Origin of the sequence: Wocania arenilitoris, from assembly GCF_021728535.1 — a bacterium.
GTDB lineage: Bacteria > Bacteroidota > Bacteroidia > Flavobacteriales > Flavobacteriaceae > Wocania_A > Wocania_A arenilitoris.
The window spans coordinates 1-57,671 of sequence record NZ_JAKKDU010000019.1; the positions used below are offsets into that span (position 1 = coordinate 1).

The window sequence follows — 57,671 nt, forward strand, 5'->3', positions numbered from 1 at the left end:
ATATGATCACTCATAAATCCAATATACACTTTTTCAAAGTGTTTTGAAAAACCATCCGTTTTTCAAACTTTTCCTTTGAACCCCGCAGCAAGCTGCGAGGAATTCTTTAGATTAAATCATTATAATTTGCTTTTTCTTTGTAATGTTGCTTTAAACATGCATAATTTGATTAGTTATTATTTGCTTTCAAAGAATCAATTTTCCGTTGTAAACGTTCTATTTCTTTAGTCCTTTTATCAACTACTGGAATTACTAATGTTGAATCTGTAGTTTGTTTAACAATATCAATCTCTTTATTCTCTTCCGCAAAATAATAGCCAATACCTTCGCTCAATCTCCATGCTTCATTTAATTGGTCGTAAACCATTTTATCCCATTTACTTGGGTGTTTTACATCAATCCAAATAACGTCACGGTATTCACTATCAATAAGTACCAAATCTGGAGTTGCAGAGCCATCAAATTGTCCAGCATCTTTTTCGCTAATAGCAGAAACAGTACCTAAAAAGAACATGCGCTTTCTACCTGCAATATCTTTAATATAAGGCCTAAACTCTACTGGTGTATTCGCCGTCCAATCGTATTCTTTTCTAGATTCTTTAACTTTTAATGGCATTGCTGAAACTCCAGCATAACCTTGTTTTTTTGAAGCGTGATCGTAGTAATATAATGCATTCGATCCATCTGCGGGAATAAATACGCTAAAGGTTAAACTGGTACGCTCCTCGCCTACTGGCTCTAACCCAAACCAATGATACAAACCACTATAAGCATTAGAATCGGTATCTGAAAAAACAAAATCAGTAACAAAAGGTTGTTGGTTTTGATCTTTTGGTAACTCTGGTATTTTGACTGCTGTTTCCATATTCCAAGGCAATGGATCACTAAATCCGCCTAAAAACTTTAAAGATTCGGCTTGTATTTGCGAGACTTTTTCTGCCAATGTATTTTGCCCATTCAAATACGGATAATTCTTCATTTCTTCTGGACTTATATAAGTTCCTTTCCCGATTAAAATACGTTCTATATAATCACTAAAAACGTGTTCGCCATTATTTATAACCATTACGCCACCAAATGTTGGATACGGAAACAAAAAGCCTTTCCATTTAATTAAACTTACAACTTGCACCCACTGTCCAGTATCGTTTTTCATATAAAACGTATCACTAGGCTCCATGGTAAACAATTGAAAAATATTGAAACGTTGCACCACAGCGTTATAGGTATTTCTACTAAACTTTAAAGATTCACCAATTGAAAAGATTACTGGGATTCTGTTTTCGTTTGAAAATCTAGGGAATGGCGTAGTACTAGATACTGAAAAAACTTCTTCAGTGTTATCGGTTATACCTTGCCATACATACTTCTCTGTTGGCTGAATGGCCATCGTCCATTTATTCTCACCATCAACACGAACTAAATGTGGTAACGAAACATCTTTTGTTTCTCCAACACTTTCGTTTGCCATTGATAAAATATTTTGCAATGGTTGAATGCGCTCATTTTGCGTTAGAGGTAATTCGTTAATTTCTATACGATTCAAGTTATTAAAAACATTATAGGTTTTTATGTAATCGTACATTTTAAAATGCCAACCAATAACATATAAAATTCCGAAGAAAAGAACTAACAATCCTAAAATACCAATGCGTTTTCCTGTACTTGCAGAATTTCTAAACTTTCGTAATCCAAAAAATAATACTGTAGCGCTTAAAAGAATAATGAAAATAAACTTTCTAACAAATAATAATGCAGGTTGATAATCGTCGCGCAAAACAAATAATGCTACTAACAAAATTAAACCTATAACTATAGTTATGGTTTTTTGTTTTTTTCCTTTATTCCAGTAGTTTTTTAGCATAATAAGAATTTTTAATTTTCGCCATGTTTTTTGGCATGTCTAATAGATAGTACCATAGCAATAATCATTAAAACAGGTGTTAGCAATCTTAAACAATTTTTCTATTTAAAACTACTTTTGTAATCACATCTTAACAATTCTATTATTAACAGAATAGCAAAGAGTACAATTTATATACCTAAATTTGTTTTTGTTCATTTTTCACAACAAACCTTTATCTTTTAATCGTTCACGAGCACTTTTCTCCTCAGTTTTTGGGGTTTCTTTTTTATGCTCAGGTGCTTCTTTACCTACATCTTCATCTTTGATCTTTATATCCTCAATAAAATCTTTTCCTTTCTCAATGGTCTCTTTTACAACATCTTCTAAAGAGTTACTCTTTTCATCAATAACTTCACTTGATTTAAATATAAAATTTGCTAAATATGTTCCTGCCAAAGTGCCAACAATCATTGATGCAAAAATGGAAATAGTTGCAATATCTATTGGAATTAAAAACTTAGTAATTACAATGCCTATTAAAAATAAAAACCCAATAAACACCAACCTGATTATAAATTTTTGTTGATAAACAAAGCCTGTTTTATCTGTGGGTTTTATTTGTAAGCCTCTAGAGTACATTAATTTATTAAAGAATCGATATAATCCGTTTCCGTGAGATTCTCGCCAGTAAATTAATGCTCCAAATAAAATGGATCCAATAAATATGATTAATTCTAGTGTCATTGTTTATGAGTGTTTTGTCATCCTGAACTTGATTCAGTATCTATTAATATTTCCAATCGGAAGATAAATCTTTCCATTCTTTATTATCAGTTTCAATTAAATTTATTTTCCATTGTCTATTCCAATTCTTTAATTGTTTTTCTCTTTTAATAGCGTCATCAACATATTAAAATTGTTCGAAATACAGTAATTTACACAATCTGCATTTCTTTTTAAAACCTCAACTATTTTATATTTATGCTCAAAATATTCTTCTTTCTATTTTATTTGTCATTCCAATATATAAAGCTCCATTTTTTTTAGAAAATATGTACACTTAAAATTGATAATAATTACCTTTAACTCTCTATATAAATTCCGCATCAAGTGTGGAATGAAAAATAGTCTCTATAAAATTAGTCTATAATTTTTAAATATTGTTACTAATCGTTTCAATTACCCAATCTTTAAAGGAATCATCCCAAGATTTAAAACTATTGTAAAACGCTTCTTTATCGTACCAATACAAGTATAATACATCTTTAGGAGAAATGTTTACCAAAAGCATCCATATTAAATCTTGGTGTTTGGCTTCTAAAGATGAATGCGGTTGATGCAAGGCTTCAAAAAGTTTATCATCAACAATATCGGCTATTTTAAATTCGTTACTAGTTTCTAATTTTTCTAAATACCGTTCTACACTCATTACTTTTTTTCGTGCTTCAATATCTAATTTATTTAAATAGCTTTTATACAACAACGGATCTTCTAAGATATTTTTAATGGGATGCTGCACTTTTTTTAACTGCTTAAACATTTCAAACTTTTTAATACGCTCATAGCGCTTTGTTTTTACAACAGCTTCTAAATCGTATTCAATAATAACATGATCGCGTAATTTTTCCATTAATTCGGGTTGATGAATATGATAAATAAGCACATCATAACTTACATCTTTTATAGCTTCTTTATGCCATTTTTTATCTTCAAAAACTACAATGGGTTTGATAAAATCTCGCAATACATACACCCCTCCAAAAGCTTTGGTATAAAAGGAATCTGTTGTAAATTGCAATTCGTGTAAATCTAAATCTCTGTGGCGTAAATCTCCATGTTTTTTAGCTGATTCTAATAATTGTTGATGTATAGTTTCATCAATAAAATTATGGCCTCTATTAAAGGTTTCTATAAGTTCTAATTGTTGCGCTTTAATTTTGTCTAAATCGTTTATTAAATGAAAGTCTATGGTAATAGTATTGTATTTTAAAACATCTAGAGGCTCGTAAAAAGCATCAATATTTTGGTCGAAATCTAAACATATTGCACAATCGCGTGTGATATCGTTTATTTTGTTTCCGTGAATTTTGAAAACAAATTTCATGATATCTCTATCAAATGTATGAAACGGCACATAAACTGGTTTACCTTTTTGTAAAGGAGAAATTATGATTCCGTGCGGATTCGCATCACCGTTATTTAAATAATGAAGGTCTTTTTTCTCGTCAGCGATTTCGGGACTCCAACCAATACCATCAATGGAAAATGTTTTGAGTTTGGTTTTTGTAAACCCAAGCTTTACTAGGCATTTGTTATAACGCTCAACTAGTTTTCCGCTTACAGGAATAAGTTCACTTCTATATAAATTGGCTTGTATTAGTTTTTGCATTACAACAATTTATTTATTCGAATATATTGTAACAACATAATCGTTCTAGCATCAATAATTTTATTTGAATCAATCATATTTAATGCTTCCTTAAAAGAAACTTCTAAAACTTCTATTTCCTCTCCTTCAATTTCTAATCCGCCACCATTATCTATTTTATCGGAATCTCGATATTCGCTTATAAAAAGATGCACTTGCTCTCTTACTATCCCAGGTGACAAAAACACGGTGCTCACTGCTTTTATATTTGAAACGCTATACCCCAATTCTTCTTTGGCTTCTCTTATAGCTGAGGTTTCTGGTGATTCGCCTTCGTCAATTGTACCACCACAAACTTCGATAGAAACGCCTTCTGAAACGCCAGCAACATAAACTGGTATTCTGAATTGTTTAGATAAAACAACGCTTTGTGTTTCTGGATTATACAATAATATAGCTACACCATCACTTTTTCCGTATGTTTCGTGCGATAAGCGTTTCCAATTACCATTTTTAAATTTAAAATCGAAATCTACACGCTCTAACTTACCCCAAAATTGAGATAGTACGGTTGATGTTATGTTTTTTATTCTCTTATCTTTTCCCATCAAACTGCTCTCTAGCCTCAGTTTCTATATTTAATTGATTCACTCTAGCATCAACTTTTCGTTTAAAATCGGTATCAGCTATTGTAGCAACATTGTCTAAATACCTAACCACTTCTTGTTTTCTTATTTCTGAAAAATCTAACCCTTTCATATTGGCTTTCATCAATTCTTGCAGCATACCAAATTTAGTATCGTAATCTTTTTTGAAATAAATATCTGGGTTTTCAAACCAATCGTCTTCTAAATCAAAATCTGTTAATCGCAATGAAATTGCTGATTGAATATTCCTCACATCACGCGATGAAAAGAATGGGAAAATCTGTTGGATTTCTTTAAATAAGCTTGCGTAAAACATATGCTCATTAGCGTCGTGCATTTTATCTACCTTTTCAAAAGTTTCTAAAACACGCTCTTCTGTTGGCTTTTCAATAGCATTTAAAATATCGCCCATACTTTTAGCTAAACCTTGATCTTCTAAATATTTATAGCCTTGCGGATTTTGCATATTGACAAAATCAGGCATGGTTTTATCAAACTTTTTCCACCAAATATAATCTTGATCTAAAAAGTCATGCTCTGTTCTTGCACCATCTATTTTAAAGCGCCCCTGCACACGAGAAATAACAGCTTTATCAAGCATTTCGGGAAGGTTTGTAAATAATCCGATAGAACTATTACCATAATTAACCGCATAAGCACCTTCTGTATATCTTAAAAACACACCGATAACCTCTTTCACACCAGCTGAAACACCTTGTGCAGTTCGCTCTTGCAAATTGTTTTCGGCATCATCAATAGGTGCAAAAATAAGTTTAGTAGGATCTTGTAATGGCTTCATCCACTCAACCATTTTTTCGGCAGAACCACCTTGAAATGTGCTAATCAACGTATCTGGCATGGGGTGAAACAAAAATGGAATATCGAGATTATCGCAATGCTCTTTAAGTCTTGTGGCAATAGCTGCAATCAACATAGATTTTCCAGTTCCTGGAATACCGTAGCCCATAAACACTGGCATAAAACCTCCCAATTCTTGAAACGGATTCTTTTTAGCAATAAAATCGTAACTCAACATACGCTCAGTTAACCGTCGTGCAAAATGTTTTGCATCTCGATTACCTACTATTTGCTCAAATTGGATTTTGTTGAATTCAATACTTTTGGCTGTACCTGAAAACACGTTAGACCAACCTGAAACGGCAAATTCAGATTTTTCAAGTTTATAGGTTCTATCTTCAATGGTTTCGGTGTATTCTAAAGCGCTTTTACGCAATTGAATTTCATCAATCAGTGCCTCAAAATAAACAACAGTAAAGTCTATGACATCTTTATCAGATTTAATAATCTCCGGATGTCCTAAATATTTATCATAATAAAACAAGCTACATGAAACTCCTTTTAGTGGTGATAAAAGTGATACCTCAGGAATGCCTGCAAATTTCTGTTTCATCACACTTAAATCATCTGAAGCATGTGGCTTTAAATCATGTAAAATTTTATAAGCTTTAGCAAAAAGCATAAAAGCAGTAGCAGTATGCATTTTGCTTTCAAATTCACGCTTGCCGTTATTATCTAAAGCAGATTTGTTTTCATTTAAACTCGATAGCCCTGAAGCATCATAATAACTATCTTTAATCCAAATACCTAAAGTTATGCCTTCTTGAACCGCATAAAGTGTTTGATTTAAATAAATCGGGATGGCGACTGAATCTGGTAACAATCTCTTTTTTAATGCTAATATGGTTTTAGAAACCGAAGTTATTTCAGCAGTATTCGTTCCATTATTAGCACGCGATAGATACAATAAAATAGATTCGTCTTTAGCATCTTTATCCTTGTTTTTTGCGCGTGCACCTTGCTCCCATTGTATAGATTTTAAATAGGATGCCGCTTCATCACGAAGCATATCAAGTTCGGCTAATTTTATTGGGAATGTTGAGTTGTGTTCCATATTTTTAGTCTACAGTTTTCGGTCTCAGTGTGCAGTACTGAATACTGCGTCTGCGACTATCTACTTTTTTAAATCAATTTTTAATTCTGAAATTTGAATCGGTGCCTTTTCAAGCGTATTCATAATCTCAGGAGTTTTGTTATATAATAATTGAATGATTCTATGCGGAGCAAAAACGTATTTCTTCTTAAATGCGTCATTCCATTTTTGTAAAATTTGCTTGTTAAAAAAACCACCATCTTTAAACTCACCACTAGAACTCACTTCATCTAATCTTAAAGAAATGGAGTAAGACTCTAATGGGATTTCCTTTTTAGAAATAGCTTGTAAAATAGCATGTGTAATATCATTTTCATCTTTTGCAAATACATTATGAATAGGTCCTAAATCAATTCGTTTTATAAGTTTTGGTGATACTTTTGGCAATTTTCTATCAATAGTGTATGCCATAGTATCTAAATTCATGTCTCTATCTGCAACCGTTTTTAAAACCTCGTAAATGGTATCTTTATAATCATTTACTCGATTGCCATCATAATTAAAATACATAAAGCATATAAATGGTCTGTTATGCGATACATCATAAAAACTCCAGCTTACTAACAAATCTCCAGCAGATTTTTTTGGGGCAGTCACTATTTTTCCTTGCACAAAACGATTAAAAATATATTCTTTTTTTACAGACGTATAATAAACTATTGATGCCGCTTGAAACAATCTGCTTTTTTTAACATGTTCTTTTTTTCGCATTAGCGTATTTAAAAACTCCTCTCTTAAAGTATTTATTGGGGTTAATTTCCCTAAATATTCGTCTCGCAATTCTAAATCGTTAAATAAATACCGAAACTCTAAATAATTTGGAAACCCAGAATAGGTTAAATCTACCTTCATATTATCCTCATCATACATATACTTAACACGCATAGCCTCAATGGAATACAACAACAAATCGCAATACTGCTTAAATAATTGCACCTCAATTTCATTGCAAATTTTTTGCTGCTGCACCGCTACAATTAATTCTTTAAAAGCAAAATCAACCATTTTATGGTAAAAAATATAATGCTCTTTAGAATCGAGAATAGCTGAATCTAATGGTGTAACAATATGGTTTATGGACATTTATTAAGTCTTCAGTTGTCAGTATTCAGTTTAGCCACGAATACACTAATGTTTAAGTTAATCTTGTTGTTAACAAAAAAGCTTGCGTTAAGGATTAAAATATTTGTTGAAGCTCCTCACAGAGAGCAACTGCCGAAAGCCTGACCCCGATTTTTCATCGGGGTAACGCACCAATTACTTTTAAGACAACAAATCGTCATCGTTAGCTACTGGCTTTTGGTTAGGTTTATCTCCTTCTCCATCATCACCAGATGGTTCATTAGCATCAGAGTTATAATAATCTTCAAAAATCTCTTTCATATCAATACCATAGCGCTCTGCAAAATTCTTTTGAATATCGCTATCCTTAGCACGAATTTCTTGTAAAGCTTCAGCATAACTACTGTAAACACCTTGCATAACTTTTTCATGCACAGGGATATTATCCATCATATCTTGACGTGCTTTGGCACTAGCTGTATGCATTGAAGCCAATGTTTCACCGATATGCTCATCGGTTTTTACACCTAAATGCTCTAAAATAGCCGCAAATTCTTGGTCGGTTCTCGCTTTTAAAGCCACCACATAACCATCGTAATATTTAAGACGTTCCTCAGTGTCACTCTTTAATTTAGCACGATGCGTTTGCAAGTTACTACGTAACGATGTTAATACTTTAATAGTTAAATTGTGCTTATGTACAAAGCTATCTTTACTTGCTGCAAGTGTTGTATAGGCGTTTTTAAGGCCTTCTAATTCTTCAACTTTTTGCTCTAAAGTGGTTACTTTACCTATGGCTTCTGCGTATTCGGCAGATTGTTTATCGGCAATATCTTCAAGCTCCTGACGTGCCTGTTTTAAAAGGGCATATTGGGCTTCTAGTTTTTCTTCAACCTCTTTCTTTTTCTCTAAAGCTTTTGTATGATTTTTAGATGCTTCAACAATAGCATCTTTAAGTTTTTCTTCTACTTCTTTAATTTCTACTTCTCTATTTTTTAATCGGCTTACAGCTGCTTGAGATTTATAAGACAGCTCACCTAAAAGTGTTTGAACATCAGCTTTTTCAATACGCTCTTGAAACATCGCTTTTGCTTTGTTATCTGCACCCGCACGCACTTTTTCGGCTGCTTTTAAAGCATCCTGTGCTCTTTTAATTTTACTTTTTCTTCCCCAAAGGTTATTCCACCATGTATCTGGCTTAGCCTCGGCATCTTCTAATTCTATTCTGGCGCGTTCTAATGCTTTTTGAGCATCATCTATTACTTTTTGTTCAGTTGCATTTAACGATGAGAATTTTTCAAAAATAATACCAACTTCGTCTTGGTAATCGGTTAAATCTTTAATAGCATCTAATAGTGTTGTCCTATCTTTTTCGGCCATATGCACCACATCATCTAAAGTGGCATTTAGTATTTTTTGACGCACCTCTGGATCATCTTCTTGAGATAATTTAGATTTCATGGTGTCAATGGCTTTTCCCCAATTAACATCTACTTTTTCGGTTTTTTCGTTTGAAGAGGTTTCTAATAAATCAAAATCATCTGACATGTTATATATTGTATTTAAGGTTGAACAATTTTACGGACAAGCAATTTCGTTAAAAAATATCAATTTTAAAATTTATACTGCTTAAATTATTGGTATAAGAAGTTAATAAAATGTTACATTATTATCTTGTTACTTATTAAAAAGCAATTTTCAATCAGAACAGAAGATATACTTAAGTTTATATTACAGGATAAGCATCTCAAATACAGTTATGTATAATTTTTAGATGTAATAATTAGTAAAAAACTGTATATTTGAGCAGCTATTAACTCAAATAATATACTACCAAATGCTACTAAAAACTTTTATTTCAGGTTACATACCTCTAGCAAGCCAAACCGATATAGTAACTATATTAATTGTTGTTGTTGTATTTTTTTCTTTTTTATTGATACTTGGTGTTAGAAAATCTTATTTTCTTAAAAAAGAAAATGACCGTTTAAACAAGATGAATACGACCATTGAAGACGAAAAGGAAAAACCTTATAAAGACTTTACCGATGGGCATATGTATGGTGGGAATTAATACAAATTGATTATGACAACTCTAGTATTAGCATTTATTGGAACTTATTATATTGAACTCCTATACCGTAGAATTATATTAGGTAAACGGTGGGAAGTAGAATTAAACATCTTTAATAATAATTTAAAAACAATCGATTTTATAGAACAAGAAGCCGATTTTAAATTAGCGCAGAGTCACCTTTACAAATAAAAATCTCGACTAGTTATTAATTATCTTATCAATTTCTTATACTTAATTCGTTTAGGTATTAAATCGCCACCAAGGCGTTTCTTTTTATTTTCCTCATAATCTGAAAAACTACCTTCAAAGAAATACACCTGGCTATCACCTTCAAAAGCTAAAATATGTGTACAAATACGATCTAAAAACCAACGGTCGTGACTGATTACGACAGCACAACCAGCAAAATTTTCTAAACCTTCTTCTAATGCTCGCAACGTATTGACATCAAGATCATTAGTTGGTTCATCTAAAAGTAATACATTGCCTTCTTCTTTAAGTGTCATGGCTAAATGTAAACGGTTACGCTCACCGCCAGAAAGTAAATTTACCTTTTTATTTTGTTCACTTCCTGAGAAATTAAAACGACTTAAATAGGCTCGGGAATTTACTTGTTTTCCACCCATCATTATTAATTCTTGCTCATCGCTAAAGTTCTGCCAAATGGTTTTCTCCGGATTAATATTTGAATGGCTTTGATCGACATAGGCTATTTTAGCAGTATCGCCTACTTTAAACTCACCATTATCTGGAGTTTCTTCTCCCATAATCATTCTAAAAATGGTGGTTTTACCAGCACCGTTTGGACCAATTACACCTACAATTCCTGCCTGCGGCAAATTAAAATTTAAATCTTCATAAAGTAATTTATCATCGTAACCTTTACTAACTCCTACAGCTTCAATAACATTGGTGCCTAAACGTGGTCCGTTTGGAATATAAATTTCAAGCTTTTCGTCCAATTGCTTTTGGTCTTGACTCATAAGCTTATCGTAATTCTTTAAACGTGCTTTTTGCTTTGTTTGGCGCCCTTTGGCACCTTGACGTACCCATTCTAACTCGCGTTCTAAAGTTTTTTGACGTTTAGATGCTGTTTTACTTTCTTGTGCTAATCGTTTTGACTTTTGGTCTAACCAAGATGAATAGTTACCTTTCCATGGAATACCTTCACCTCTATCGAGTTCAAGAATCCAACCAGCTACATTATCTAAAAAATATCTATCGTGTGTTACGGCAATTACAGTACCTTTATATTGGGCTAAATGATGCTCTAACCAATGTACAGATTCTGCATCCAAATGGTTAGTTGGTTCATCCAATAGCAAAACATCTGGCTCTTTTAGAAGTAATCGACATAGTGCTACTCTACGGCGCTCACCACCAGATAATACAGCAATTTGTTTATCACCGTCTGGCGTACGTAAGGCATCCATAGCAATTTCTAATTTGGTATCAAGTTCCCAAGCATTTGCTGCATCAATTTGATCTTGTAATTCTGCTTGACGGTTCATTAATTTTTCCATTTTATCTGGATTAGAATATACTTCTTCCAAAGCAAATTGGTCATTAATACTATTATACTCATCAAGAATAGCAACGGTTTCAGCAGCACCTTCACGAACAATTTCCATTACAGTTTTTGTTTCATCTAGCTTTGGTTCTTGCTCTAAATAGCCAACAGAATAGTCTTGAGAAAAAACTACATCTCCTTGATAATTTTTATCTACACCTGCAATTATTTTTAATAACGTGGATTTACCAGAACCATTAAGTCCTAAAATCCCAATTTTAGCACCATAAAAAAAGCTTAAGTATATATTTTTTAAAACTGGTGTATTTGCACTCTGAAATGTTTTGGTAATACCAGACATTGAAAAAATTACCTTCTTATCGTCACTCATTTTAGTTAGTTGTAAATAGTTAAGTTGATTATACTCTACCTTTTAATGCGTTGAATACCCATGCAATAGCAAAAAAGCCAATTCCTACTGCTGCAAATCCCCAACCTGCAACATCATCATATCTAAATGCACCTAAAGCTATTAACGCTAATCCTACTAAAATCATAATTGTGGTAGCCCAAGCTAACACTGTATTTTTATTCATTGCCATAATCTTAATTCTTAAATTTTTGATGGTTAGTCTAAAAAACAAATATCGTAAATTAATATGTATTTATAGCCTCACTTTTGAAGTTTATAAGTATCTGTTTTTAGTTTTTAGAGAAATTTTGTTTTACAAAATTTATTGCCTTAACCAGCTATACATACATTTAGAAAAAGATTGTCTATTTAACACGATCGTGTTATATTTAATTAAAATACAAAATAGTTAAATACAATAAACAAACTTGTTTCTATTTTAAATTAAAGTATTCACGAATGCTTCGCATTTCCAAGAGCGACAGGTAAGATATGAGTTTACAGAAGCTCATAAAGGCAGTTTTCCTGTTGAATTGATGTGTAGATGGACTACCAATAAATTTGGTTGCTTTTTGCGGAGTGAAACAAGTTCTGCTACACTTTCTTTGATTGCGAATTCTTGTGGTTTTGCCATCCTTAAAGATAAAAAATATAACGACATTACATAATTAAATTGGTATTACGAATTTATCTTGAATAACTTAAATCTAAATTGTAATGGTATTGATAGTTTTATACAAATACGAAGGTTTAAGTTAAGTAATTTAAAGCTAGCAAGTATTAATATTACTACTAAATACACATCTTAAAATTATGTATAACGGCTTTATAGCCAAAAAAAGAATCTTGTTTAAAATCTATAATCGAACAAAGTATTTCAATAAAATACGAAAAAACTATTTGATTACATAGAATCTATTAGAAAACGTATTAGCTAAAAGCACCCTAATTAAGAATGCTTTTTTTAACTTACTGGAAGAAAGCCCATTTTACCCATCTGGTAATCGCGCATAGCTTCTAAAAGCTCAGTTTGTGTATTCATAACATATGGGCCGTAAGTTGCCACCTCTTCGTTAATTGGATCTCCTGAAAGAAATAATAACTTACTAGAGGCGTTTCCTTTTATTAAAAAGCCTTCTCCATCTTGATTGAATTGTATAAACTGATTTTTATTTAATACTAACGATTTGGTATTATTAACCAACACGTCTCCCTTAAGCAAGTATAAAAGCGATTGATGCTTTTTATCTATACTAATTTTAAAACTTCCTCCTTGTTCAATATCTATCATATAAGCGTTTACTGATGTTTGGGTTGTAATTTTACCACTTTTTCCTTCTAAAACACCTGCTATTACTTGAACATTAACTTTGTTGTCTTTTGATGAAATTACACTAAAATCTTCATTTTTAATATGCTGATAGTTAGGTTCAATCATCTTCTTTTTTCCTGGTAAATTTAACCATAATTGAATACCTTCTAATGTTCCTCCTTTTTTTACAAATGCTTTCGAAGGTCCTTCGGCATGTATAATACCTCTGCCAGCTGTAGTCCACTGTACATCTCCAGATTTAACTAAACTTTCATTTCCTAAAGAATCTCTGTGTAATTGTTCTCCTTGAATTAAAAATGTAATGGGTTCAAATCCACGATGCGGATGAGGTCCCAAATCAAAAGGATTGCTGCGTTCTGATATTTCATACGGACCATAGTGATGCAGTAGTACAAATGGGTCTACCATATTTATATTTTGTGTTGGCAATGGTTGTCGCAATTTTATTGTACCCATATTTACAAAATCACTCCTGCTAATTGTTTTTATTGTATTTAGTTTCATCTGTTTATATTTAGTTGTTTGTTTTTTAATAGTGAGATGTCATTCGCCAATTAATTATCCCTTGGTATCAAGATTTGGTATGGCTCATTTCATAATTTATATTTTACAATAGTTTCCATGGAAACTATTTGGTTAAAAAAATATGCTAATATATCTTTATGAGATTCCTGCTTTCGCAGAAAATGCTAACGTATTTTATCCAGCAGATTACTTAATTGCTCTGCCTCATTTAATGTTAAATTCGCTAATAAGTCTTCTTTAAATTTTTTATCAATCTCATTTAAAAGCGCTAATCCTTGTTCTGTAATTTCAATATGCACAACACGCCTATCTTCTGGACATGGTAATCTATTTATTAAATTTTTATCGCACAGTTTATCCATTAATCGTGTTGCGTTTGGTGCTCTTTCCAACATGCGTTCCTTAATGGTTTGAACTTTAATAGCTTTACCTGCTCCTCTAAGAATTCTTAAAATATTATACTGCTGGGGCGATATTCCAAAAGGCTTAAAAAAAGTGTTTTGCTTACTACTTATCCAGTTTGCTGTATAAATAATATTTAATAAAGCCTTAACCTTGTTATTCTTAAATGTAGAATTAATGTCTTTTGAAATATCTCCCATGCTAACAGTTTTATTGCTATTAATTATTTATAGAGCACTTCTAAATTTTTCAACTTCATCAACTAAAGCTGCTTGTAATACTTCATTAACTAATTTTCCATCAGCAAAATTATCATTAAATAAAGACAACGAAAACTCAGCGACAATATTACCGCCCATATAAGGAAAACGTCCTTTAGCAATTTCTAGTACTGTTGCTCCTCCTCTACCTCCTGGAGAAGTTGCCATAAGCAACATAGGTTTGTTACTCCAAAGTTTACCATCAATTCTCGACATCCAATCAAAAATATTCTTAAAAGCAGTGGCATATGCTCCGTTATGCTCTGCCAGCGATAAAACTATCCCGTTACTAGCTTTTATTTCATTTAAAAACTTATGGGCATTATCTGGAATTCCATAATCTATTTCATAATCTATTCCATATAATGGTAGTTCAAAATCATTAAGATCTAAAACTAACAACTCTACATTATCAACTAAACTAGCAGCGTATAGCGCCAATTGCTTATTTATTGAATTCTTACTGTTACTACCTGCAAAAGTTATAATTTTTTTCATCCTTTAGTTTTTATTAATTCTTTTATTAAATATATAAGATATTATTAACAGCACAAAAGCTATTAGCGCACCCGTTTGTTCTCCATCTCCAATCATATAATGCGCAAAAAAGGCCAAAATAAATGCAAAAAAGAAACCAGCATAAGCCCATTCCTTTAATATTTTAAAATTTGAATTCCATATTGCAAATAAACCTAAAAGCTTAGCTATAGCATATGGATAAATAATATATGCTGGATAGCCAAAAGCTATAAACATAATTACAACATCATCTTGTTTAAAAAAATACATACTTACAGAAAACAATATTAACAAAGTTAATAACCCTGTAACTATGTAGTAAATAATTTTATCTCGTTGCATTAATTTTTACTTTTTAATTACGCTACAAATGTATAAATAAATATTTTATCTTCCAAGGAATATATTTCCATGTAATATTATTTATGATTTCGTTAATTTAGCTATATATTGATTCCTATACTTGTAATACATGGCAAAACAATAAGAAAGCGAGTGAACTCCAATACGGTGTCAATGGTAAGATTTTGTGTAATGATTTACATAAGCCATTTTAATTCTTAGAAAACCCAAATTAAAAATGAGAATATTTTTCAACTAAACCTGTTAGACAACTCTAACTATTCTAACACATATCTCTTGTTTGCTATTGACCAAATTCAAAAAAAATATTAATTTATTTGAATTTGTTATTCCTCTTAAAAAAACTGTATTTTTATACAATCCTAATATTCATAAAATGAAACATCCATGATTAATATTTAATCACACAACCAATGACCGTTGAATAACAATAAATATAAACACATGAAAAAAATCAATCTTTTAACAATAATGGTATTGGCAGTATTAACTAGCATGAAAGTTTCTGCACAGGTAAAAATTGGGAGCAACCCAACCACTATAGACGATGGCTCTATATTAGAAATAGAAAGTACCACAAGAGGTTTTGTGCCTCCGCGGATGACTACCGCACAAATGAATGCTATACCCTCACCACTTGTAGGTTCTATAGTATTTAATACCGATATAAATTGCCTGTTTCAATTCAAAGATACATTTGGATGGAGTAGCCTTTGTGAATCTGGATCAGCAACCTCATGGACCGATGCTAGTCCAGTAACATTTACAGCTTTAACTGCTGCAAGAGTAGCAACAACAGCACCTACAGTAGATCCCAATGCTTTTATGAATTTAAGAGAATGGAAAATTTGTGACGATGGCTATGTTGAAGAAACTATTGTTGTTGCAAGCAACGGAACTGGTGGTGCAGCAGGTGGTGGATATTATATTATAACGCCACAGTTTAATATTGATACCTCCAGACATGTAGTGTACACTGGCAATCTTAACGTATCGATAGCTGCCTCCTCAAATACCTATGCTGCTAGTGTAGGTAGTGGGACAGTGTCTCAAGACGGCGCTAATGCCACACTTTATGCCGTACCCATTTCAACTAACCAATTAGCCTTAGCATCATTGCAAGGCAGTGCTGGAGATAGATTCATCAATAGCACCCACTACCAAATGAGTGTTAACCATTGGCAACTAAAATTAACGCTTAAATATAAACCAGCGCCATAGTTTATACTCTTACAAGCTAAAAAAGCAAATCTTAACGGATTTGCTTTTTTAGCTTATTGAAATTCCCTTATATTTTTTTATTAAATTAAGTTCAAGTTAGCACAAACACAATTCTAAAATTTGAAACTTTTGTACCTTAGCATCAAACAAAAGAATTAATGGACATCAACTTCAACAAAAATGAAGATTATAATAAACTTCTCCTTTCAGAATTAAACAATAAACTAGTAAAAGTTAGTTTAGGAGGCGGTAAAAAACGCATTGAAAAGCATCATGCTAAAGGTAAAATGACAGCCAGAGAGCGGATAAATTATCTTTTAGATGATAAATCGAAAAGTATTGAAATTGCCGCATTTGCTGGAGAGGACATGTATAAAGAATACGGTGGGTGCCCTTCTGGTGGCGTTGTAATTAAAATAGGTTACGTAAAAGGCAAACAATGTATTGTAGTGGCTAACGATGCTACCGTTAAAGCAGGTGCTTGGTTTCCAATAACTGGGAAAAAGAATTTAAGAGCTCAAGAAATTGCAATTAAAAACAAACTACCTATTATATATTTAGTTGATTCTGCTGGCGTGTATTTGCCAATGCAAGATGAAATTTTTCCAGATAAAGAACATTTTGGTCGTATTTTTAGAAATAATGCTGTAATGAGTAGCATGGGCATTATCCAAATTGCTGCTGTTATGGGAAGCTGTGTAGCTGGTGGTGCATATTTACCTATTATGAGCGATGAAGCTTTAATTGTTGATAAAACAGGAAGTATTTTTTTGGCCGGAAGCTATTTGGTAAAAGCGGCTATTGGAGAAACCATTGATAATGAAACTTTAGGCGGAGCTACAACGCATTGCGAAATTTCTGGAGTTACCGATTATAAAGCTAAAGATGATAAAGATGCGCTCGATACCATTAAAAATATTATAGATAAAATTGGTGATTTTGATAAAGCTGGCTTTAACAGAAGTGAAAGTAAAAAACCAAAAGAAAACCCTAAAGACATATATGGTATTATACCCAAAAGTCGTGCTGACCAATATGATATGTACGAAATCGTAAAACGATTGGTTGATAATTCTGAATACGATGAGTATAAAGCAGGTTATGGAAAATCTATTATTACTTGCTACGCTAGAATTGATGGTTGGGCAGTTGGTATTGTAGCCAATCAACGCAAATTAGTAAAAACCAAACAAGGTGAAATGCAATTTGGTGGCGTTATTTACAATGATAGTGCAGATAAAGCCACACGATTTATTGCAAATTGTAATCAAAAAAAAATACCATTAGTGTTTTTGCAAGATGTTACAGGCTTTATGGTTGGTAGCAAAAGTGAACATGGAGGCATTATTAAAGATGGCGCAAAAATGGTTAATGCTGTTAGCAATTCTGTCGTTCCTAAATTTACGGTTATTATAGGAAATAGCTATGGTGCAGGTAATTATGCTATGTGCGGAAAAGCTTACGACCCTAGATTAATTGTTGCATGGCCTAGCGCAGAACTTGCTGTTATGAGCGGAAACTCTGCTGCTAAGGTTTTATTACAAATAGAAAAAGCTTCGCTTGAAAAACAAGGTGAAAAGATTACAAAAGAAAAAGAAGATGCACTTTACAAAAAAATAAAGGATAGATATGATACTCAAGTTTCTCCATATTATGCAGCTGCACGCATTTGGACCGACGCCATTATAGATCCTTTAGATACTAGAAAATGGATTTCTATGGGAATTGAGGCTGCTAACCATGCTCCTATTGAAAAACCTTTTAACTTAGGTGTTTTACAGGTTTAAACTATTCTTTGCTTTTCGGGATAGTAACTAATTCATCATAGTAAAGTAAAATTTTATCAACATTACCTGCTTCATTTTTTATAAACTTAAACTCAGTTTGTTGATTTTTATCGATAAAGAAAGTATCCTCACTTGAAGGAATAAGCGTTGTAGTTCTTTGTCCTGTTTTCATAATAAGATTACCATTTTCAATAGTAACCATACTTTTAGTTTTATAATTTCCCATTTCAAAATCATATTCACCAACATATTGTTTAAGCGTTTTTAAAGGTAAATCAATCGCTTTGTGCGTATATTTTTTCTGCCTTAAAAACCATTCATACAATTTTGAATCACCATAGGCTTGTATCCAGCTATCGTGGTAAGTTTCGGGATAGATTGTAAATTTTACATTTGGGTTAATTGGCTTTAATGCGTTTATCATATCTTCTGATGCAGAAACAGGTACAACTGTATCTAATCCCCCATGAAAACACCACACAGGCATATGCCTAAGTTTCCAAGCTTCTTCAACATTTCCCCATCCGCAAATAGGAGCAATTGCAGCAAACATTTCAGGGTGCTTTTGTGCTAAATTCCATGTGCCGTGGCCACCTAAACTTAAACCCGTTAAATAAATTCTATCAGTATCAACTCTATTTTTTGCTATAAAATCAGTAATCATTTGATACAATACATCTTCATCCCAACCTGTTTTTGCTTGTGGAGATATGATAATAAAAGGAAATTGCTTTCCTTTTTCAGCAAGCATTGGCGGACCATGAACTTTTACTTTTTCAATATCAGTTCCTCTTTCTCCAGATCCATGTAAAAAAATTAATAAAGGCCATTTTTTTTCTAAATCATCTTCGTACTGTTCTGGCAAATATTTAAGATACTGCTCTTCAATAATAAATTTTTCGTTGGTTTGTTGCGCCATTACAGTTTGCATTCCTAAAGCACAAAATAATAAGTAAAATATATTTTTCATGTATTCATTTAAATGTTTAATAAATATAAAGGTTTTTAAATAAATCAATGTTGTTTTTAGTTTGTTTGTCCTTCTACAATTTTATAGAAACAAAAAGAGCGACAAAATAGTCGCTCTTTTTACTAACTAAACTTCCAATTTAGCTACAATTTGTTTATCCTTTGTTTTAGTTAACCTTATAATTTTAATGTCTTTAGTTTCATTTGGTTTTCCAAAGTTTTTAAACATGGTAACTTTCATGAATGTTGGGTTTTCAATTTTTTGATATCTATCTCCATAATAATTTACTTTAATAAAATACTCACCGGGTTTTGCGTTTTTTATTGTAAATTCTTCTGGACCAAAACCTTGAGTCATGTCTTGTGATAATTCTCCACCAATTTTAGTTTTTTTATTCTTATAGTAACATTCTTCTAAAAAAGGATCAATTACATGTAAATCTATATCAGTGTCATTATGATTCCAATCGATAACAATCCTTATATCAAATGATGCATTAACTTCATTTATACTTTTAAAACCGTCTTTATTAATTTTGCTATTATTTTGAAGCAATTTATTAATTTCATTTCTAGAAATTTGCTTCATACCAGCAAATTTTCTTCTATTATTGTCTTTATAAATATCCCCATTAACAATACTATTTAGTAGATTAAAAGATTTTTGAGTTAAACCAATTTCTTGATAAGCCAATGCTAAATCTCGGTACGATTGTGAATCTTCAGGACGTAATTTCAACACTTGATTGTATATATAAACTGCAATACCATAATTATTTGCTTCTTCTAATTTGTAACCTAAAACTCTTAAAAGCTCATAATTATCAAAATCTAATTCTGCTATGTTTGTTAATATTCTAAGTTTGATTTCTTTGTTATTCCATTTTTTAAAATAATCATAAACATCTATATAGTATGCAGGAACGGTTTCATACTTTTCTCTTTGAGATAAGTATAATTTATAAGCTTCATCTAAAGATTTAGCTTTATTTAACTCGGTAATATAAGGTGTGTTTAATGTTTGTGTTTTTACTTTTAATCGTCCCTTATATTTATTTCTTTTTTCCCTTGAATTACTAAAACTACGATTTCTGTTAATATTATTATTATTATTATTAAAATTACTGGATATAACAATAACGCCATTAGCAGCTCTACTACCATAAATGGCGGCCGCTGAAGCACCCTTCAGCACAGTGATACTTTCTATATCGTTTACATTTACAATATCATCTATATCACCACTTACAGGTATACCATCTAAAATATATAATGGTTGATTATTACCATTAAATGAAGCAGCTCCTCGTATAACAATATTAGAGCTAGCTCCTGGCTGCCCACTTGCTGAATTTACTTGTACTCCTGCAATTCTACCTTGTAAAGCCTGTCCTACGTTAATAAACCCTCTATTACTTATATCTTCACTATTAACCACTGAAACTGCTTCTGTTAGTGATTGCTTTCTTTGTACACCGTAACCAACTACTACAACTTCCTCTAATTGTGCTGAATCTTCTTCCATAGTAATATTTACAATTGAAGAATTACCAATAGTGGTTTCTAATGTTGTCATGCCTATAAAACTAAATACGAGGTCTGCACCAACTACGGCGTTTATAGCATAATTACCGTCAAAATCAGTTTGTGTTCCTGTAGTTGAGCCTTTTACTATAACATTTACTCCTGGTAATGGTAACCCAGAACCATCTACTACTGTTCCTGATATATTTCCTGAATTAGATATTTGAGAGGTTTCAGTTTCTTCTGGTTTCATTTCATTTTCTTGAACTGTAACAACTTTTTTTCCATTGTTTCTATTTATAATTTTATTGTATTCTTCTAATAACTCTTCTGGTGGTGTAATTTTATACCTTACATAGTCCCAAACCGTTTCTAAAACAATTAATGATGTATGATTACTAACCAGATTATAAAACATACTATGTGTTACAATGGCATCTCTATTTGTATCACTCTCTTGTTGAAGCACATTTAATTTTTTTTGAGCCCAAATACGCTTTACTAGACTATTTGTAACATCAGGTTTAATTATTAAAGTATCTTTTTTAACAATACTATTCCCGTAACCAAACTTTAAAACAACTGTATCCTGCAGTTTAAAATTTTTACCAGAAAACGAAAAATCAGCTGATACGGTTTGAGGTTCGTTTGGGTAAACCTCTAACTTTTTATTTGAAGACTCGTAACCTAAAAATTTAAAAGGCTGGTATATTATTTTATCAACAGATTCTTTTATTGTGGCATTCTTTAAATTGATATAATTTCCGTTTGTAGCTTCACAAATACTATTTAATTCGCTGTGATTTGCTTTTACAATGCTATTTACAACATAAATGGGTTGACTTGTTTTTACAACCAAATCACTTAGATTTTTCATGCCATCTGAAAACAATAAAATTTCTTGAGATGAATTGTTTGAAAACAAATTTGCATAAGATGTTCCGCCATCATAAGTAGTGTTAACTAATGCTTCTTTTAGATTACTCCAATTACCATTATTTACTTTGTGTTTTTTAGTTGATAATATTTGATTACTAAACGTTATCAAGTTTACTTTTACATCTTTTAAATGAGCAAAATAACTTCCTAAAAATTCGAGTTCTTTTTCTAAATCTCTGGATTTCATAGATAAAGAAGCATCCCAATACATTGTAATAACATTTGGCTTTTCCCTAAGTTTTTGTTCTGCTTTTAGTGTTTTGTAGAAATAGAAATAGTCATCAATTATTATGGTTTTATTGCTATTATAATATTGTGGAATTTTAATTATTAATGATTCACTAGGTGTATAATTTTTCTTTTCAACTTTAGCATAAAAATTGTTATACAATGCTTTAAACTTAAAATTTTCTATTTGACCTTCTTCTAATAAAGGTTTTATCTTTTGGTCAAACACATTCATTTCTAAAGAGAAATGATCTAAATTCTTTTTAAACCCCAAAGGCAATTGAAAATAATGTGCTTCTTCATTTAAAATTAATTCTTGTTCGTGTGCTAAAACCACTCTTTTGTAACCTTTTGCTGGAATAGGATAAATTCTTGCTTTGTAATTATTACCTGTTCCTTTTTCTAATAAAACGGGGTCTACGCCTCGTCTTACAACAGCTTCAAAAGCAACTCGTCCTTGCTCTTTTTCAACCACTATGGCCTCTCTTAACTTTCCGTTTACATCTAAAGCTAACCTAGAAACACGTTGTCCTTCTCCTAGCGGAAATGCTAATTCGCCTTCTAAAATATTGCGTGTTGGATTATAAAAAAGCATGTCGTAAGTTGTTGTGGCAATATTACCAACAACTTCTACTTTAATATCTAATGATGTAATTCCCAGCTTATCTTTTCCAACTTTTATAGATGGCATACTTTGAGAAAAAACAGCTAATGGAAAAATAAAAAAAATGAATTTGTAGAGTGCAGTTTTCATAATAGTTAATTTTTAAGTTTAGCATAAAACTATAATCAAACTATATGTTATAAAACCGAAAATGAGTGAAGCGTACTTTTGAGTGAGGTAACCTTAAAAACAAAAAAGGTTAAGCTTTCGCCTAACCTTAATTTTATCTATTGAATTGAATATTTATTTTATTTCTGTATCAAAAGGAAATAACAACTGAATACCTTTGCGTTTAGATATCGACTTAATTTCCTGCATTATTTTATAATTAGCTTCTCCTAATTCTTCTTTTAAAATATCCTCTTTAGATTTAACTAAACCAAAACCTTGCAACAACTTGTCTAAATCTTTTTCAAAAATTGGCAACTCTTTAATTTTATAATTATCAATTTCTACTGCTTCTGCTGCATGTTTTAAGGCTACATCTAAACCACCTAACTCGTCTACTAAACCATTGTTTAAAGCATCGTTACCTGTCCAAACTCTACCTTCTGAAATGGCTTTAACTTCGTCTTGTGTCATCCCTCTGCCTTCGGCAACTCTATTTGTAAATAGTTCGTAAATATCTAAAATACTTTCTTTTATAAATGCTTCTTGTGTTTCACTCATAGGTTCAAAAAGACTGTAGACTACTGAGTTTTTATTTGTAGAGACCTGCTCTGCATTAATACCCCATTTATCGGCAAGACCTTTTACATTTGGCAATACACCAAAAACACCAATACTTCCGGTAATGGTTGTTGGTTCTGCTATAATTTTATCGGCATTACAAGCAATGTAATAGCCACCAGAAGCAGCAACATCTCCCATTGAGACTATTACAGGTTTAACTTTTTTTGTTAGTTCTATTTCTCTCCAAATAAGTTCGCTAGCTAATGCGCTACCACCGGGAGAATTAACTCGTATAACTACTGCTTTAACTTTATCATCTTCCCTTGCGTCTATTAATGAGCGGCTCATTGTACCTTGACCAACAGTCTCCTCATCGCCTTCGCCATATATAATTTCACCTTCGGCATAAATAACTGCTATTTTATTAATGCTCTTTTTTGTTTTTATTTTATTGGCTGTATGTATGGCGTAATCTACTATAGATATGGTGTTAATTTTTTTTGATTCATCTAAACTTGTAGCATATCTTAAACCATTCTCATATTCATCATAATAAGCTATTTTATCTATTAATTTTGATGATTTTGCTAATGATGCCGATCTGGTTAATAAACTATCTGCTAAGGTGTTTAATCTTTCAACTGAGACTGCTCTACTTTCTGAAATTTCTTTTGTTACCTCTCCCCATATCCCATTCAAATAAACTTTTATTTGTTCGCGGTTATTTTCGCTCATTTCGTTTTCTAAAAAAGGCTCAACTGCACTTTTGTATTTTCCTAAACGAACTACTTCCATTTTAAGTCCAGATTTTTCTTGAAAATCTTTAAAATATAAACGTTCTGTAGATAAGCCATTAAACTCTAGCATACCTGCAGGGTTTATAAAAATGGTATCTGCAACAGAGCCTAAATAGTAGTCTTTTTGAGTATAAATATCGGCGTAAGCCACAATAAATTTATCTGATTTTTTAAACTCTAAAAGTGCATCTCTAATCGCTTTGGTTTGAGAATATCCTGCTTGAATAAAATTGTTTTCAATAGAAATACCTTTTATTTTATCATCAGTTGCAGCATATTTTATGGCATCAATTATATTAAAAAGTCCATTTTTATTATCTTCATTTAAAAAATCATAATTCTTAAAAACTGTTTTTCCTGCATAGTCTTTTATAGGAAAGTCTAGTTTTAAATCTAATACAGAATTGTTTTTAACAATAATTTTTTCATCGGGTGAAGAGCCTACAAATATTCCGATTATAATTAGTAATGCTAAACAAATAAATAGGAACACAAAAATTCCAGTAACTGTTGAAAGTACGCGTTTAATAAAACTCATTTTTTAAATTTTACTGTTAGTAGTTTAAACTATGGCAATGTTACAATTAATTTTGAACTTTTAATTGCTTTAAAGTTTTGTTACGATGAATTTTCCCTGAGGTTGTTTCTTTAAATGTATTGACAAAATGAATCTCCTTTGGTACTTCATATTTTTCTAAAGTACTAAATACAGGGCTGTTTAACTCCCTTTCCTGCCCTTCAATAATCAAAATCACTTTTTCTCCTAAGGTATCGTCTTTAACTCCGCAAATAAAAAATTGTTCAGGTATTGAGTCTTGTAATTTTTCTTCAATTTCCTCAGGAAAAACTTTAATCCCTCCAGTATTTATAATATTATCGAAACGACCTAACCATTCAAACTTATTATCAGAATGTATTTTAACAATATCATTAGTTATTATTTTTTCGTCTGATAAATTTGGAGCCTCAATTACCAGACAGCCTCTTTTATCTTGAGAAATACTAACATTGGGCAATGTTGTAAAATAGTTATCTGTTTGATTTTCTTTAAAATTATTTAATTTTTTAACTGCAATATGTGTTACAGTCTCAGTCATACCATAGGTTTCATATACTTGTGGTTTCTTATCTTTTATTAATGCTTTAATATGATTTGAAACTCGCCCACCTCCTACTATTACTGTTTTAATAGACTTTAAATATTTTGCAAAATTTTTAAGCTGCATAGGTGTAAATGCACAAAAATCGTAATCTTTTTCATAATCGATTCTAGGAAGTGCAGAAGGCTCTACCATATCTAACTCGAGACCAAGAACAAGTGCTCTTACAATCATCATTTTTCCTGCAACAAAATTTGACGGTAAACAGTTTAAAACTTTCTTTCCAGGTGTTAGGTTAAAAAAATCGCCAGTAGTAATTGCAGAATTAACCATAGCTTGCTTTTTTATTTTTATTTTTTTAGGACGACCCGTTGAACCCGATGTTTTTACAATTACATAATCTTTATCATCTAACCAATCTAGTAAAAAATTACCGAGTTTTTGCTGGTAAGGATAACCTTCTTTAACAAAACTGTATGCCACTTCCATAAGGTCATTAAAATTATAATGAAATCCTTCTAACTTAAATTTTCTGTGTACTTTATTATAACTCGGTATCATTTTTTCCTATCTCTTCTAAAATTTTATAATTTTCTTTTGATGGTTTTACTACGTTACCTAATAATTTATCTTTCCAGTTACTCCATTTATATTTTTTTGACAAAATGAAAAGTATTATTGGATATAAAATAAAAACAGGCATAATAATTTCTAATGCCGTATGATTAGCCTCTTGTGCTGTATATTTAAAAATAGCATCAGTTTGTAATGCAGACCAATCCGAAGTAATTAATAATGCAGCTAGCAAATTATTTCCTAAATGAAAGCCTAAGGCTAGCTCTAATCCATCATCCATAAGCGTCATAATTCCCAAAAGCAATCCGGTTCCAATGTAAAAAACCATAGTTACAAAACCTAGTTCAGCTACCTCTGGATTTGCACTGTGAGCTATTCCAAAAAAGATTGAAGTAAACAACAAAGGAAACCATTTATTTTTAACTAAATCGCCAATATGTTGCATAAAATAGCCCCTAAATAAATATTCCTCTAGCCCTATTTGAAAAGGAAAAAGCAACAAACTAATTATTAAAAGTATTACAAACTTTATTGCATTAAACTGTAGCTCTATTTGAGAAGGATCCAAATAATAAGAAATGCTGAATGTTAGCAACGTGACAAACACTATTAGCAAAAAAGAAAATAAAACACGTTTCCAATCAATCTTTTTTCTGGCAGTAGTAAGAGATAAAATACTTCTTTGATGAATGAATTTTACAAAAACAAATAATAAAATTAATAAAATTGCAAATGGTGCTAAATTAATAATTAATGATAGGTTTGCTGGGATAGATTTCATTATTTCATAAGCAGCATCCATGTCTTCTGGAGATTTAAACAAGTATGCAATAAAATTCAGAACAAAAATTCCAGATATTATGATACTTGTTAAAATAAACATCCACAGCTCTCGCTTACCTTTATAAACTTGTTGTATGTAATCCATTATAAATTAAATTTCCAATTTATACTATTATTGTATTGCAAAGTGCCATTTTTTACCTGCAGCGGGCTATCAAAATTATTAGTAAACAAAGTGCCAGTACCTAATCCTTGTGGTAAATTGTTTTGTTTTTTAAAGGTGTATTGCGCAATGGCATTAAGCCCAATATTGCTTTCTAAAGCACTGGTAATCCACCAGCCAATATTTTTGTTTTCTGCAATTTTAATCCACGCATCACTTCCTTTAAAACCACCTACCAAACTTGGTTTTAAAATAATGTATTGTGGATTTATAGTTTGTAGCAATTCTTGCTTTTTTGTTACAGAAAACACCCCAATTAATTCTTCATCTAAAGCAATAGGTAGCGGCGTAATTTCGCATAGTTTTGCCATAGCTTCAATTTGCCCTTGTTTTATTGGCTGCTCGATAGAATGTAAATCGAAATCTGATAGTATTTTTAATTTTTCAAGAGCTTCATCTTTTAAAAAAGCACCATTAGCATCAACACGTAATTCAATATCTTTTGATGAAAACTCTTGTCGAATAGATTTTATAAGATTGATTTCTGTTTGAAAATCGATAGCTCCAATTTTCATTTTTATGCAATTAAACCCCGCAGAAATTTTTTCCTTTATTTGTTGTTTCATAAAAGCTTTGGTACCCATCCAAATGAGTCCGTTTATAGAAATTGAAGCTTTGCCGTTAGTAAATTCAGAAGGAAATAATTTAAATTGATTTTCGCTTTCTAAAGATTTAAAAGCCATTTCTAACCCAAATTGAATACTAGGTAGTTCGATAAGCTTACTAACCAAATTTTGTAAACCTAAATTAATATTATTACAAACCCATTTTAAAATATCTTCGTAATCTGGTACATCATCAATACTTAAACCACGAAAAATACCACATTCTCCAATACCCTGTTTTTCGTTATCAGTTAATAAAATAAACCAAGTTTCTTTAGTATTTAACACCCCTCGCGATGTGCCGCTTGCTTGTTTAAAATTTAAAATGTATTTGTGGTAAGTAGCTTTTATCATTTATAATTCTAAACTTTCCCCTATTTCTAAAAGCATTAAATCTTTATCTTTTGCAAAAAACTTACGCTTAGCAGCCTCATGGTCAATTTCAATATAACCAAAAGTATCAAAGTGGTAGCCTAAAATTTTATCACATTTAACAAAATCGCTTGCTAAAATAGCGTCATCTATTCCCATTGTAAAATTATCTCCAATAGGCAAAATAGCTAAATCCAATTTTGTTTGAAGCGGTATTAATTTCATATCAAAAGTTAAAGCTGTATCACCGGCTATGTAAATATTTTTATGTTCGCCTTCAATTACAAAACCTCCAGGCTGGCCGCCATAACTACCATCGGGAAACGAGGATGTATGTATGGCGTTTACGTATTTTACCGTTCCAAATTCAAAATCCCATTGTCCACCATGATTCATTGGATGGCCTTCTAAACCTAAATTACCAAAATGTGTAACAATTTCGTAATTAGAAATAATAACTGCATCGGTTTGCTTTGCGATAGCTTCAACATCTAAAATATGATCTTGATGCGCGTGCGTAACTAAAATATAATCTGCTTTGAGATTATTAATATCAATATTTGAAGCTTTTGGATTTCCTGTTATAAAAGGGTCGACTAAAATATATGTGTCTTGAATTTGAATCCCTAAACTTGCGTGACCGTAAAATGTGATTTTCATAATTATTTTATTTAACAGAAAAGTACAAAAAACTACAGTAAATGCCCAATTCCCATTAAAACAGCTAAAAGGAAGGTTGATAATGCTAGTTTTTTTAACTCTGGATCAAATAATTTTGGATTGGTTACTTTATTAACTTTTACAAGATGAATTAATAATGGAATATAAGCCACAACATAAATTAAATTAAAAACATTTGTATAATACAATATACCAAATAATGCCGATAAAACTATGGCTAAAATTATAAGTGTGTTATGATACAATTTAACTTTTTCCTGACCCAATTTTACTGCTAGAGTTATTTTATTTGATTTTTTATCAGAAACAAAATCGCGCATATTGTTTAAATTTAAAACACCCATACTAAGTAAACCAATAGTACACGCTGGTAAAAAAACTACATGATCTATAGTTTTTGCAAATAAAACATAACAGCCTATAACGCTTATTAACCCAAAGAAAACAAACACAAAAACATCGCCTAAGCCTCTGTAACCATAGGCGTTACTTCCAATTGTATAACGAATTGCTGCAATTATACTAGTAATACCTAATGCAAAGAAAAGCATTGTAAGAAGAAAATGCTTAACCCCAAAAGAGATGTAAATTAGAGCAAAAATTAATGTTATTGAAATTAGAATATTAATTCTAATTGCATTAAACATCTGGTCTGGTGAAATTTTACCAGTTTGTATAGCGCGTTCGGGACCAATTCTTTGGTCGTTATCAGTACCTTTAATGCCATCGCCATAATCGTTAGCAAGGTTTGATAATATTTGTAAACTAAGTGTTGTTATAATTGCCAGAACGGCTATTTCCCAATTAAAATAACCGTTGTATTCTGCAAAACAAGAGGCTAATATAATTCCAGAAACTGATAACGGTAGCGTTCTTAAACGCATGGTTGAAATCCAAAGAATACTATTTTTCATTTACGGAATCCATTTTTTATCAAAGTTAGGCTTACGTTTTTCTAGAAAAGCATTTCTGCCTTCAATAGCTTCATCAGTCATATAAGCTAAACGGGTTGCTTCACCTGCAAATACTTGCTGTCCTACCATACCATCATCAGTCAAATTCATAGCAAATTTTAACATTTTAATTGACGTTGGAGATTTAGCCAATATTTCTTGAGCCCACTTATAAGCAGTATCTTCTAATTCATCATGCGAAATTACAGCATTTACCATCCCCATATCATAGGCTTCTTGAGCAGAATAATTACGGCCTAAAAAGAAAATTTCTCTTGCTTTTTTCTGGCCTACCATTTTTGCTAAATATGCAGATCCGTATCCACCATCAAAACTTGTAACATCAGCATCAGTTTGCTTAAAAATAGCATGCTCTTTACTGGCTAGAGTTAAATCGCAAACCACATGTAAGCTATGTCCGCCACCAACAGCCCATCCAGGAACCACCGCAATAACAGCCTTTGGCATAAACCTAATAAGTCTTTGAACTTCTAAAATATTTAAACGATGGTAGCCATCCTCTCCAACATAACCTTGATGCCCTCTGGCTTTTTGGTCGCCGCCTGAACAAAAACTCCAAATACCATCTTTGGTTGATGGCCCTTCAGCCGATAATAAAACCACGCCTATATTTACATCTTCATTTGCATCGTAAAAAGCATCATACAGCTCGCTTGTAGTTTTAGGTCTAAAAGCATTTCTCACATTTGGTCTATTAAATGCTATTCGCGCAACACCTTTATGTTTTTTATAGGTAATATCTTGATATTCTTTAGCTGTTACCCATTTTGCTTGCTCCATTTTATTTATTTTAGCCAAAAATAAATTTTATTTTATTAAAACACTTATTTCATCATGAAAAATAGCATTTCAATTATTATTTTAATTTTTATTTCAATTATAAGTTATTCTCAGTCTTATGAATTTGAAACGGTAATAGACATAGAAACTACCAATGTTATAAGTCAGGGTAAAACTGGAACATGTTGGAGTTTTTCGACATCATCATTTTTAGAAAGTGAAATTATACGAATTACAGGAAAGAAAATAGATTTATCTGAAATGTACATTGTACGAAATACATACCCAAAAAAAGCTTGGAATTATATTATGCGACAAGGGAAAGCACAATTTAGCGAAGGCGGTTTAGCCCACGATGTTATAAATAGTGTTAAAGATTTTGGCTTGGCTCCAAATACTGCTTATTCTGGTTTAGAGGCAAATAAATCAAGACATAATCATTCTGAAATGATTGCTGTTTTGAAAGGTTTGCTTGATGTTTATATTGATAATTCTGGTAGACAATTATCACCTAAGTGGAAAGAAGTAACCGAAAGTATACTAGACATTTATCTTGGAAAAAATATAACAACATTTAATTACGACGGTGTTAGTTATACTCCTAAATCTTTTTTAGAAATGACGAAAATAAACCCTAAAGATTACGTAAGTATAACATCGTTTTCTCATAAACCCTACAATACAACCTTTATATTAAATATTCCTGATAATTTTTCAAATGGATCTTTTATAAATGTTAAGCTAGATGATTTAGTTGCTATTACAAATAAAGCTTTAAAATCTGGTTATACTGTTGAATTAGATTGCGATGTAAGCGAAAAAACATTTTCATCAAAACATGGTTTAGCAGTTATTCCTAATGATGAAAACAGCAAATTAGATGCTTTAATAAAAGTATTACCAGAAAAAAGCATAACACAAGCCTTAAGACAACAAGAATTTGAAAATTATAATACTACAGATGACCATTTGATGCACATAACAGGCATGCTAAAAGACCAAAACGGAACAACCTATTATAAAGTAAAAAATTCGTGGGGGAAAAACTCTAATCGTATCGCAAATAATGGCTATATATACATGAGTGAATCCTATTTTAGACTAAAAACAATTTCGATAATGGTTCATAAAGATATTGTTCCTAAAAGCTTGTTGAATTTGAATTAAGGTAAAATGACAAAAAATTAAAGTAAAGTCTCACATTTGTAATATTTTATTTATTATATTTGTATATAATTAAATTTTAATCGATAAAATTTGTATTTAAGCGTATATTTACGTATTTTACCGACAAAACCCAAACGCCTATGTTATTAACAATTACTATTTCTATTTTTGCATTAGTGATCTTAAACTTATTATTATTAAAATTTAGTAGTAATAAAATTAATAGGTCAGTGAAAGAGAACAAAAAACCAATAATTTTCAATCCAGCATTAGATTTAGAAGAAAAATCCGAAAAGTTGGCTCCTACTGGAAGTTAATCTAAGTTTTTTACCAAACAATAGCTTTTAGACTTTTTTGTTTTAAGAGCCAGTTGGTCATACTAAAATGTTTATTGCCAAACCAATACCCTCTGTTTGCACTTAAAGGAGAAGGGTGTCCTGACTCTAAAATATGATGCTTTTTATTATTAATTAGTTTTACTTTTTGTTTTGCAAAACCTCCCCAAAGCAGAAAAATAACATCCTGTTTGTTGTCACTTATTAACTTTATTACAGCGTCTGTAAATATTTCCCATCCTTTTTTTTGATGACTTCCTGCTTGATGAGCTCTAACTGTCAAAGTCGCATTTAATAGCAAAACACCTTGATCTGCCCAACGTGTTAAGTTACCACTTTTAGGATATTTAATTGCCAAATCGTTTTCAATTTCTTTAAAAATATTAATCAATGAAGGTGGATGTGCAATACCGTCGTTAACAGAAAAGCATAATCCGTTTGCTTGTCCAAAACCATGATAAGGATCCTGCCCTATCACAACAACCTTTACGTTTTTAAAATGGCAATGATTAAACGCATTAAAAATTTGATTTCTAGGAGGAAAGCAAACATAGTTTCTGTATTCAGATTTAATAAAATCGGTTAAATTTTTAAAGTAAGGTTTACCAAATTCTGCTTGTAAAAACGGTTTCCAACTGTCATGTATGTCTACATTCATTATACTAATTGCTATGCCAAAATTTTAACTAATAATTCCTTAAGTAAATCACCCTGTGGCACAGCATTACTACCAACACCTTTACTTTTAACATCAAATTCTCTTAATACCGAAACTATAGCACTTACTTTTCTCATGGGGTAATTTCTAGCTGCTACAATATATTCGTTAACAAAATAGGGGTTTACTTTTAAAACTGAAGCCACATTACGCGGAGATTTATCTTTTAATCCATGAAAATGAAGTAGCTGAGAGAAGAAGTTAAACAATAATGAAACCGTTACAACCATAGGATTATCTTTAGGATTATTAGCAAAATAATTAACTATTCGATATGCTTTAACGGTATTCTTTTCTCCAATAGCTTTGCGCAACTCAAAATTATTAAAGTCTTTGCTAATACCTATATTTTTTTCAATATTTTCGGGAGAAATTTGAGTGCCTTCAGGTAAAATAATTTGAAGCTTTTCAAGCTCATTATTAATTTTACTCAAATCGGTTCCTAAAAACTCAACCAACATTTGAGCAGCTTTTGGAGAAATGGTATATTTTTTTGACGATAACACACGACGAATCCAATCTGCTACTTGGTTTTCGTAAAGCTGTTTGCTTTCATAAACTACACCAACCTTATTTATTGCCTTATATAAAGCTTTACGTTTATCAAGTTTTTTGTATTTATAGTTTATAACTAAAACCGTTGTAGGTTGCGGGTTATTGGCATAATCAATCAGTTTTTCAACAGTACGTGATAAATCTTGAGCTTCTTTAACAATTACAACTTGTCGTTCTGCCATCATAGGGTAACGTTTAGCATTACTAACAATATCATCAATAGTAACATCTCGACCATATAATACCATTTGATTAAATTCTTTTTCGTCCTCTAAAAGCACATGGCTTTCAATAAAATCTGAAATTTTATCAATATAATATGGCTCTTCGCCCATTAAAAAATAAATGGGTTTTAAGTTTTTGTTTTTTATATCAGTTACTAATTGTTTTACTTCGTCCACACCTTGTAAATTTTCAAATTCAAAAACTAAATTCCATAATAAAGGAATTTGGGATTTATAAATTGGGATTTTATAATTGCTAAGCTTAACTTTGAAAAAACATAAAACCTAAGTATTGCAAGAACTTAATTTTCCAAAGTTTTCGTTTCGTTTCAAAAATAGCGAAAATAAAGTTTCTATTTTTGATAGTATTCGCAAAAAATTTGTAATTCTACAACCCGAAGAATGGGTTCGTCAACACTGTATTCAATATTTAATAAATGTTAAACATTATCCGAAATTTTTAATAAATGTTGAAAAAGAATTGATTGTTAATACTTTAAAAAAACGTTATGATATTGTGGTTTTTAATTCTGATGGCACTATACATTTAATTGTCGAGTGTAAGTCGCCAACTATTACCATTAATCAAAATACTTTTGATCAAATTGCGCAGTATAATTTAGTGCTTAATGCTAATTATTTAATGGTAACAAATGGATTAAATCATTATTATTGCCAAATGGATTTTAAAAATGAGCGATATCATTTTTTAAAAGATATCCCAGAACATTCTAAATGAAAGTAGCCATTGTCATATTAAACTGGAACGGACAAAAATTGCTAAAACAGTTTTTGCCATCGGTAATGAAACACTCTAAAAAAGCCGAAATTTATATTGCTGATAATGCCTCAACAGACGGTTCTGTCAATTTTATAAAAACTACTTTTCCTTCAATAAAAATTATTCAAAACAAAGAAAATGGTGGCTATGCTAAAGGTTACAACGATGCGTTAAAAAAAATTGATGCTGATGTGTTTTGTCTATTGAACAGTGATGTAGAAGTTACTAAAAACTGGCTTACCCCTATTATAGAAACTTTTAAAATAGAAGAAAACACGGCTATTATTCAACCCAAATTATTAGATTTTAATCATAAAGACACCTTTGAATATGCAGGAGCTGGTGGTGGTTTTATAGATAAATTTGGTTACCCTTATTGTCGCGGTAGAATTTTTAATACTATTGAAAAAGATAACAGACAATACAACGATATAGCAGAAATATTTTGGGCATCGGGAGCTTGCTTATTTATTAAAAGTCAGGTTTTTAAAACATTAAACGGATTTGATGAAGCCTTTTTTGCGCATATGGAAGAAATAGATTTATGTTGGCGTGCAAAAAATTTAGGGTATAGTATAAAATATGTTGGATACTCAACAATTTACCACGTTGGTGGAGCAACTTTAAGTAACATAAACCCTAAAAAAACCTTTCTAAACTTTAGAAATAGCCTGTTTGCTTTAACAAAAAACGCAAAAGGAAGCATTATTTTTTTAATATTAATTCGATTAATTTTAGATGGTATAGCTGGTATTAAGTTTTTATTGGAATTAAAATTTAAACACGCTTTTGCCATTATTAAAGCACACATAAGTTTTTATTCATATCTAAGCTATTTATTAAAGCAACGAGAAAAATTAACTCAATCCATAAAACACTACCATAAAACATCCATATTGTTTGAATATTTCGTAAATAGAAAAAATAATTATAAAAGTTTATAAATAGTTAGCAAAAGTTTTGTTAACAATGCCACAATAATAGGTTTTTTATATACTTTTGCATAATCAACAAAAACAGGAAATTTAATCCATTTTAATTATGAAAAAAGTTTTATTACTTAGCTTATCTACCGTTTTTCTATTAAGTTCATGTGTGTCAAAAAAACAATTCACAGACTTACAAGCAAAACAAAAAGAAACTCAAGATTTACTTAACTCAGCAACTGTAAAGCTAAACACTTGTTTAGAAGATAAAGCCTCAGTTACTGCTAGAGCAACAGCTTTAGAAGAGCGTATTGCAGATTTAAAAGACACAAATGACAATCTACAAATCCTATCGGCTAAAGGGGCTAGCAATGTTGAAAAAACGCTTGAAAGCTTAAAAGAAAAAGATCTTAAAATTACACGTTTACAAGATGCTATTACAAAAAAAGACAGTGTAACATTAGCATTGGTAACAAGTTTAAAGCGTGAGGTTGGAATAAATGATCCAGATATTGAAGTAAATGTTGAAAAAGGTGTTGTATTTATTTCTATTGCCGATAAGTTATTATTTAAAAGCGGTAGTTATAACGTAACTAACAAGGCTAAAGATGTTTTAGCTAAAGTTGCTAAAGTAATCAATAGCAAACCAGATTTTGAAGCTATGATTGAAGGTCATACTGATAACGTATCTTACAGAAAAGAACCTTTATTAGATAACTGGGATTTAAGTGTTAAGCGTTCTACATCAATAATTAGAGTATTACAAGAACTTGGTGTAAATCCAGGACAACTAATTGCTGCGGGTCGTAGCTCATATGTCCCATTGGTAGATAATGATACTGCTGAAAACAGAGCAAGAAACAGACGTACTCGTGTGGTTATTTTACCTAAAATCGATCAGTTTTACGACATGATTGAAAAAGAAATGAAAAACTTAGAAGCTGGTGGACAATAATTAGCTTTCAATTATAATTTTAAAAGCTCAACTGAAAAGTTGGGCTTTTTTAATTTAACACTTCCCACTCTTTTTGAATTTTATTTAATTTAATTAAAAAAGGAATTAATAATGCTAATTCTAATCTAATTGTAATACTAAATCCTTCTTTTAGAAAAGGTAAAACTAACATTGAGATTATAGATAGAACAATCCCAACTATTGCATCTATTTTTCCGATTTTAATAGCAAAATCTTTTTCAAACCAAAGAGCAAAAGCAGTAATCCCTTTTAAAATTCCAATCGAAATAACAAGTAATCCAATCAAAGAAAAAGGCTCATTTGATTCAAATCCATAAAATGATAATGAAGGTTTTATATTTGTGAAGCCAAGAATTAAACAAATAAAAGCCATAATTCCAAAAAACATAAAAATCCAGCAGAATATTTTAATCCACCAAGGAAGTAGTTTTCTTCTTCTTTTCTTGATTCTTTCAAACTCTTCAAATGAGTTTTCGGTTAAATTAGTTTCTTCCATATTTATTTCCTATCATTTAATATATAATTGAATCAAAGCTTGATTGCTATTAATTAATGTTATTATTCTTTTACAAAATCATAATAACTCTAACTCACCCACTTCATCATTAAAGCACAAGCAAAAGCAGCATAAGTACCTAAAGCGTAACCTAAAACCGCCAGCAACACACCAACAGGCGCTAAAGATGGGTGAAAAGCACCAGCAACCACAGGCGCAGATGCAGCACCACCAATATTAGCTTTAGAACCTACTGCTAAAAAGAAATATGGCGCTTTAATAATTTTTGCAACGATAAATAGTAACCCAACATGAATAATCATCCAAACAAAACCAATGGCAAATAAACTTATGTTTTCTACAATGGCGTTCAAATTCATTTTCATTCCAATTGCAGCAACTAATATGTAAATAAAAACAGTTCCTATTTTACTAGCTCCTGCTCCTTCGTAACTTTTAATTTTTGTAAAGGACATAATAACACCAATGGTTGTTGCCATAATAATGAGCCAGAAAAACGAGCTTCCTAATCCAAAATCAACTAAAACAGGAGCATTTTCTTTTATCCAAACACTTAAATTATCGCCTACAATATGCCCTATTGCAGTCACACCAAAGCCAATACCTAATAGTATCATAAAATCGTTAAAAGATGGTACTCTAGCTGTTTCTAAACTAAACTTTTCCATCTTATTTTTTAATGTGGTAATAGATGAATTATCTGCTTTAAAATACTTGTCAATCTTATCAGACTTAGCAACACCAAGTAATAAAAATATCATCCACACTTCGGCAACTAAAACGTCAACCACAGCCATAATACTAAATAAACTATCGCTAACTTCCCACTGCTCTTTCATAGCTAATTGGTTGGCGCCACCACCAATCCAACTTCCAGCAACGGTAGATAATCCTTTCCAAAGCTCTGTACCTTCAACAGCTACTAAAATTTCTGGTGCTACAAATTTAAAAAAGATAATAGCTATCGGGCCACCAATCATCACCCCAACAGTTGCTGTTAAAAACATAATTAATGCTTTTGAACCGAGTTTAAAAACACCTTTTAAATCGATACTCAACGTTAATAGTACTAAGGATGCTGGCAGTAAAAAACGCGAAGACACATAATACAATTTACTGCCTCCAATAAATTGTGAATATTCTGATGGATTTATGTTGTTTGATTTGGCGTAACTCTTTAAGGCCTCTAAAGTAGCTACACCATCTAAATTTCCATAAACCGATTGTAAATGTTTAATAGTTGCCGAAACATCAATCCATTTATCGGCAATCAATCCAATAGAGCTTAATATAGATGGAATAAAATAGCACAATAATAATGCTGGAACAATACTATAAAATTTTTGAAAACGTGGTAAACTAGATGTATAAAATATTAATGCTAGTGTTACAGCTAAAACGCCAAAAATAATGGTATCGTTAGCAAATAAAGGAATATCGTTACTAATTTCTGCTAAATTCATAAAATATAGCTATATTAAAAGGTGCTAAAAAAAATCATTTATTTTACATTTAATATACCATCTCTTTTGGTATCAATTGTTCCTCCCCCATAACAACAAACACCCATACGAGGAGAATTAACAATGTGCATGGAAGCATAATCGTTAAAATCTTCACATGTTTTAGAATGCTTAGTAGCACAAGTGGTGCAAAAAAGTGAAGCTTGCTCATAACATGCACTACATAATACTACCGAGGGTTTATTACTGCACATTTCGCAAGGTATGTTTAAAAATTCATTCCTAGATAAAAGCATTATATTTTTATCTGCTTTATTTGTGTATTCATTTAAAACGGTAATTAAAAGTGATGTTGTGCTTCCAAAATCATAATCATATTCTAATTTTAAACCTTTACACAATGTATTTTTTGCTTTTCTGGACATAGGCACCTCTCCTTTAATATGTTCCATTATTTGTTCATATTCTTTTATTTTTCCCTTTTCTAGTAATTCTTCAGCTTCAAAATAGTCGAACATCCCAAAATCTTGTTTTTTGTTTTTTGGATTTGTAAAAGAGCTTAAATGCCCACAACACTCTAACCATATATCTCTTAAAAAGGTATCTAAATTTTTCATTTTAGCTTCTCCATCAATCCAAAGTGACAAAAAATATGGTGTACTGCCCCAATACGGATTGGTTTCTACTTTAATATGAAATGATTTACCTGGTGCATTTTTAATAACTTTCTTTGCCAAATGCGTTTGCAAATGCCTATTAATACCCGATTTTTTAAATTTTTTTTCACAAAAAACACATTCTCCTTCTGACTTAATTTTTTCTGTCATTCTTTAAATTTTAATATCTTGTTTATCTATTGAATTCTTTTAAAAAATCTCCAAACTCCCTTTTCCTTCTCTAATGATAATAGGCTCATTTTCAGATAAATCTATAACCGTAGAAGGCTCATTATCACCGTAACCACCATCAATCACTAAATCCACTAAATTACTCCATTTTTCTAAAATCAATTCGGGATCTGTAGTATATTCAATAATGTCGTCTTCATCGTGTATAGATGTTGATATAATGGGGTTTCCTAATTGCTCAACAATTTCTAAAGCAATCTTATTATCGGGTACACGTATACCAACGGTTTTACGTTTTTTAAAAGGATTTGGTAATGATTTTCCACTAGGAAGAACAAACGTATAAGGACCAGGAAGCGCACGTTTTAAAATTTTAAATGTTGACGTGTCTATCTGTTTTACATAATCGCTTAAGTTACTTAAATCGTGGCACACAAACGAAAAGTTTGCCTTTTCAAGTTTTATTTGCTTAATTTTTGCAACGCGCTCTAAGGCTTTTAGGTTTGTAATATCACAGCCTAAGCCATAAACAGTATCGGTTGGATAAATAATGAGTCCACCACGTTTTAAAATAGCAATTACCTTTTCAATCGCTTTTGGATTGGGATTTTCTTCATATATCCTTAAAAACTCCGCCATAATAACTATCTTGTAATTGCGTTTACAAAGTAAATATTATTTTTAAAATGAAACTGAAAAAATCAAATTTCTTATTTTTAGTCATTGCTATTGTATTTTTTAATTGTTCAAATGAAAAAGCACATGAAGAGCTAGTTACTAATTTAGACCCATCAAAATATTATGAAGAATTAAATATTTCTTATGGTGAAGATTCCAATCAAAAATTCGATTTATATTTACCTGCTAATAGAACTGCTAATACTAAAGTAATGATTTTAGTACATGGTGGAGGTTGGAAATCTGGCGACAAAGCAGATATGGACGCTATAAAAGATTTATTACAACAAGATTTTTTAGAGATTGCCATAGTAAATATTAATTACAGATTGGCTAATAAAAATAACAATCCGTATCCTATGCAAATTGACGATATTACTACTATTGTTAATTATTTGAATGATAACAAAGCAAAATATACTATTTCTGAAGCCATTGGATTTATTGGTACAAGTGCCGGCGCACATTTATCACTACTTTGGAGTTATGCTTTTGATACAGCTAACAAAGTAAATATGGTTTGCAGTATTGTTGGTCCAACAAATTTTACAGATCCTGCGTATTTAAACAATACAAATCCAGATGTACAAGAGCTAATAAATTTATTTGGAATAGATGCAACAATCTCTTTTTTAGAAGAAGTAAGCCCATACCATCAAGCTACAACTACATCTCCACCAACTATTCTGTTTTATGGCGGACAAGATCCATTAATACCAACTACGCAAGGAACTGATATGCGCGACAAACTTCAATCTTTAGGCGTTACGCACAAATTTACATTATACCCAGATGCTGGACATGGTTGGGTTGGCTTAGAGCTAATTGATACTTGGGTTAAATTAAAGGCTTTTATTGAGGCTTCTCTTTAGGTCTCTTAACACTAAATTTAACCAACAACCTCCAGTTTAGCAAAACGCAACAACAGTTTTTTAACGCCACCATGCTGAAAATTAATTTCTGCTTTAATATCAGCACCTTTACCTTCAATTTTAATTACTTCTCCTGTGCCAAACCTAATATGCTTTACAATATTACCAACAACCAACTTACTATCAAATAAATTAGTATTACTATTGGTATTAACAACAGGTTTTAAGTTTTTAGGTGTTGTAACTCGAAATTTTTCTTGAGGTTTCTTTGTGCCACCTTTTTTAAGCATCGCTTTTTTTGCAGGCTTAAATCTTATTTTATTCGGATTGATTTTAGAATCCTCAACATCACCAAAAATATCGGCATCAAGCATGGGGTTAAATCGGCGCTCTTCAATAGGTGTTACAATATCTAAATACTGTTCATCAATTTCTTCAATAAACCGACTCGGTTCAGAATCAATCAATTTACCCCAACGGTATCGTGATAAGGCATAGGTTAAATATGCTTGTTTTTCAGCTCGTGTTAAGGCAACATAAAACAAGCGTCGTTCCTCCTCTAGTTCGCTACGTGTATTCATACTCATAGCGCTCGGAAACAAATCTTCTTCTAAACCAACTATAAAAACATACGGAAACTCCAACCCTTTTGCTAAATGAATGGTCATTAAAGCCACATGGTCTACGTCACTTTTATCAGCATCTAAATCTGTTGCTAAGGCGACATCCTCTAAAAACTCAGCTAGATTCCCTGTGGTATCAGCTATTTCTTTTTGACCTTCAACAAAATCTTTCATTCCGTTTAAGAGCTCCTCGATATTTTCCATTCTGGTAACACCTTCAGGCGTACCATCTTTATTAAATTCACGAATTAAACCACTGGTTCTGGTAATGTGTTCTGCTAATTCAAAAACATCAGCTGTTTGATTTAAAACCTGATAACTTTCAATAAGCGTTACAAAATTTTGAAGCTTGGTTTTAGTACCAGAGTTTACTTTAACATTTGTCTTTTCGATATTTTTCATCACTTCAAAAATAGTGCGGTTATATCCATTTGCTGAAACAATTAACTTATCAACTGTAGTTTGCCCAATTCCCCGTGGTGGGAAATTAATAACACGTTTTAACGCTTCCTCATCAGCAGGATTAATAACGAGGCGCAAATATGAGAGTATATCTTTTATTTCTTTGCGCTGATAAAACGATAATCCACCATAAATTCTATACTTAATATCACGTTTTCTTAAAGCATCCTCTATAGCTCGCGATTGTGCATTGGTTCTATATAAAATAGCAAAATCACTATTTTTTAATTGGTTATTCATTTTGGTTTCAAAAATCGTACTGGCCACATAGCGTCCTTCATCACCATCGGTTAACGAGCGATTAACTTTTATTTTTTCGCCTTCATCATTGGCGGTCCAAACTATTTTATCAAGCTTAGTTTGGTTTTTATCAATAATAGAATTTGCAGCATTTACAATGTTTTTTGTAGAACGGTAATTCTGCTCTAACCGAAATACTTTTACATCATCATAATCCTTCTGAAAATTTAAAATATTATTAATATTGGCCCCACGGAAAGCGTAAATACTTTGTGCATCATCACCAACAACACATATATTTTGAAACTTATCTGATAAGGCTCTTACAATTAAATATTGCGAATGGTTTGTGTCTTGATACTCATCAACTAAAATATACTTAAATCGGTTTTGATATTTTGCTAAAACCTCTGGAAAACGCGTTAATAACTCATTGGTTTTAAGCAATAAATCATCAAAATCCATGGCACCCGCTTTAAAACAACGCTCCACATATTCTTTATAAATATCACCCATTCGTGGTCTTCGAGCCATAGTGTCTGCCTCGATAAGTTCTGGATTTTGATAATAGGCACGAACCGTTATCAAACTGTTTTTGTATGATGAAATTCTAGAACGAACTTGCTTGTATTTGTAAATATCTTTATCAAGACTCATTTCCTTAATAATTGAGGCAATCAATCTATCAGAATCTTGAGTGTCATAAATGGTAAAGTTACTTGGGTAGCCTAATTTATCTGCTTCAGAGCGTAAAATTCTAGCAAAAACAGAGTGAAATGTCCCCATCCACAAATTTTTTGCTTCACTATCTCCAACAATCGTTGCGATACGCTCTTTCATTTCTCGAGCGGCTTTATTGGTAAAAGTTAATGCTAAAATATTAAAAGGATCAATCCCTTTACTCATCATAAAAGCTATGCGATAAGTTAGCACACGCGTTTTACCAGAACCTGCACCAGCAATAACAATCATTGGCCCATCGATTTGGATGGTTGACTCTAATTGTGCATCGTTTAACTGATTTAAATATTTCTCCAATTCATTTTATTTTAATGATGTGAAAATAACTATTGTTATGGTTTTAATTAGGTGGAATTAATAATAATTATAAACAATTAATACATACACATACTTTTGTTAATTTTTGAATATCTTTAGGCTTGAAATTTTTTAAACTTCTACCCGTCTTATATGAAATATATTTTATTAGTATTTATTTTCTTTGGAACTTTTACAACCAATTCTCAGAATAATTTAAACCAGCAGTTTATTGATATTGAAAAAAAAGTAATCGAATGGCGACGACATTTTCATCAAAATCCAGAACTGTCTAATCAAGAATTTAAAACAGCTGAAAAAATTGCAGAACATTTACGCTTATTAGGGATAGAAGTACAAACTGGAGTTGCTATTACTGGAGTTGTTGGGCTTTTAAAGGGTGAAAAGCCTGGGAAAGTAATTGCTTTAAGGGCTGATATTGATGCTTTGCCAGTAACAGAACGAAATGATTTACCTTTTAAATCTACAGTAAAGACTACCTTTTTAAATACCGAAACTGGTGTAATGCATGCCTGTGGGCACGATACACATATAGCTATTTTAATGGGAGTTGCAGAGATACTTTCAAAAAATAAAGACAAAATAAAAGGTACTGTTAAGTTTATCTTTCAACCAGCAGAAGAAGGTCCTCCTCCAGGTGAAGAAGGTGGTGCTAAACTCATGATTAAGGAAGGGGTTTTAGAAAACCCAAAAGTAGATGCTATTTTTGGTTTACACATCAACGCAGGCACACCTGTAGGAATTCTAAAATATAAAAAAGGAGGTATTATGGCTTCCGTTGAGCGTTTTGTAATAGATGTAAAAGGAAAACAGACACATGGTTCGCAACCTTGGTCTGGTGTCGATCCTATTTTAATTTCAGCAAAAATTATTGATGGATTGCAAACCATTATAAGCAGAGAGGCGAAATTAACTAATGAAGCTGCTGTGATTACTGTTGGAAAAATAACTGCAGGCACGCGTTTTAATATAATACCTGAAGCTGCACAATTAATAGGGACTGTAAGAACTTTAGATATTGAAATGCGCTCTATGATTGAAAGACGTATGAAAGAAATGACAGAAACCATTGCTAAAGCCTATGGCGGAGAAGCTACTATTTCATTTAGAAACCAAACATCTATCACTTATAACGATCCTGATTTATCGGATAAAATATTGCCAACTTTAAAAAGAGTAGCTGGGGAAGAAAATGTTAAAACCATGAAAGCTACTACTGGCGGTGAAGATTTCTCGTATTTTCAAGAAGTCGTTCCAGGTCTTTACTTTTTTTTAGGAGGTATGTCACCAAACCAAGAATCAAAAGGTGCTTTTCCTCACCATACACCAGATTTTATGATTGATGAAAGCGGAATGCTTTTAGGTGTAAAAACATTAACAAATATTACTTTTGACTACTTAAACAATTAAAATAATAAAATGACTTTTTTTTATGGACGCAGAACGTATTATAGATTTATTTTTATTCGCAATTCCCTCATTAATTGTAGGACTTATAGCTTACTACTTTTTTAAAGAGCATACAAAAAACGAAGATGGAAGAAGGCGTTTTTTATTAAAAAAAGATTTGCAAGTTTCGGCAATGCCTTTGAGATTGCAAGCATATGAACGCTTAGCACTATTTTTAGAAAGAATATCTCCTAATAAATTAATAGTTAGAGTATCTCCAATATCTTCAAATAAAGAGGATTATGAGAACTTATTAATACAAACCATTGAACAGGAAATGGAACACAATTTAGCACAGCAAATTTATGTTAGCGAGAAATGTTGGAGCATTATATGGGCTGCTAAAAATGCCACAATACAATTGATTAGAAAAGCTAGCATGCTAGAAAAAACAGATACCGCAGACAAGCTTAGAGAAGTTGTTTTAACCGAAATGATGGAACGACGTGCACCAAGCGATGCTGCTTTATCCTTTATAAAAGATGAGGTTTCGGATTTATGGTAAACTATTCCATTTTCAACTCATTTGATCGTGCTTCTTGACACTTTTGCTTAGCATAACAATACCCTTGTTGCCACCATGTAGTCATTAATTCTTTATTAAAAATCAATGAGTTTTCTGTAAGTTTTGATGGCGTATAATATAAATTCAATTTAACATCTTTATTTTTAGCAGCCAGCTTCCCAATAGTAATATCATTACGTTCTACTTGGTCTAATAAATGTCCGAATAAATTTATCATCAACGAAAAAGGGTTTTTACCAAGCACCTTATTATACTCCATACTTTCAGACTCTAATACAATAGCATCAACTTCTGTAGCTCCTCTTAAAATAGCCTCCCTTATAGGCACTACACAACCCAACCCCCCATCGGCATACTCAAAATTGTTTTTTTTAACTAATGACATAAAAGGAATGTAATTACAAGAAATCCATATCCAATCGCAAAACTCATCATAATTAAAGTCCTTTATGGATTTATACTCTACTCTGTTTTTAGAAAGATTGGAAACTGTTACTACAACATCATCTTTGGTTTCTTTAATCAAATTATATTCTTCAAAAGTAAAATGTTTTTTTATATGCCGCCTAAGCGCTTTACTTTCACCAAAAGTGCGTTTCATTTTAACAAATTGCCAAAGGGTGTTTATAAAATCAATAGACACAAATTCTCTATTACCTTTTTTACGAATAACAAATGGATTTACACTAAATATATTACTCTGATCAACATTTGTAAAGACCTGATGGATTTTATCTATTTTACCAGCAGCTAAATGCGGTACTAATAAACTGCCTGTTGAAGTACCTAAAAACATATCATAATCGACACCCTCTTCATTCATAAGGTACTGCGCAACACCACCAGCGTATGCACCTTTACTACCACCTCCAGAAATTACTAATGCTCTCATTGGCTTATATCTTTTAATAATTTTTTAGCAAATTTTGAAAATCGCCAGTTATGATGCTTAGTTGCTTGTTTTAAATTGTCTTGACATTTTTCATCACACGAACTTATCCATGCTAAATAACTAAAAGCATTCATTCTAACTTCAAAACCGTATTTATTACTTGTGTAATCAAGTAATTCATTAAAATAGCGCTCATTATTTTCTGACTCAAAATCATCACTAATTAAAGCCAAAGTTAACCAAAGTATTCTTATATTTTTATCATTAAAGCCAACAACTTCTTTTGTTTTAGATAGATATTTATTTTGGTCGTTCGGAAAATTATTCCACAAATTAAATAAAGCAGCTTCGATGGTAATGTATGATTTATCATTTAAAAGCGATTCATAATCTTCTTTTAATTCTAAAGGTATTTTTGACAAATTTTTAGCTATGGCTTGGCGGACTTTCAAACTTTTATTAAAAAATGTAGATTTAGAAATATTTGATCCTAATTGTTCTACTATTTTTTCATTTAAAAACTCATCTTTAGAAACCAACAATAGCGTCTTGCATACTTCTGGATGTCCATTACAATCAATTGGGTAGTATCTATAAGTAAAATCTACATTACTTGCATGTCCTAAACTGCTCAAAACACTCTTCGGAAAAAAATATTTTTCTATCTCATCATAATTAAGACTTTCGCTTTTTAGCCAAAAATCAACAAACTCACCTAAGTTCTCTCCACTAGCCTTTTCAACTTCAACTATAAAATCATTGGTTTCAACATTCTTAAATTGATGCTTCTTTAGATAGTTTTTAATTGCCTTTTTAAAAGCTTTGTCACCAACGCGCGCTCTTAAAATATGCAACACCCAAGCACCCTTTTTATAAAACGTTGTGCTACTCGATTTAGGGTTTAAAAGCGAAGTGCTTCCCCCTGCTTTATCTTGCTCTAACAGCTCTTGTGCATACTCATATAATCGCCAGTAGTAATAATCGTCTCCAAAAATATCGCGTTCTGCTAACAATGCATAATAGGTTGCAAAACCTTCTTGTAGCCAATGGTGTGTTCCAGAGGTTTCTGTAACCAAATTTCCAAACCATTGGTGTGCTAGTTCGTGCGCGTTTACGTTTACGTAGTTTTTATCAACAAATCCAATAGAGTCAGTTAAAAAAGAGTCAGCAAAAATAGTTGTTCCTGTATTTTCCATTCCGGCATACAAAAAATCTTTTACAGGGACTTGTTTGTAGTTTTGCCACGGATATGGCACACCTATTTCTTCCTCTAAAAAATCGAACATGTGTTTCGTGTAGCGATAAGTAGGTTCTACTTTTAACGAATCCTCTAGGTAATAATACATTTCTAAAGGAATACCACTTTTTGAGTATTCTACTTTTTTATTGTATTTACCAATAGCTAATGCGACTAAATAGCTAGACATGGGTTTTTGCATGTCATAGCGCCACATCGTTGTCGATTCGCCGATTAACTTATCTGTTAACTTCCCGTTGGCGATAACTTTATAATCAGAATCAAAAGTAATTGATAAATCGAATTCAATTTTATCATTCATATCGTCAATACTTGGCAACCAATTGCTTGTGTACTTGCCTTGACCTTGGGTCCAGACCTGCTCTTTTAGGTGATCGAGGTTCTCGAAATCACCACTTTCATTTTTCCAATCTATAAAATACATGGCTTTTTGAGGGGTGGCTATCCAAACTACATCAAGTTTATGTGTAGTATTCGCTTTAAAAGGATATTTTATAATTAGCTGCTTACCATTGTAAGTTTTTCCAGTTATATTTCCATCAAGAATATATTCAATTTCATTAAAGTTATTTGCGTCAATAAAAATAGAATCTACATTTTTTAAAATTTTAAATTGATAAATAATAAGCCCCTTAATTTCTTTTTTTACTAAATTACTAAAAATAATATCCGCTTCAGCTGTTTTAAAATCAACATATTCCGTTTGTTGAGAAAACCCAAAAAAGCTAAGAAATAATAAAAAAAGAAGCACTAAAATTTTCATATTTAAACCACAACAAGTATTAGACCAAAATAGCACTTTTAATCTTAATTGAAATACACTAAATTCGCTTTTATGTCTGTTAACCTTCAAACTCCAATAGATTATTTAAAAGGCGTTGGCCCTAATCGTGGTGATTTGCTACGCAAGGAGTTGGGTATTTATACGTATCAGGATTTAATCAACCTATTTCCAAATAGATATATAGACAGAACACAGTATTACAAAATCAATCAATTACAACGTAATAATGCCGATGTACAAGTTATTGGTAAAATAATAGGTTTTAAAGAGGTTACACAAAAACGAGGAAAGCGATTGGTGGCAAATTTTCAAGACGAAACTGGTACCATGGAACTCGTTTGGTTTAGAGGACAAAAATGGATTAGAGAAAATCTAAAACTTAACAAACCTTACGTTGCTTTTGGAAAAACCAATTGGTTTAATGGTAAATTTAACATGGCTCATCCAGATTTAGAACTTCTGGAAGAACATAAAAAAAATCTACGTTCTGGTATGCAAGCCATTTACCCTTCTACAGAAAAATTATCAAATAAAGGTATTAATAACCGTGTGATAAGCAAAATCATGCAACAATTGTTTATAGAAACTAAAGGGATATTTGTAGAAACTTTATCAGATAATTTGCTTTCAGAATTAAAATTAATCTCAAAAAGAGAAGCTCTTTTTAATGTGCATTTTCCTAAAAATCAAGTGTTACTTTCTAAGGCACAATATCGATTAAAATTTGAAGAATTATTCTACATTCAATTACAGCTCATTATAAAAAACCTTATTCATAAATCTAAAATCAAAGGATTTCCTTTTGAAAAAGTTGGCAATTATTTTAACAGCTTTTTTAAAAACCATTTGCCATTCGAATTAACCAATGCACAGAAACGTGTGTTAAAAGAAATTCGTGCAGATTTAGGCAGTAATGCACAAATGAATCGACTTTTACAAGGCGATGTTGGCTCTGGGAAGACCATAGTAGCGTTTATGTCAATGTTAATAGCACTTGACAACGGTTTTCAATCCTGTTTAATGGCGCCGACTGAAATTTTGTCAGTCCAGCACTATAATGGATTATATGATTTATGTAACTTATTAAATATCAGAATAAAACTACTAACTGGTTCAACTAAAACTTCAGAAAGAAAAAAAATTCACGAATCTTTAGAAAATGGCGATTTACAAATACTAATTGGCACACACGCACTACTTGAAGATAAGGTTAAATTTAAAAATTTAGGGCTTGCCATTATTGATGAGCAACATCGTTTTGGAGTAGCTCAGCGCTCAAAATTATGGAAGAAAGGCCCTCCTCAATCCTCCCATAAGAAGGACGCAAAAGCGATACGCAAAAAATATATGACTGCTCGCCCATCAACCTATAAATTATTAATAGAACTTCAGGTTGAAAATAAAAAAAATAGCACGCAAGTAGAATCTATTTTATGGGAATGTCTGAGAAATAAAAAGCTAGATTTCAAATTTAGAAGACAATATATTATTGATGAATTGATAGTTGACTTTGTTTGCTTAGAAAAAAATTTAATTATTGAAGTTGATGGCGACTACCATAATACAATTGAACAAAAAGAGGCTGATGATTTAAGAACCCAAATATTAAATGAAATTGGTTTTAAAGTCATTCGATTTACCAATGAACAAGTAATCGGTGATATTGATAACGTTCTTAATTATATTGTAAAAACTTTAAAAAGCCTCCCCTCTGGGGAGATTGGTGGGGCTTCTACCCCTCCACACATTTTAGTCATGACCGCCACCCCTATCCCGCGTACCTTAGCCATGTCTGTTTATGGCGATTTAGATATCTCCATTATTGATGAATTACCACCAGGACGCAAGCCTGTAAAAACGGTTCATAGATACGACAAAAACCGATTGAATGTTTTTCGATTTATTAGAGATGAAATTGATAAAGGCAGGCAAATTTACATTGTATATCCGCTAATCAAAGAAAGTTCCGCAATGGATTACAAAGATTTGATGGATGGTTACGAAAGTATTTCGAGGGATTTCCCGATGCCCAAATATCAAATATCTATTGTTCATGGTAAAATGAAACCAGCAGATAAAGATTTTGAAATGCAGCGTTTTATAAAAGGTGAAACCCAAATTATGGTCGCAACAACAGTTATTGAAGTTGGTGTTAATGTACCCAATGCCTCGATTATGATTATTGAAAGCGCAGAACGTTTTGGCTTGTCGCAACTCCACCAACTACGCGGTCGTGTTGGTCGTGGCGTAGAACAAAGCTATTGTATCTTAATGACGAGTCATAAACTTACCAATGATAGTAAAACCCGCTTAGAAACTATGGTTAAAACCAATGATGGTTTTGAAATTGCTGAAGTTGATTTACGTTTACGTGGTCCTGGAGATATTATGGGCACGCAACAAAGCGGTGTCTTAAGTTTAAAAATTGCAGATATTATTAAGGATAACAATATTTTGCAAAGTGCCAGATTTTATGCTAAAAAGACTCTTCTCAATGACCCTGCCCTTTCTAAACCAGAACACAGTGTATTACTTGAAACATACAAACAACTAGGGAAATACAAGAATATTTGGAATTATATTAGTTAAAAGGTTCAACCGTAATCGATTGAACCTTTAAAAACTGATTGTAGTTTGATTGATGATTTTTTTATATAACGCCTAATTCTTTCAAATGTTTTTCAGAATTAGCTTTTACATTAGCAGGCGGATTAAGTGCTAATGATTTTTTAAAGTTTTTTATAGCATTCTTTTTATCTCCCATGTTTTTATAACACTCACCCAAACTATCATAAACATTAGCATTTTTTGGATTATTGTAAACATTTAATTTAAAATATTTTAGGGCTCTGTTAAAATCCTTTATGGCCATCATTTGGTAGCCCAATGTGTTTAATTGATTTGTGTTAGCCATAGCTGAAGCTTCGTCCATTAATGCAGCATACTCATCTGTTCTTCCTAATTTATTAAGTATCTGTCCTTTAATCGCTAGATTATTAAACGTTTTTTGACTGTAAAAATTACCGGCTATAGCACCGTCAATCCATTTTAAAGCTTCGTTTAAATCACCACCATTGCCTAAAGAAAAACGTGCCATATTCTCCCAGTTTTGTCTTTGAAAGCCTAATCTACCATTAGATTTACTCTTAAACTCATCAACAACAATACTGGTAACATCAAAAGACACATTAAAAGGAAATCCTTTTTTCTCCCAAGCTAACATAGCTATTGTAGAGTTTTTATCAACACTATTAAATTCAAAAGTCAATAATTCATGGTGAGGAACAGAAGTCGTTTTAATATCTGCTCTTAGAGCATCATTTTTAGCATCATAATAATAACTCCCCCAAGCATTATAATCGTGAGATAAAATAATAGTTGCATTATTTTCGTCTTTAACTTCTACAAAAAAGCCGTATGTTCCTGCCTTAATTGGCTTCCCTTCAACTTTGGCATCATGAGAAAAAGTAATTGTTGTATTTTCGTTTGCACCTGCACGCCATGGAGCTTGTTGAGACGTTCCAAATCCTAGATAATTTAAGCCATATGGCACCAGTTTACCCCAGACCTCTCGATTATTAACGCTTGGTCTAGCATAAGTTATTGTAATATCAGAAATACCGACACGTTGAGACACTGTAGCCTGTTGACTACCACGTGGTGTATTTAATTGGGCAAAAGCACTAAGACTAAAAATGAGTACTAGTAGAATGCTAAAGGTGATTAGTTTACTGTTTTTCATTTTTTTGATTGTATTTAGTTTTGACATGAAGGTATACACAAATCACAATCAGAGTTGTTAGCATTTTGTTAAAGAATAACACACAACTGTTAATTAACATTTGTTAAGAGGAATTTAACAGTATAAAACATCTCAAATAGATTACTTAAATTTGCTAGCCTTTTATAAAACAAGAATGATACACATTCATAAAAAAACATTACAAGATTTAGAATTCCATACGGTTTTACAGCAAGTTAGCGAACATTGTGTAACACCGTTAGGAAGCGATAGCATTCTTGAAATTTTACCATTTAATAAAAAAGAAGAATTACTAACAAGTTTGCAATTAACAAATGAATATGTATCTTCTTTTTACAACGATAATCGTATTCCTAACCATGGTTTTGACACTATTTCTAAAGAAATAAAACTACTAAACATTGAAAACACTTACCTAGAAGTGCATAGCCTAAAGAAAATTGTTTCAATATCACTAACCACAAACGAAATTGTTAATTACTTAAAAAAGTTTGAAGAATACTACCCTTCACTAAACGAATTTGCGTCGCATATTGAAGTAACAAAAGTTATTATAGAAAAAGTAGATGCTATTGTAGATCGTTTTGGTGATATAAAAGACAATGCTTCAACATTACTTTTTGATTTACGACAAAGCATAAACAAAATAAAAGGTAAAATAAATGCGAGTTTCTCGTCTGCTTTAAACACCTACCACAATCTTGAGTATTTAGATGATATCCGAGAATCTGTAGTCGAGAACAAACGTGTGTTAGCCGTAAAAGCGATGTACCGGCGTAAAGTTAAAGGCGCCATTATGGGCGGCAGCAAAACAGGCAGCATTGTTTATATCGAGCCCGAAACCACTTTACAACATTCGCGCGAACTCAATAATTTAGAATACGAAGAACACGAAGAAGTTATTAGAATTTTAAAAGAAGTTACTAATTATATTCGTCCGTTTTTACCATTGCTAGAACAATATCAAAACTTTTTAATTGATATGGATGTAATTTCCGCGAAAGCGAAATACGCCAAATCTATGAATGGAATTCTTCCTGAAATTTCTGAGGACCGAAGTATGTTTTTGAGAGATGCGTATCACCCACTGCTCTATTTAACCAATTTAGAAAAGAAAGAAACCACATTTCCGCAAACCATAAAACTAAAACAAGACAGCAGAATTATTGTCATTTCTGGTCCCAATGCCGGCGGTAAAAGTATTACGTTAAAAACTGTTGGACTATTGCAAGTTATGCTACAAAGTGGCTTATTAATTCCTGTGCACGAGCGTAGTAAAGTATGTTTATTTGATAGAATTTTAAGTGATATTGGCGATAACCAATCTATTGAAAACCATTTAAGCACATATAGTTACCGCTTAAAGCAAATGAATTATTTTTTAAAAAAATGCAACAAAAACACGCTTTTTTTAATTGACGAATTTGGAACAGGAAGCGATCCCGAACTTGGTGGTGCTCTAGCTGAAACCTTTTTAGAAGAATTTTACCATCGTGAAGCGTTTGGCATTATAACAACCCATTATTCCAACTTAAAAATATTAGCAAACGAATTACCACATATGCTTAACGCCAACATGTTGTTTGACGAACGCACTTTAGACCCCCTTTTTAAATTGGTTATAGGTCAAGCTGGAAGTAGTTTTACGTTTGAAGTGGCACAAAAAAATGGCATTCCATACAGCCTAATTAATCGTGCTAAAAAGAAAATTGAACGCAGCAAAGTGCGTTTTGATGCAACCATAGCAAAACTTCAAAAAGAACGTTCAAAATTAGAAAAAACAGGACAATCGTTAAGACAAAACGAAAAGAAAAAGATTGAAGAAGCCGATAAACTAGAAGAAATTAATGCTAAAATTCAAAAAAAACTAGAAAACTATCAGGAGCTGTACGATAACAATCAACGGTTGATTTATTTAGGACAAAAATTAAACGATTTAGCCGAAAAGTATTTTGAAAAAAAACAAAAGAGAGTGCTAATGGACGAACTCTTTAAACTTGTTCAAATAGAAAATTCAAAACGTAAAAAAGTTTCCGCGAAAGCAAAAAAAATAATTAAAGCCAAAGAAATACAAGTAAAAAAAGAAGTCGAAAAAAAAGTAGCGGTAATAAGAAAAAAGAAAAAAGTAGCTAAACAAAAAGCTATAGAAGCACCTAAGCCAAAACCTGTTTTAAAAGTTGGTGATCGGGTAAGGATGGAAGATGGGCGTGCCATTGGTAGTATTGACAAAATAGAAAAAAACAAAGCGGTTGTAAACTACGGTATATTTACTACTAGTATAAGCTTAGAGCAATTAGAATTGGTTGAAACTAAATAAAATGCAGACTTAAATTAGTTCTTAAATAACCTGTAAAGTGGTATCTTTGCAGTATGAATTTTGCTATTCCTAGAGATAAAAAAGTAATCCTTTTTGATGGTGTTTGCAACTTATGCAACTCAAGCGTGCAATATGTTATTAAACACGACAAACAAAATCAATTTATGTTCACTGCCTTGCAGAGTAATGCTGGGAAAGAGATCGTTGAAACTTATAATATTGATACAAAAAAAATAGATTCCATTTTACTTTATACTCCAGATAAAGGTATTGATTACAAAAGTACAGCGGCTTTAAAAATTGCTTCACAACTAGGTTTTCCTCAAAACTTAATGGGTATGTTTTTTGTTATTCCACCATTTATACGTAATTGGGTTTACGATTATATTGCCAAAAACCGATACAAATGGTATGGTAAAAAAGATGCTTGTATGATTCCTACACCAGAATTGAAGAATAGGTTTTTAAGGTGAGCATATTTATAAATACAACTTTGTAAAAAGTTATTTACAAATTTGTTTAACGTCATGATATAAATCCTTAAAACAATGCATATTTGAGAGTAATTAGCATGATAAATTCAGAATATTAATACTAGCTGAGTAAGATATTAAAGTGTTTATAACACTTTAATAACTTATATAACAGGACAAGAAAAGCATTATTGATTATATAATTATTTTTCATAGTTTTGCTTGAACTTAACTTAAATAATTAAATTTATGAAAAAAAAATACCTTTATTTAACTGCATTATTATTTTCTACAGTCACATTTTCTCAAAGTATTATTCTTATAGATGAGTTTGATGGTACTCAGGAATATTCAACTTCTGGAGAGTATATAACGAGTTCTACACAATATTTTGGAATGACAACTGAAACTTACGCTGATGTGGAGTTGATGGCTACAGACTTTCCTTTTTTTGGAGCAAGACAACTTTCTGCTTCACCTGCAACGATTACATACAATGATTTAGATATAACAGGAAAAACGAATTTAACTTTTGCTATTGGAATTGCAGAAGACAAGGGTCCTGGTGCAACCGAAGATTGGGACGCTGATGATTCTATAGTAATTGAATATCGCCTGGACAATGGTGCATGGACGACCTTGTTTTCTATAGCTGGGACTGGTACAGATACTGCTCCACAAATTAGTTCAAGTGACAGTAATAATGGAGTTCAGATCACCAACAATGTTAATGAATTTGATTTCGGAATAACAACTACAACAGAAACAGAAATTGATATACGGTTTACTTTTACTGGATTATCTGATGCAGAAGAAGACATTGTATTTGAATATCTTGCACTTGTTGATAATATAGATCTATTACCAGAGATTACAATTTCAGCTCCTACTACAAACTTCTCAAATGGTGTAGGCACCGTAGATGTTACGTATACTGTAGCAGGTAATGCAGATAGTATTGATATAATTGTAAATGGAGGAACCCCTATTACAGGGAATAATGTTAACGGAGATACTGTATCAATTCCAGTTTCAGATGACACAGCCTATGAAGTGGTCATTCTAGCCTATATAAATGGTCAAGAAGTTGGAGATAATGATGTTTATTTTGAAGTGGGCACGCCACAATTGTCTGTCGCTAAGGATGAAATTGAAGGTTTTAGTGTTTATCCGAACCCTGTAAGCAACGGAGAATTCTTTATATCTACTAGAGAAAACTCAGTAAAAAATATAGGGCTATATGATGTAATGGGAAAAATGGTTTTAAGCAAGTCTATTAGAAATAAAGAATCAGTAGATATTTCTAATTTGAACTCTGGTCTATATATCTTAAAAGCAGAGGAGAATGGTAAAAAAGCTATAAGTAAACTTATAGTTAATTAGATTTACACATTCAAATAAATTAAAAGAGGCTGTCTAAAAAGTAAATACAGCCTCTTTTAATTTAATATTTAAATAAAATGGGGTATCGACAACAAACCTGAAAAAAACCTACTTCAAACTCCTCAAAATAAAATCTACCGTTTTATTGGTGTTACTATTTTCAGCATAAGCATCAGTAATATGTTTTGAAGGAACAGCTAATTCTTTTTGTATTAAAGATTCTATCTCATTTACGTATTCTAGTGATACTTTACCTGTTAATAGCAGACTCATGTCTTTACCAGAATGGTAATAATCATAAACTTTTTTAAGTCCTGTTAAGTACAAATAATCTTTCGTAAACCCGCCACCTCGATGCGCTCTAAGTGTAATATAAAAAGCTGTTTCTCTATCTAAATCATACTGATTATGCAACAGCCTAAAGGTTCTAGAAAACGGATAGCCTTTTGCTAAACTATCTACTGCAATTACACGATAAGCTAATTCTTTAAGTCGCGTTACCGTTAAATTATTACTCATATATTCTGAAAACACAGCTAATCCTTCTTGGGTTTCTTCATTATTAGGAAACCCATGCGAAAATATCTTTAGCGGATGCAATAAACCATTCATGGTAGTAACCATATGCACCCCAATTTCATGATTGGTTAAAATTGCAATTTCGTTTTCAGAGTAAATATGATTTGTATTTAAAACCAAAGTTTTAATATTATTTAAAACCATGGCAATGGCCGAAATCTTATCGGAATAATCTATGTTATAACTAAAGTCGTATTTCTTTGAAAAATCTTTGAAAAATACTTCAGACGCTTTAGCGCTATATTTTGGTTGAAACTTCTCTAAAGTTCTGTTTTCGTCTTCAAAATGAAGAATGAATTTAGCATTTTCCACATCATTTTCTGTTGGCGTACCAAAACAATGCAGACTATTAAAGTAAAACTGTTTACCATTACCAATATTCTCGATACATTGAATTAAGCCCGAATAGGCATAAATAATATCTTCGTAAAGGTTTCTTATGGCTTCATCCTCAATACGCTCTAAAGGTTGTGTAAACAGCTCCCTATGAAGTTTAAATTTATCAAAATTGATATTAGGGTATTTAAAAATGGGGTCAGTAAGGTATTTAGAAGCAAAAAAACGTGCTTTCTCCTCTTCAATATTTGTAGGATTTACATAGCTTAGCAATTCAATTTGCTTTACAAGTGCATCGATATTATTATCGATCTCTAAAAGTGCTTTTGAAGCCACAGAATCTTCAATCTTCATAAACTATCTTTTAAATCTATTGTAAACAGCTTGCGCATGCTTTGGTATCCTAGTTTTTAGTTCTTCCTCAACAGTTTTTACAACTTCTGGAAAGACAATCTGTTTGTATTCATCGCAATACACTTTTGCAATTTCGGTTGCCAAAACTAAGGTATTTTTAAAGTTCTGCGTAATATATTTTAAAAAATATCCATTCCCTTGAAAAGTATCATTTATTAAAGCCGTTGATTCTATGCTATTAGGAAATTGAATTTCTGAAAGACTTTGTCTCCAATCTTCAATAACATCTCCAAATCGGTTATTATCCACATTGCTTGTGCCTAAATTCCATGTTGGCACTTCCCTATCCCAACGCTTCCAATTGTAACTATGCATATCGTAAACGGTGCAAAATCCGAATTTAGATTCTAAAACCGAAATCAAAGTATGCACCACTTTATAAAAATTGTTGTGCTTTCTAAGGCTTTTATCTGTCAAGGCTTCCGAAAGCGGTTGGCGCCATAATTGTTTTCCCCAAGCAGTAACAAAAACAGCATCTTCAGGTGATCGGTTTAAGTCGTACTCAAAACGCGAGTCGCATCCAGCAATAACAATAGGGTGTAATTGTATCATGTTTTTAGTTTCAGGGTCTTCTTCGTACCAACGATCGTATTCGGTATGCATACAATTCTCCCAAAGCTCTTTTCTAAATTGATGCCCGTTATGAATAGCAGCACAAGCATAAGGCACATACGCCTCTATTTTTATAGTAAATGAATAATCTGAAGATACCGCTTCAAAAGTTTCTTCTTTATTAATTTTACTAATTATGGCTTTTATTGAAAGTTTTTCCATGACTTAAGCTTTAACTAAACTACCCCATTCTGTCCACGAACCATCATAAACGGCTATATTTTTATATCCAGAAATTTCTGCCCCTAAAGCTAAAACACAAGCTGTAATT

At 31.7% G+C, this 57,671-nt stretch carries 51 protein-coding genes (1 of these 51 running past the window's edge); 15 read left to right on the plus strand and 36 right to left on the minus strand.

The annotated features are described in order from the left end of the window. Positions 1-169: 169 nt before the first annotated feature. The 8 genes from L3X37_RS13760 to L3X37_RS13795 all read right to left on the minus strand — a co-directional run bounded on the left by L3X37_RS13760 (position 170) and on the right by L3X37_RS13795 (position 9,422). Positions 170-1,864, minus strand: coding sequence for a hypothetical protein (locus L3X37_RS13760; protein ID WP_237240748.1), 1,695 nt, complete (start codon positions 1,862-1,864; stop codon positions 170-172). A 201-nt stretch (positions 1,865-2,065) separates the two neighbouring features. Beyond that, entirely contained in the window at positions 2,066-2,590 is a 525-nt protein-coding gene (locus tag L3X37_RS13765; RefSeq protein WP_237240749.1) for a hypothetical protein, read from the minus strand. A gap of 241 nt (positions 2,591-2,831) precedes the next feature. Next, complete coding sequence (locus L3X37_RS15490) at positions 2,832-2,906, minus strand: GIY-YIG nuclease family protein (RefSeq protein WP_369409907.1); 75 nt, start codon at positions 2,904-2,906, stop codon at positions 2,832-2,834. A gap of 93 nt (positions 2,907-2,999) precedes the next feature. After that, on the minus strand, positions 3,000-4,235 hold the full coding sequence (locus tag L3X37_RS13775; protein ID WP_237240750.1) for a DUF6638 family protein: 1,236 nt from the start codon (positions 4,233-4,235) through the stop codon (positions 3,000-3,002). Then, positions 4,235-4,822 carry an NUDIX domain-containing protein gene (locus tag L3X37_RS13780; RefSeq protein WP_237240751.1) on the minus strand — a complete coding sequence of 196 codons (588 nt, stop codon included), beginning with the start codon at positions 4,820-4,822 and terminating at the stop codon, positions 4,235-4,237. Before L3X37_RS13780 ends, L3X37_RS13775 begins: the two co-directional genes overlap by 1 nt. Continuing rightward, positions 4,809-6,773, minus strand: a complete 1,965-nt coding sequence (locus L3X37_RS13785) for an AAA family ATPase (RefSeq protein WP_237240752.1) — start codon at positions 6,771-6,773, stop codon at positions 4,809-4,811. Before L3X37_RS13785 ends, L3X37_RS13780 begins: the two co-directional genes overlap by 14 nt. 60 nt (positions 6,774-6,833) lie before the next feature. Next, positions 6,834-7,895 (minus strand): hypothetical protein, encoded by a 1,062-nt coding sequence (locus L3X37_RS13790; protein WP_237240753.1) that lies wholly within the window; start codon positions 7,893-7,895, stop codon positions 6,834-6,836. 180 nt (positions 7,896-8,075) lie between these two features. Further along, positions 8,076-9,422 carry a microtubule-binding protein gene (locus L3X37_RS13795; RefSeq protein WP_237240754.1) on the minus strand — a complete coding sequence of 449 codons (1,347 nt, stop codon included), beginning with the start codon at positions 9,420-9,422 and terminating at the stop codon, positions 8,076-8,078. A gap of 289 nt (positions 9,423-9,711) precedes the next feature. Between L3X37_RS13795 and L3X37_RS13800 the strand changes: the two genes are divergently transcribed. Both L3X37_RS13800 and L3X37_RS13805 read left to right on the plus strand, forming a co-directional pair. Next, the gene (locus L3X37_RS13800; RefSeq protein WP_237240755.1) at positions 9,712-9,948 is read left to right on the plus strand and encodes a hypothetical protein; all 237 of its coding nucleotides are present in this window, start codon (positions 9,712-9,714) and stop codon (positions 9,946-9,948) included. A gap of 12 nt (positions 9,949-9,960) precedes the next feature. Continuing rightward, positions 9,961-10,140: a hypothetical protein gene (locus tag L3X37_RS13805; RefSeq protein ID WP_237240756.1), complete on the plus strand. Its 180-nt coding sequence runs from the start codon at positions 9,961-9,963 to the stop codon at positions 10,138-10,140. A gap of 20 nt (positions 10,141-10,160) precedes the next feature. Here the strand turns inward: L3X37_RS13805 and ettA are convergent, their stop codons facing one another. The 6 genes from ettA to L3X37_RS13835 form a co-directional block, all read right to left on the minus strand. After that, positions 10,161-11,852 carry an energy-dependent translational throttle protein EttA gene (ettA, locus tag L3X37_RS13810; protein WP_237240757.1) on the minus strand — a complete coding sequence of 564 codons (1,692 nt, stop codon included), beginning with the start codon at positions 11,850-11,852 and terminating at the stop codon, positions 10,161-10,163. Between the two features lie 28 nt (positions 11,853-11,880). Next, on the minus strand, positions 11,881-12,063 hold the full coding sequence (locus L3X37_RS13815; protein WP_237240758.1) for a CAL67264 family membrane protein: 183 nt from the start codon (positions 12,061-12,063) through the stop codon (positions 11,881-11,883). A gap of 774 nt (positions 12,064-12,837) precedes the next feature. Beyond that, on the minus strand, positions 12,838-13,710 hold the full coding sequence (locus tag L3X37_RS13820) for a pirin family protein (protein ID WP_237240759.1): 873 nt from the start codon (positions 13,708-13,710) through the stop codon (positions 12,838-12,840). A 185-nt stretch (positions 13,711-13,895) separates the two neighbouring features. Next, positions 13,896-14,333: a MarR family winged helix-turn-helix transcriptional regulator gene (locus tag L3X37_RS13825; protein ID WP_237240760.1), complete on the minus strand. Its 438-nt coding sequence runs from the start codon at positions 14,331-14,333 to the stop codon at positions 13,896-13,898. A gap of 27 nt (positions 14,334-14,360) precedes the next feature. Further along, positions 14,361-14,891, minus strand: a complete 531-nt coding sequence (locus L3X37_RS13830; protein WP_237240761.1) for an NADPH-dependent FMN reductase — start codon at positions 14,889-14,891, stop codon at positions 14,361-14,363. Positions 14,892-14,894: 3 nt separating this feature from the next. Beyond that, positions 14,895-15,254, minus strand: a complete 360-nt coding sequence (locus L3X37_RS13835; RefSeq protein WP_237240762.1) for a DoxX family protein — start codon at positions 15,252-15,254, stop codon at positions 14,895-14,897. A 465-nt stretch (positions 15,255-15,719) separates the two neighbouring features. On the opposite strand from L3X37_RS13835, the gene L3X37_RS13840 reads away from it, so the two are divergent. Together L3X37_RS13840 and L3X37_RS13845 are read left to right on the plus strand one after the other, a co-directional pair. Continuing rightward, positions 15,720-16,496, plus strand: coding sequence for a phage tail-like protein (locus L3X37_RS13840; RefSeq protein WP_237240763.1), 777 nt, complete (start codon positions 15,720-15,722; stop codon positions 16,494-16,496). A gap of 158 nt (positions 16,497-16,654) precedes the next feature. Then, the gene (locus L3X37_RS13845) at positions 16,655-18,283 is read left to right on the plus strand and encodes an acyl-CoA carboxylase subunit beta (RefSeq protein WP_237240764.1); all 1,629 of its coding nucleotides are present in this window, start codon (positions 16,655-16,657) and stop codon (positions 18,281-18,283) included. 1 nt (position 18,284) lies between these two features. Here the strand turns inward: L3X37_RS13845 and L3X37_RS13850 are convergent, their stop codons facing one another. The 9 genes from L3X37_RS13850 to L3X37_RS13890 form a co-directional block, all read right to left on the minus strand. Then, entirely contained in the window at positions 18,285-19,253 is a 969-nt protein-coding gene (locus L3X37_RS13850) for a carboxylesterase family protein (protein WP_237240765.1), read from the minus strand. A gap of 126 nt (positions 19,254-19,379) precedes the next feature. Beyond that, complete coding sequence (locus L3X37_RS13855) at positions 19,380-22,697, minus strand: DUF2135 domain-containing protein (protein ID WP_237240766.1); 3,318 nt, start codon at positions 22,695-22,697, stop codon at positions 19,380-19,382. Positions 22,698-22,850: 153 nt separating this feature from the next. Then, positions 22,851-24,614 carry a signal peptide peptidase SppA gene (gene sppA / locus L3X37_RS13860; RefSeq protein ID WP_237240767.1) on the minus strand — a complete coding sequence of 588 codons (1,764 nt, stop codon included), beginning with the start codon at positions 24,612-24,614 and terminating at the stop codon, positions 22,851-22,853. Positions 24,615-24,660: 46 nt separating this feature from the next. Continuing rightward, positions 24,661-25,737 carry an AMP-binding protein gene (locus L3X37_RS13865; protein ID WP_237240768.1) on the minus strand — a complete coding sequence of 359 codons (1,077 nt, stop codon included), beginning with the start codon at positions 25,735-25,737 and terminating at the stop codon, positions 24,661-24,663. Beyond that, on the minus strand, positions 25,721-26,680 hold the full coding sequence (locus L3X37_RS13870; RefSeq protein WP_237240769.1) for a CPBP family intramembrane glutamic endopeptidase: 960 nt from the start codon (positions 26,678-26,680) through the stop codon (positions 25,721-25,723). The genes L3X37_RS13865 and L3X37_RS13870 overlap by 17 nt, the downstream gene beginning before the upstream one ends. Further along, positions 26,680-27,717, minus strand: coding sequence for an o-succinylbenzoate synthase (locus L3X37_RS13875; protein ID WP_237240770.1), 1,038 nt, complete (start codon positions 27,715-27,717; stop codon positions 26,680-26,682). The genes L3X37_RS13870 and L3X37_RS13875 overlap by 1 nt, the downstream gene beginning before the upstream one ends. Continuing rightward, positions 27,718-28,395 carry a metal-dependent hydrolase gene (locus L3X37_RS13880; protein ID WP_237240771.1) on the minus strand — a complete coding sequence of 226 codons (678 nt, stop codon included), beginning with the start codon at positions 28,393-28,395 and terminating at the stop codon, positions 27,718-27,720. A 32-nt stretch (positions 28,396-28,427) separates the two neighbouring features. Beyond that, entirely contained in the window at positions 28,428-29,330 is a 903-nt protein-coding gene (gene menA, locus L3X37_RS13885) for a 1,4-dihydroxy-2-naphthoate octaprenyltransferase (protein ID WP_237240772.1), read from the minus strand. Continuing rightward, a complete protein-coding gene (locus L3X37_RS13890; RefSeq protein ID WP_237240773.1) occupies positions 29,331-30,170 on the minus strand; it encodes a 1,4-dihydroxy-2-naphthoyl-CoA synthase in 840 nt (279 codons plus the stop codon). It abuts the gene before it with no gap. A 54-nt stretch (positions 30,171-30,224) separates the two neighbouring features. On the opposite strand from L3X37_RS13890, the gene L3X37_RS13895 reads away from it, so the two are divergent. Then, positions 30,225-31,337: a C1 family peptidase gene (locus L3X37_RS13895; protein ID WP_237240774.1), complete on the plus strand. Its 1,113-nt coding sequence runs from the start codon at positions 30,225-30,227 to the stop codon at positions 31,335-31,337. A gap of 327 nt (positions 31,338-31,664) precedes the next feature. On the opposite strand, the gene L3X37_RS13900 is transcribed toward L3X37_RS13895, so the two are convergent. Both L3X37_RS13900 and holA read right to left on the minus strand, forming a co-directional pair. Then, positions 31,665-32,330 carry a uracil-DNA glycosylase gene (locus tag L3X37_RS13900; protein ID WP_237240775.1) on the minus strand — a complete coding sequence of 222 codons (666 nt, stop codon included), beginning with the start codon at positions 32,328-32,330 and terminating at the stop codon, positions 31,665-31,667. Between the two features lie 11 nt (positions 32,331-32,341). After that, positions 32,342-33,346 carry a DNA polymerase III subunit delta gene (gene holA, locus L3X37_RS13905; protein ID WP_237240776.1) on the minus strand — a complete coding sequence of 335 codons (1,005 nt, stop codon included), beginning with the start codon at positions 33,344-33,346 and terminating at the stop codon, positions 32,342-32,344. Between the two features lie 115 nt (positions 33,347-33,461). Here holA and L3X37_RS13910 point away from each other — a divergent pair, with 115 nt between their 5' ends. The 3 genes from L3X37_RS13910 (at position 33,462) to L3X37_RS13920 (ending at position 35,831) form a co-directional block, all read left to right on the plus strand. After that, the gene (locus L3X37_RS13910) at positions 33,462-33,908 is read left to right on the plus strand and encodes a type I restriction enzyme HsdR N-terminal domain-containing protein (protein ID WP_237240777.1); all 447 of its coding nucleotides are present in this window, start codon (positions 33,462-33,464) and stop codon (positions 33,906-33,908) included. Further along, positions 33,905-34,894 (plus strand): glycosyltransferase family 2 protein, encoded by a 990-nt coding sequence (locus L3X37_RS13915; protein WP_237240778.1) that lies wholly within the window; start codon positions 33,905-33,907, stop codon positions 34,892-34,894. Before L3X37_RS13910 ends, L3X37_RS13915 begins: the two co-directional genes overlap by 4 nt. A 97-nt stretch (positions 34,895-34,991) precedes the next feature. Further along, positions 34,992-35,831, plus strand: a complete 840-nt coding sequence (locus L3X37_RS13920; protein WP_237240779.1) for an OmpA family protein — start codon at positions 34,992-34,994, stop codon at positions 35,829-35,831. 49 nt (positions 35,832-35,880) lie between these two features. Here the strand turns inward: L3X37_RS13920 and L3X37_RS13925 are convergent, their stop codons facing one another. From L3X37_RS13925 to L3X37_RS13940, 4 genes are all read right to left on the minus strand, one after another. Then, entirely contained in the window at positions 35,881-36,348 is a 468-nt protein-coding gene (locus L3X37_RS13925; protein WP_237240780.1) for a hypothetical protein, read from the minus strand. A gap of 89 nt (positions 36,349-36,437) precedes the next feature. Beyond that, the gene (locus tag L3X37_RS13930) at positions 36,438-37,832 is read right to left on the minus strand and encodes a DUF819 family protein (protein ID WP_237240781.1); all 1,395 of its coding nucleotides are present in this window, start codon (positions 37,830-37,832) and stop codon (positions 36,438-36,440) included. Positions 37,833-37,870: 38 nt separating this feature from the next. After that, positions 37,871-38,659 carry a hypothetical protein gene (locus L3X37_RS13935; protein WP_237240782.1) on the minus strand — a complete coding sequence of 263 codons (789 nt, stop codon included), beginning with the start codon at positions 38,657-38,659 and terminating at the stop codon, positions 37,871-37,873. A gap of 39 nt (positions 38,660-38,698) precedes the next feature. After that, on the minus strand, positions 38,699-39,319 hold the full coding sequence (locus tag L3X37_RS13940) for an L-threonylcarbamoyladenylate synthase (RefSeq protein ID WP_237240783.1): 621 nt from the start codon (positions 39,317-39,319) through the stop codon (positions 38,699-38,701). 47 nt (positions 39,320-39,366) lie between these two features. On the opposite strand from L3X37_RS13940, the gene L3X37_RS13945 reads away from it, so the two are divergent. Next, positions 39,367-40,230, plus strand: a complete 864-nt coding sequence (locus tag L3X37_RS13945) for an alpha/beta hydrolase (protein ID WP_237240784.1) — start codon at positions 39,367-39,369, stop codon at positions 40,228-40,230. A 17-nt stretch (positions 40,231-40,247) separates the two neighbouring features. Here L3X37_RS13945 and L3X37_RS13950 read toward each other — a convergent pair whose 3' ends face one another. Then, a complete protein-coding gene (locus L3X37_RS13950; RefSeq protein ID WP_237240785.1) occupies positions 40,248-42,593 on the minus strand; it encodes an ATP-dependent helicase in 2,346 nt (781 codons plus the stop codon). Between the two features lie 153 nt (positions 42,594-42,746). Between L3X37_RS13950 and L3X37_RS13955 the strand changes: the two genes are divergently transcribed. Both L3X37_RS13955 and L3X37_RS13960 read left to right on the plus strand, forming a co-directional pair. Next, positions 42,747-44,024 carry an amidohydrolase gene (locus tag L3X37_RS13955; RefSeq protein ID WP_237240786.1) on the plus strand — a complete coding sequence of 426 codons (1,278 nt, stop codon included), beginning with the start codon at positions 42,747-42,749 and terminating at the stop codon, positions 44,022-44,024. A gap of 22 nt (positions 44,025-44,046) precedes the next feature. Beyond that, positions 44,047-44,568 (plus strand): DUF7935 family protein, encoded by a 522-nt coding sequence (locus L3X37_RS13960; RefSeq protein ID WP_237240787.1) that lies wholly within the window; start codon positions 44,047-44,049, stop codon positions 44,566-44,568. A gap of 1 nt (position 44,569) precedes the next feature. Here L3X37_RS13960 and L3X37_RS13965 read toward each other — a convergent pair whose 3' ends face one another. Both L3X37_RS13965 and L3X37_RS13970 read right to left on the minus strand, forming a co-directional pair. Continuing rightward, the gene (locus L3X37_RS13965) at positions 44,570-45,481 is read right to left on the minus strand and encodes a patatin-like phospholipase family protein (protein ID WP_237240788.1); all 912 of its coding nucleotides are present in this window, start codon (positions 45,479-45,481) and stop codon (positions 44,570-44,572) included. After that, a complete protein-coding gene (locus tag L3X37_RS13970) occupies positions 45,478-47,502 on the minus strand; it encodes a M1 family metallopeptidase (RefSeq protein WP_237240789.1) in 2,025 nt (674 codons plus the stop codon). The genes L3X37_RS13965 and L3X37_RS13970 overlap by 4 nt, the downstream gene beginning before the upstream one ends. A 72-nt stretch (positions 47,503-47,574) precedes the next feature. Here L3X37_RS13970 and L3X37_RS13975 point away from each other — a divergent pair, with 72 nt between their 5' ends. Continuing rightward, a complete protein-coding gene (locus L3X37_RS13975; RefSeq protein WP_237240790.1) occupies positions 47,575-50,112 on the plus strand; it encodes a DUF559 domain-containing protein in 2,538 nt (845 codons plus the stop codon). 61 nt (positions 50,113-50,173) lie between these two features. Here the strand turns inward: L3X37_RS13975 and L3X37_RS13980 are convergent, their stop codons facing one another. Further along, on the minus strand, positions 50,174-51,265 hold the full coding sequence (locus tag L3X37_RS13980; protein ID WP_237240791.1) for a DUF2911 domain-containing protein: 1,092 nt from the start codon (positions 51,263-51,265) through the stop codon (positions 50,174-50,176). 175 nt (positions 51,266-51,440) lie between these two features. Between L3X37_RS13980 and L3X37_RS13985 the strand changes: the two genes are divergently transcribed. The 3 genes from L3X37_RS13985 to L3X37_RS13995 all read left to right on the plus strand — a co-directional run bounded on the left by L3X37_RS13985 (position 51,441) and on the right by L3X37_RS13995 (position 55,459). Beyond that, positions 51,441-53,603 carry an endonuclease MutS2 gene (locus L3X37_RS13985; RefSeq protein ID WP_237240792.1) on the plus strand — a complete coding sequence of 721 codons (2,163 nt, stop codon included), beginning with the start codon at positions 51,441-51,443 and terminating at the stop codon, positions 53,601-53,603. Between the two features lie 53 nt (positions 53,604-53,656). Beyond that, positions 53,657-54,076, plus strand: a complete 420-nt coding sequence (locus L3X37_RS13990; RefSeq protein ID WP_237240793.1) for a thiol-disulfide oxidoreductase DCC family protein — start codon at positions 53,657-53,659, stop codon at positions 54,074-54,076. Positions 54,077-54,325: 249 nt separating this feature from the next. Then, the gene (locus L3X37_RS13995; protein WP_237240794.1) at positions 54,326-55,459 is read left to right on the plus strand and encodes a T9SS type A sorting domain-containing protein; all 1,134 of its coding nucleotides are present in this window, start codon (positions 54,326-54,328) and stop codon (positions 55,457-55,459) included. A gap of 108 nt (positions 55,460-55,567) precedes the next feature. On the opposite strand, the gene L3X37_RS14000 is transcribed toward L3X37_RS13995, so the two are convergent. The 3 genes in view from L3X37_RS14000 to L3X37_RS14010 are tightly spaced (at most 3 nt apart) and all read right to left on the minus strand, a layout consistent with a single transcriptional unit that may run on beyond the window. Further along, positions 55,568-56,728, minus strand: a complete 1,161-nt coding sequence (locus L3X37_RS14000) for a peptidase MATCAP family protein (protein WP_237240795.1) — start codon at positions 56,726-56,728, stop codon at positions 55,568-55,570. A 3-nt stretch (positions 56,729-56,731) separates the two neighbouring features. Further along, positions 56,732-57,562, minus strand: coding sequence for an N-formylglutamate amidohydrolase (locus tag L3X37_RS14005; protein WP_237240796.1), 831 nt, complete (start codon positions 57,560-57,562; stop codon positions 56,732-56,734). A gap of 3 nt (positions 57,563-57,565) precedes the next feature. After that, positions 57,566-57,671 carry the 3' portion of a sulfurtransferase gene (locus L3X37_RS14010; RefSeq protein WP_237240797.1) on the minus strand. The gene runs 719 nt beyond the window's last position, so only the last 106 of its 825 coding nucleotides appear in the window; the start codon falls outside the window, past its right edge; it ends in the stop codon at positions 57,566-57,568.

Excerpts from the sequence above, each read along its gene's own strand:
- L3X37_RS13760 (WP_237240748.1), bottom strand. The coding sequence starts at position 1,864 with ATGCTAAAAAACTACTGGAATAAAGGAAAAAAACAAAAAACCATAACT.
- L3X37_RS13765 (WP_237240749.1), bottom strand. The coding sequence starts at position 2,590 with ATGACACTAGAATTAATCATATTTATTGGATCCATTTTATTTGGAGCA.
- L3X37_RS13775 (WP_237240750.1), bottom strand. The coding sequence starts at position 4,235 with ATGCAAAAACTAATACAAGCCAATTTATATAGAAGTGAACTTATTCCT.
- L3X37_RS13780 (WP_237240751.1), bottom strand. The coding sequence starts at position 4,822 with ATGGGAAAAGATAAGAGAATAAAAAACATAACATCAACCGTACTATCT.
- L3X37_RS13785 (WP_237240752.1), bottom strand. The coding sequence starts at position 6,773 with ATGGAACACAACTCAACATTCCCAATAAAATTAGCCGAACTTGATATG.
- L3X37_RS13790 (WP_237240753.1), bottom strand. The coding sequence starts at position 7,895 with ATGTCCATAAACCATATTGTTACACCATTAGATTCAGCTATTCTCGAT.
- L3X37_RS13795 (WP_237240754.1), bottom strand. The coding sequence starts at position 9,422 with ATGTCAGATGATTTTGATTTATTAGAAACCTCTTCAAACGAAAAAACC.
- L3X37_RS13800 (WP_237240755.1), top strand. The coding sequence starts at position 9,712 with ATGCTACTAAAAACTTTTATTTCAGGTTACATACCTCTAGCAAGCCAA.
- L3X37_RS13805 (WP_237240756.1), top strand. The coding sequence starts at position 9,961 with ATGACAACTCTAGTATTAGCATTTATTGGAACTTATTATATTGAACTC.
- ettA (WP_237240757.1), bottom strand. The coding sequence starts at position 11,852 with ATGAGTGACGATAAGAAGGTAATTTTTTCAATGTCTGGTATTACCAAA.
- L3X37_RS13815 (WP_237240758.1), bottom strand. The coding sequence starts at position 12,063 with ATGGCAATGAATAAAAATACAGTGTTAGCTTGGGCTACCACAATTATG.
- L3X37_RS13820 (WP_237240759.1), bottom strand. The coding sequence starts at position 13,710 with ATGAAACTAAATACAATAAAAACAATTAGCAGGAGTGATTTTGTAAAT.
- L3X37_RS13825 (WP_237240760.1), bottom strand. The coding sequence starts at position 14,333 with ATGGGAGATATTTCAAAAGACATTAATTCTACATTTAAGAATAACAAG.
- L3X37_RS13830 (WP_237240761.1), bottom strand. The coding sequence starts at position 14,891 with ATGAAAAAAATTATAACTTTTGCAGGTAGTAACAGTAAGAATTCAATA.
- L3X37_RS13835 (WP_237240762.1), bottom strand. The coding sequence starts at position 15,254 with ATGCAACGAGATAAAATTATTTACTACATAGTTACAGGGTTATTAACT.
- L3X37_RS13840 (WP_237240763.1), top strand. The coding sequence starts at position 15,720 with ATGAAAAAAATCAATCTTTTAACAATAATGGTATTGGCAGTATTAACT.
- L3X37_RS13845 (WP_237240764.1), top strand. The coding sequence starts at position 16,655 with ATGGACATCAACTTCAACAAAAATGAAGATTATAATAAACTTCTCCTT.
- L3X37_RS13850 (WP_237240765.1), bottom strand. The coding sequence starts at position 19,253 with ATGAAAAATATATTTTACTTATTATTTTGTGCTTTAGGAATGCAAACT.
- L3X37_RS13855 (WP_237240766.1), bottom strand. The coding sequence starts at position 22,697 with ATGAAAACTGCACTCTACAAATTCATTTTTTTTATTTTTCCATTAGCT.
- sppA (WP_237240767.1), bottom strand. The coding sequence starts at position 24,614 with ATGAGTTTTATTAAACGCGTACTTTCAACAGTTACTGGAATTTTTGTG.
- L3X37_RS13865 (WP_237240768.1), bottom strand. The coding sequence starts at position 25,737 with ATGATACCGAGTTATAATAAAGTACACAGAAAATTTAAGTTAGAAGGA.
- L3X37_RS13870 (WP_237240769.1), bottom strand. The coding sequence starts at position 26,680 with ATGGATTACATACAACAAGTTTATAAAGGTAAGCGAGAGCTGTGGATG.
- L3X37_RS13875 (WP_237240770.1), bottom strand. The coding sequence starts at position 27,717 with ATGATAAAAGCTACTTACCACAAATACATTTTAAATTTTAAACAAGCA.
- L3X37_RS13880 (WP_237240771.1), bottom strand. The coding sequence starts at position 28,395 with ATGAAAATCACATTTTACGGTCACGCAAGTTTAGGGATTCAAATTCAA.
- menA (WP_237240772.1), bottom strand. The coding sequence starts at position 29,330 with ATGAAAAATAGTATTCTTTGGATTTCAACCATGCGTTTAAGAACGCTA.
- L3X37_RS13890 (WP_237240773.1), bottom strand. The coding sequence starts at position 30,170 with ATGGAGCAAGCAAAATGGGTAACAGCTAAAGAATATCAAGATATTACC.
- L3X37_RS13895 (WP_237240774.1), top strand. The coding sequence starts at position 30,225 with ATGAAAAATAGCATTTCAATTATTATTTTAATTTTTATTTCAATTATA.
- L3X37_RS13900 (WP_237240775.1), bottom strand. The coding sequence starts at position 32,330 with ATGAATGTAGACATACATGACAGTTGGAAACCGTTTTTACAAGCAGAA.
- L3X37_RS13915 (WP_237240778.1), top strand. The coding sequence starts at position 33,905 with ATGAAAGTAGCCATTGTCATATTAAACTGGAACGGACAAAAATTGCTA.
- L3X37_RS13920 (WP_237240779.1), top strand. The coding sequence starts at position 34,992 with ATGAAAAAAGTTTTATTACTTAGCTTATCTACCGTTTTTCTATTAAGT.
- L3X37_RS13925 (WP_237240780.1), bottom strand. The coding sequence starts at position 36,348 with ATGGAAGAAACTAATTTAACCGAAAACTCATTTGAAGAGTTTGAAAGA.
- L3X37_RS13930 (WP_237240781.1), bottom strand. The coding sequence starts at position 37,832 with ATGAATTTAGCAGAAATTAGTAACGATATTCCTTTATTTGCTAACGAT.
- L3X37_RS13935 (WP_237240782.1), bottom strand. The coding sequence starts at position 38,659 with ATGACAGAAAAAATTAAGTCAGAAGGAGAATGTGTTTTTTGTGAAAAA.
- L3X37_RS13940 (WP_237240783.1), bottom strand. The coding sequence starts at position 39,319 with ATGGCGGAGTTTTTAAGGATATATGAAGAAAATCCCAATCCAAAAGCG.
- L3X37_RS13945 (WP_237240784.1), top strand. The coding sequence starts at position 39,367 with ATGAAACTGAAAAAATCAAATTTCTTATTTTTAGTCATTGCTATTGTA.
- L3X37_RS13955 (WP_237240786.1), top strand. The coding sequence starts at position 42,747 with ATGAAATATATTTTATTAGTATTTATTTTCTTTGGAACTTTTACAACC.
- L3X37_RS13960 (WP_237240787.1), top strand. The coding sequence starts at position 44,047 with ATGGACGCAGAACGTATTATAGATTTATTTTTATTCGCAATTCCCTCA.
- L3X37_RS13965 (WP_237240788.1), bottom strand. The coding sequence starts at position 45,481 with ATGAGAGCATTAGTAATTTCTGGAGGTGGTAGTAAAGGTGCATACGCT.
- L3X37_RS13970 (WP_237240789.1), bottom strand. The coding sequence starts at position 47,502 with ATGAAAATTTTAGTGCTTCTTTTTTTATTATTTCTTAGCTTTTTTGGG.
- L3X37_RS13975 (WP_237240790.1), top strand. The coding sequence starts at position 47,575 with ATGTCTGTTAACCTTCAAACTCCAATAGATTATTTAAAAGGCGTTGGC.
- L3X37_RS13980 (WP_237240791.1), bottom strand. The coding sequence starts at position 51,265 with ATGAAAAACAGTAAACTAATCACCTTTAGCATTCTACTAGTACTCATT.
- L3X37_RS13985 (WP_237240792.1), top strand. The coding sequence starts at position 51,441 with ATGATACACATTCATAAAAAAACATTACAAGATTTAGAATTCCATACG.
- L3X37_RS13990 (WP_237240793.1), top strand. The coding sequence starts at position 53,657 with ATGAATTTTGCTATTCCTAGAGATAAAAAAGTAATCCTTTTTGATGGT.
- L3X37_RS13995 (WP_237240794.1), top strand. The coding sequence starts at position 54,326 with ATGAAAAAAAAATACCTTTATTTAACTGCATTATTATTTTCTACAGTC.
- L3X37_RS14000 (WP_237240795.1), bottom strand. The coding sequence starts at position 56,728 with ATGAAGATTGAAGATTCTGTGGCTTCAAAAGCACTTTTAGAGATCGAT.
- L3X37_RS14005 (WP_237240796.1), bottom strand. The coding sequence starts at position 57,562 with ATGGAAAAACTTTCAATAAAAGCCATAATTAGTAAAATTAATAAAGAA.